The organism is Pseudogulbenkiania sp. MAI-1, from assembly GCF_000527175.1.
Classification (GTDB): Bacteria; Pseudomonadota; Gammaproteobacteria; order Burkholderiales; family Chromobacteriaceae; genus Pseudogulbenkiania.
The window spans coordinates 686,071-740,341 of the sequence record NZ_AZUR01000001.1 but is presented as its reverse complement, the minus strand read 5'-3'; the positions used below and the strand labels follow the sequence as shown (position 1 = coordinate 740,341).

General features: G+C 66.7%; 55 protein-coding genes (2 of these 55 running past the window's edge). 23 read left to right on the top strand and 32 right to left on the bottom strand.

Annotated features, from left to right (window positions below; translation table 11 throughout):
• From priB to PSEMAI1_RS0103345, 8 genes are all read right to left on the bottom strand, one after another.
• Positions 1-77, bottom strand: the 5' portion of a protein-coding gene (gene priB, locus PSEMAI1_RS0103380) for a primosomal replication protein N (protein WP_024301505.1). 223 nt of this gene lie to the left of the window's left edge; 77 of the gene's 300 nt are visible here — the first part of the coding sequence; it begins with the start codon at positions 75-77; the stop codon falls past the left edge of the window.
• Positions 78-90: 13 nt separating this feature from the next.
• A complete protein-coding gene (gene rpsF / locus PSEMAI1_RS0103375) occupies positions 91-468 on the bottom strand; it encodes a 30S ribosomal protein S6 (RefSeq protein WP_024301504.1) in 378 nt (125 codons plus the stop codon).
• 298 nt (positions 469-766) lie between these two features.
• Positions 767-976, bottom strand: coding sequence for a heavy-metal-associated domain-containing protein (locus PSEMAI1_RS0103370; protein ID WP_024301503.1), 210 nt, complete (start codon positions 974-976; stop codon positions 767-769).
• 13 nt (positions 977-989) lie between these two features.
• Positions 990-1,301 (bottom strand): hypothetical protein, encoded by a 312-nt coding sequence (locus tag PSEMAI1_RS0103365; protein ID WP_024301502.1) that lies wholly within the window; start codon positions 1,299-1,301, stop codon positions 990-992.
• Positions 1,302-1,331: 30 nt separating this feature from the next.
• Complete coding sequence (locus PSEMAI1_RS0103360) at positions 1,332-1,637, bottom strand: metal-sensitive transcriptional regulator (RefSeq protein WP_024301501.1); 306 nt, start codon at positions 1,635-1,637, stop codon at positions 1,332-1,334.
• Between the two features lie 107 nt (positions 1,638-1,744).
• Positions 1,745-3,244: a multicopper oxidase family protein gene (locus PSEMAI1_RS0103355; protein WP_024301500.1), complete on the bottom strand. Its 1,500-nt coding sequence runs from the start codon at positions 3,242-3,244 to the stop codon at positions 1,745-1,747.
• Between the two features lie 169 nt (positions 3,245-3,413).
• Positions 3,414-4,169 carry a 23S rRNA (guanosine(2251)-2'-O)-methyltransferase RlmB gene (rlmB, locus tag PSEMAI1_RS0103350; RefSeq protein WP_024301499.1) on the bottom strand — a complete coding sequence of 252 codons (756 nt, stop codon included), beginning with the start codon at positions 4,167-4,169 and terminating at the stop codon, positions 3,414-3,416.
• A gap of 53 nt (positions 4,170-4,222) precedes the next feature.
• Positions 4,223-7,480: an EAL domain-containing protein gene (locus PSEMAI1_RS0103345; RefSeq protein WP_024301498.1), complete on the bottom strand. Its 3,258-nt coding sequence runs from the start codon at positions 7,478-7,480 to the stop codon at positions 4,223-4,225.
• 133 nt (positions 7,481-7,613) lie between these two features.
• On the opposite strand from PSEMAI1_RS0103345, the gene mfd reads away from it, so the two are divergent.
• Positions 7,614-11,003: a transcription-repair coupling factor gene (mfd, locus tag PSEMAI1_RS0103340; protein ID WP_024301497.1), complete on the top strand. Its 3,390-nt coding sequence runs from the start codon at positions 7,614-7,616 to the stop codon at positions 11,001-11,003.
• A gap of 59 nt (positions 11,004-11,062) precedes the next feature.
• Here the strand turns inward: mfd and lysA are convergent, their stop codons facing one another.
• Positions 11,063-12,304 (bottom strand): diaminopimelate decarboxylase, encoded by a 1,242-nt coding sequence (gene lysA, locus PSEMAI1_RS0103335; protein ID WP_024301496.1) that lies wholly within the window; start codon positions 12,302-12,304, stop codon positions 11,063-11,065.
• 171 nt (positions 12,305-12,475) lie between these two features.
• On the opposite strand from lysA, the gene PSEMAI1_RS0103330 reads away from it, so the two are divergent.
• Positions 12,476-13,399: a LysR family transcriptional regulator gene (locus PSEMAI1_RS0103330; protein ID WP_024301495.1), complete on the top strand. Its 924-nt coding sequence runs from the start codon at positions 12,476-12,478 to the stop codon at positions 13,397-13,399.
• Positions 13,400-13,452: 53 nt separating this feature from the next.
• On the opposite strand, the gene PSEMAI1_RS0103325 is transcribed toward PSEMAI1_RS0103330, so the two are convergent.
• Together PSEMAI1_RS0103325 and PSEMAI1_RS0103320 are read right to left on the bottom strand one after the other, a co-directional pair.
• A complete protein-coding gene (locus tag PSEMAI1_RS0103325) occupies positions 13,453-14,232 on the bottom strand; it encodes a carbonic anhydrase (protein WP_024301494.1) in 780 nt (259 codons plus the stop codon).
• A gap of 62 nt (positions 14,233-14,294) precedes the next feature.
• A complete protein-coding gene (locus tag PSEMAI1_RS0103320) occupies positions 14,295-15,188 on the bottom strand; it encodes a DMT family transporter (protein WP_024301493.1) in 894 nt (297 codons plus the stop codon).
• A gap of 86 nt (positions 15,189-15,274) precedes the next feature.
• Here PSEMAI1_RS0103320 and PSEMAI1_RS21640 point away from each other — a divergent pair, with 86 nt between their 5' ends.
• Both PSEMAI1_RS21640 and PSEMAI1_RS0103315 read left to right on the top strand, forming a co-directional pair.
• Positions 15,275-15,412, top strand: coding sequence for a hypothetical protein (locus tag PSEMAI1_RS21640; protein WP_156943079.1), 138 nt, complete (start codon positions 15,275-15,277; stop codon positions 15,410-15,412).
• A 233-nt stretch (positions 15,413-15,645) separates the two neighbouring features.
• On the top strand, positions 15,646-16,575 hold the full coding sequence (locus tag PSEMAI1_RS0103315; RefSeq protein ID WP_024301492.1) for a LysR family transcriptional regulator: 930 nt from the start codon (positions 15,646-15,648) through the stop codon (positions 16,573-16,575).
• Positions 16,576-16,596: 21 nt separating this feature from the next.
• On the opposite strand, the gene PSEMAI1_RS0103310 is transcribed toward PSEMAI1_RS0103315, so the two are convergent.
• Together PSEMAI1_RS0103310 and ppsA are read right to left on the bottom strand one after the other, a co-directional pair.
• Entirely contained in the window at positions 16,597-16,806 is a 210-nt protein-coding gene (locus PSEMAI1_RS0103310) for a dodecin (RefSeq protein ID WP_024301491.1), read from the bottom strand.
• Between the two features lie 296 nt (positions 16,807-17,102).
• Positions 17,103-19,490 (bottom strand): phosphoenolpyruvate synthase, encoded by a 2,388-nt coding sequence (ppsA, locus tag PSEMAI1_RS0103305; protein ID WP_024301490.1) that lies wholly within the window; start codon positions 19,488-19,490, stop codon positions 17,103-17,105.
• A 324-nt stretch (positions 19,491-19,814) separates the two neighbouring features.
• Here ppsA and PSEMAI1_RS0103300 point away from each other — a divergent pair, with 324 nt between their 5' ends.
• The 4 genes from PSEMAI1_RS0103300 to PSEMAI1_RS0103285 all read left to right on the top strand — a co-directional run bounded on the left by PSEMAI1_RS0103300 (position 19,815) and on the right by PSEMAI1_RS0103285 (position 23,142).
• Positions 19,815-20,636: a pyruvate, water dikinase regulatory protein gene (locus tag PSEMAI1_RS0103300; protein ID WP_024301489.1), complete on the top strand. Its 822-nt coding sequence runs from the start codon at positions 19,815-19,817 to the stop codon at positions 20,634-20,636.
• A 396-nt stretch (positions 20,637-21,032) separates the two neighbouring features.
• Positions 21,033-22,055 (top strand): tryptophan--tRNA ligase, encoded by a 1,023-nt coding sequence (gene trpS, locus PSEMAI1_RS0103295; RefSeq protein WP_024301488.1) that lies wholly within the window; start codon positions 21,033-21,035, stop codon positions 22,053-22,055.
• Between the two features lie 38 nt (positions 22,056-22,093).
• The gene (locus PSEMAI1_RS0103290) at positions 22,094-22,798 is read left to right on the top strand and encodes a CTP synthase (RefSeq protein WP_024301487.1); all 705 of its coding nucleotides are present in this window, start codon (positions 22,094-22,096) and stop codon (positions 22,796-22,798) included.
• Positions 22,799-22,809: 11 nt separating this feature from the next.
• Positions 22,810-23,142 (top strand): chorismate mutase, encoded by a 333-nt coding sequence (locus PSEMAI1_RS0103285; RefSeq protein WP_024301486.1) that lies wholly within the window; start codon positions 22,810-22,812, stop codon positions 23,140-23,142.
• An 18-nt stretch (positions 23,143-23,160) separates the two neighbouring features.
• Here the strand turns inward: PSEMAI1_RS0103285 and PSEMAI1_RS0103280 are convergent, their stop codons facing one another.
• From PSEMAI1_RS0103280 to mltG, 6 genes are all read right to left on the bottom strand, one after another.
• The gene (locus PSEMAI1_RS0103280) at positions 23,161-23,937 is read right to left on the bottom strand and encodes an MBL fold metallo-hydrolase (RefSeq protein ID WP_024301485.1); all 777 of its coding nucleotides are present in this window, start codon (positions 23,935-23,937) and stop codon (positions 23,161-23,163) included.
• Positions 23,938-23,993: 56 nt separating this feature from the next.
• A complete protein-coding gene (locus PSEMAI1_RS0103275) occupies positions 23,994-24,767 on the bottom strand; it encodes a TatD family hydrolase (protein ID WP_024301484.1) in 774 nt (257 codons plus the stop codon).
• A 63-nt stretch (positions 24,768-24,830) separates the two neighbouring features.
• Entirely contained in the window at positions 24,831-25,211 is a 381-nt protein-coding gene (locus tag PSEMAI1_RS0103270; RefSeq protein ID WP_024301483.1) for a PilZ domain-containing protein, read from the bottom strand.
• A 25-nt stretch (positions 25,212-25,236) separates the two neighbouring features.
• Complete coding sequence (locus PSEMAI1_RS0103265; protein WP_024301482.1) at positions 25,237-26,244, bottom strand: DNA polymerase III subunit delta'; 1,008 nt, start codon at positions 26,242-26,244, stop codon at positions 25,237-25,239.
• Positions 26,244-26,870: a dTMP kinase gene (gene tmk / locus PSEMAI1_RS0103260; RefSeq protein WP_024301481.1), complete on the bottom strand. Its 627-nt coding sequence runs from the start codon at positions 26,868-26,870 to the stop codon at positions 26,244-26,246. The genes PSEMAI1_RS0103265 and tmk overlap by 1 nt, the downstream gene beginning before the upstream one ends.
• Complete coding sequence (gene mltG, locus PSEMAI1_RS0103255) at positions 26,870-27,865, bottom strand: endolytic transglycosylase MltG (protein ID WP_036986176.1); 996 nt, start codon at positions 27,863-27,865, stop codon at positions 26,870-26,872. Before mltG ends, tmk begins: the two co-directional genes overlap by 1 nt.
• 183 nt (positions 27,866-28,048) lie before the next feature.
• Here mltG and PSEMAI1_RS0103250 point away from each other — a divergent pair, with 183 nt between their 5' ends.
• The 3 genes from PSEMAI1_RS0103250 to PSEMAI1_RS0103240 all read left to right on the top strand — a co-directional run bounded on the left by PSEMAI1_RS0103250 (position 28,049) and on the right by PSEMAI1_RS0103240 (position 31,104).
• On the top strand, positions 28,049-28,792 hold the full coding sequence (locus PSEMAI1_RS0103250) for a 2-keto-4-pentenoate hydratase (protein WP_024301479.1): 744 nt from the start codon (positions 28,049-28,051) through the stop codon (positions 28,790-28,792).
• A 315-nt stretch (positions 28,793-29,107) separates the two neighbouring features.
• On the top strand, positions 29,108-29,809 hold the full coding sequence (locus tag PSEMAI1_RS0103245; protein WP_024301478.1) for a FadR/GntR family transcriptional regulator: 702 nt from the start codon (positions 29,108-29,110) through the stop codon (positions 29,807-29,809).
• Positions 29,806-31,104: an MFS transporter gene (locus PSEMAI1_RS0103240; RefSeq protein ID WP_024301477.1), complete on the top strand. Its 1,299-nt coding sequence runs from the start codon at positions 29,806-29,808 to the stop codon at positions 31,102-31,104. Before PSEMAI1_RS0103245 ends, PSEMAI1_RS0103240 begins: the two co-directional genes overlap by 4 nt.
• On the opposite strand, the gene PSEMAI1_RS0103235 is transcribed toward PSEMAI1_RS0103240, so the two are convergent.
• The 3 genes from PSEMAI1_RS0103235 to PSEMAI1_RS0103225 all read right to left on the bottom strand — a co-directional run bounded on the left by PSEMAI1_RS0103235 (position 31,071) and on the right by PSEMAI1_RS0103225 (position 34,861).
• Positions 31,071-31,598: a DUF2946 family protein gene (locus PSEMAI1_RS0103235; protein WP_024301476.1), complete on the bottom strand. Its 528-nt coding sequence runs from the start codon at positions 31,596-31,598 to the stop codon at positions 31,071-31,073. The genes PSEMAI1_RS0103240 and PSEMAI1_RS0103235 overlap by 34 nt on opposite strands.
• 84 nt (positions 31,599-31,682) lie before the next feature.
• Positions 31,683-34,169, bottom strand: a complete 2,487-nt coding sequence (locus PSEMAI1_RS0103230; RefSeq protein WP_024301475.1) for an ABC transporter permease — start codon at positions 34,167-34,169, stop codon at positions 31,683-31,685.
• The gene (locus tag PSEMAI1_RS0103225; protein WP_024301474.1) at positions 34,166-34,861 is read right to left on the bottom strand and encodes an ABC transporter ATP-binding protein; all 696 of its coding nucleotides are present in this window, start codon (positions 34,859-34,861) and stop codon (positions 34,166-34,168) included. Before PSEMAI1_RS0103225 ends, PSEMAI1_RS0103230 begins: the two co-directional genes overlap by 4 nt.
• On the opposite strand from PSEMAI1_RS0103225, the gene PSEMAI1_RS0103220 reads away from it, so the two are divergent.
• Complete coding sequence (locus tag PSEMAI1_RS0103220; RefSeq protein ID WP_024301473.1) at positions 34,860-35,447, top strand: arylesterase; 588 nt, start codon at positions 34,860-34,862, stop codon at positions 35,445-35,447. The two genes, PSEMAI1_RS0103225 and PSEMAI1_RS0103220, sit on opposite strands and share 2 nt — an antisense overlap.
• 75 nt (positions 35,448-35,522) lie before the next feature.
• On the opposite strand, the gene PSEMAI1_RS0103215 is transcribed toward PSEMAI1_RS0103220, so the two are convergent.
• Positions 35,523-36,140, bottom strand: a complete 618-nt coding sequence (locus tag PSEMAI1_RS0103215; RefSeq protein ID WP_024301472.1) for a peroxiredoxin — start codon at positions 36,138-36,140, stop codon at positions 35,523-35,525.
• Positions 36,141-36,254: 114 nt separating this feature from the next.
• Here PSEMAI1_RS0103215 and PSEMAI1_RS21635 point away from each other — a divergent pair, with 114 nt between their 5' ends.
• The gene (locus tag PSEMAI1_RS21635; protein ID WP_156943078.1) at positions 36,255-36,449 is read left to right on the top strand and encodes a hypothetical protein; all 195 of its coding nucleotides are present in this window, start codon (positions 36,255-36,257) and stop codon (positions 36,447-36,449) included.
• Here PSEMAI1_RS21635 and aspS read toward each other — a convergent pair.
• The 3 genes from aspS to PSEMAI1_RS0103200 form a co-directional block, all read right to left on the bottom strand.
• Entirely contained in the window at positions 36,425-38,227 is a 1,803-nt protein-coding gene (gene aspS / locus PSEMAI1_RS0103210; protein ID WP_024301471.1) for an aspartate--tRNA ligase, read from the bottom strand. The genes PSEMAI1_RS21635 and aspS overlap by 25 nt on opposite strands.
• A 112-nt stretch (positions 38,228-38,339) precedes the next feature.
• Entirely contained in the window at positions 38,340-38,963 is a 624-nt protein-coding gene (locus PSEMAI1_RS0103205; RefSeq protein WP_024301470.1) for a DUF502 domain-containing protein, read from the bottom strand.
• Positions 38,963-39,211 (bottom strand): FmdB family zinc ribbon protein, encoded by a 249-nt coding sequence (locus PSEMAI1_RS0103200; protein ID WP_024301469.1) that lies wholly within the window; start codon positions 39,209-39,211, stop codon positions 38,963-38,965. The genes PSEMAI1_RS0103205 and PSEMAI1_RS0103200 overlap by 1 nt, the downstream gene beginning before the upstream one ends.
• A gap of 245 nt (positions 39,212-39,456) precedes the next feature.
• On the opposite strand from PSEMAI1_RS0103200, the gene fabI reads away from it, so the two are divergent.
• The 3 genes from fabI to PSEMAI1_RS0103185 are packed head-to-tail and all read left to right on the top strand — an operon-like array spanning position 39,457 to position 42,333.
• Complete coding sequence (gene fabI, locus PSEMAI1_RS0103195; RefSeq protein WP_024301468.1) at positions 39,457-40,233, top strand: enoyl-ACP reductase FabI; 777 nt, start codon at positions 39,457-39,459, stop codon at positions 40,231-40,233.
• A 13-nt stretch (positions 40,234-40,246) separates the two neighbouring features.
• A complete protein-coding gene (locus PSEMAI1_RS0103190; protein ID WP_024301467.1) occupies positions 40,247-41,182 on the top strand; it encodes a phosphate acetyltransferase in 936 nt (311 codons plus the stop codon).
• The gene (locus tag PSEMAI1_RS0103185; protein WP_024301466.1) at positions 41,179-42,333 is read left to right on the top strand and encodes an acetate/propionate family kinase; all 1,155 of its coding nucleotides are present in this window, start codon (positions 41,179-41,181) and stop codon (positions 42,331-42,333) included. The genes PSEMAI1_RS0103190 and PSEMAI1_RS0103185 overlap by 4 nt, the downstream gene beginning before the upstream one ends.
• Before the next feature lie 18 nt (positions 42,334-42,351).
• Here PSEMAI1_RS0103185 and PSEMAI1_RS0103180 read toward each other — a convergent pair whose 3' ends face one another.
• Both PSEMAI1_RS0103180 and rpsT read right to left on the bottom strand, forming a co-directional pair.
• Positions 42,352-43,458, bottom strand: a complete 1,107-nt coding sequence (locus tag PSEMAI1_RS0103180; protein WP_024301465.1) for a phospholipase A — start codon at positions 43,456-43,458, stop codon at positions 42,352-42,354.
• Positions 43,459-43,573: 115 nt separating this feature from the next.
• On the bottom strand, positions 43,574-43,840 hold the full coding sequence (gene rpsT / locus PSEMAI1_RS0103175) for a 30S ribosomal protein S20 (protein WP_008953359.1): 267 nt from the start codon (positions 43,838-43,840) through the stop codon (positions 43,574-43,576).
• A gap of 127 nt (positions 43,841-43,967) precedes the next feature.
• Here rpsT and murJ point away from each other — a divergent pair, with 127 nt between their 5' ends.
• Positions 43,968-45,500 (top strand): murein biosynthesis integral membrane protein MurJ, encoded by a 1,533-nt coding sequence (gene murJ, locus PSEMAI1_RS0103170; protein ID WP_024301464.1) that lies wholly within the window; start codon positions 43,968-43,970, stop codon positions 45,498-45,500.
• Positions 45,501-45,528: 28 nt separating this feature from the next.
• On the top strand, positions 45,529-46,368 hold the full coding sequence (gene queF, locus PSEMAI1_RS0103165) for an NADPH-dependent 7-cyano-7-deazaguanine reductase QueF (RefSeq protein WP_029770471.1): 840 nt from the start codon (positions 45,529-45,531) through the stop codon (positions 46,366-46,368).
• Between the two features lie 39 nt (positions 46,369-46,407).
• Here the strand turns inward: queF and PSEMAI1_RS0103160 are convergent, their stop codons facing one another.
• Entirely contained in the window at positions 46,408-46,620 is a 213-nt protein-coding gene (locus PSEMAI1_RS0103160; RefSeq protein ID WP_024301462.1) for a hypothetical protein, read from the bottom strand.
• Positions 46,621-46,784: 164 nt separating this feature from the next.
• Here PSEMAI1_RS0103160 and hmpA point away from each other — a divergent pair, with 164 nt between their 5' ends.
• From hmpA to PSEMAI1_RS0103145, 3 genes are all read left to right on the top strand, one after another.
• Positions 46,785-48,002, top strand: a complete 1,218-nt coding sequence (gene hmpA / locus PSEMAI1_RS0103155) for an NO-inducible flavohemoprotein (protein ID WP_024301461.1) — start codon at positions 46,785-46,787, stop codon at positions 48,000-48,002.
• A gap of 57 nt (positions 48,003-48,059) precedes the next feature.
• Complete coding sequence (locus PSEMAI1_RS0103150) at positions 48,060-48,518, top strand: Rrf2 family transcriptional regulator (RefSeq protein ID WP_024301460.1); 459 nt, start codon at positions 48,060-48,062, stop codon at positions 48,516-48,518.
• A gap of 189 nt (positions 48,519-48,707) precedes the next feature.
• Positions 48,708-49,691, top strand: a complete 984-nt coding sequence (locus PSEMAI1_RS0103145) for a patatin-like phospholipase family protein (protein WP_024301459.1) — start codon at positions 48,708-48,710, stop codon at positions 49,689-49,691.
• A 48-nt stretch (positions 49,692-49,739) separates the two neighbouring features.
• Here the strand turns inward: PSEMAI1_RS0103145 and hemN are convergent, their stop codons facing one another.
• Complete coding sequence (gene hemN / locus PSEMAI1_RS0103140) at positions 49,740-51,149, bottom strand: oxygen-independent coproporphyrinogen III oxidase (protein ID WP_024301458.1); 1,410 nt, start codon at positions 51,147-51,149, stop codon at positions 49,740-49,742.
• Positions 51,150-51,281: 132 nt separating this feature from the next.
• On the opposite strand from hemN, the gene fnr reads away from it, so the two are divergent.
• Positions 51,282-52,037: a fumarate/nitrate reduction transcriptional regulator Fnr gene (gene fnr / locus PSEMAI1_RS0103135; protein WP_024301457.1), complete on the top strand. Its 756-nt coding sequence runs from the start codon at positions 51,282-51,284 to the stop codon at positions 52,035-52,037.
• A 47-nt stretch (positions 52,038-52,084) separates the two neighbouring features.
• On the opposite strand, the gene PSEMAI1_RS0103130 is transcribed toward fnr, so the two are convergent.
• On the bottom strand, positions 52,085-53,035 hold the full coding sequence (locus tag PSEMAI1_RS0103130) for a DUF1853 family protein (protein WP_024301456.1): 951 nt from the start codon (positions 53,033-53,035) through the stop codon (positions 52,085-52,087).
• A complete protein-coding gene (locus PSEMAI1_RS0103125) occupies positions 53,013-53,777 on the bottom strand; it encodes an RNA methyltransferase (RefSeq protein ID WP_024301455.1) in 765 nt (254 codons plus the stop codon). The genes PSEMAI1_RS0103130 and PSEMAI1_RS0103125 overlap by 23 nt, the downstream gene beginning before the upstream one ends.
• Before the next feature lie 140 nt (positions 53,778-53,917).
• On the opposite strand from PSEMAI1_RS0103125, the gene PSEMAI1_RS0103120 reads away from it, so the two are divergent.
• Positions 53,918-54,271, top strand: partial view of an inositol monophosphatase family protein gene (locus PSEMAI1_RS0103120; RefSeq protein ID WP_024301454.1) — the 5' portion only. It continues 435 nt past the right edge of the window; the window shows 354 of its 789 coding nt (coding positions 1-354); it begins with the start codon at positions 53,918-53,920; its stop codon lies beyond the right edge, outside the window.

Below are 54,271 nucleotides of genomic sequence, written 5' to 3'. Positions count from 1 at the left end.
ACCGGCAAGCCGGCGGGGGTGTATCTCAGCGCCTCTTCGCGTTCGACAGCGGCGGTCAGTACCAGCTGGTTCTGCAAGGCAGTGCCGCTATCAGGCAGCGACTTCAGCCTCGGCAGCCGGCTGTTGCGGTTCCAGCAGGTTCTTAGCCTTCTCGTCCTTCATCATCGGGGACGGTTCGGTCACGGCGCGGTCCAGCTTGATGGTCAGGTGGCGCAGAACGGCGTCGTTGAATTTGAAGGCGTGTTCGATCTCGGCCAGGGTCTCTGCTTGGCACTCGACGTTCATCAGAACGTAGTGAGCCTTGTGCAGCTTCTGGATCGGGTAAGCCAGTTGACGGCGACCCCAGTCTTCCAGACGATGGATCTTGCCTTCAGCGGCCAGAACCATGCCCTTGTAGCGCTCGATCATGGCCGGAACCTGTTCGCTCTGGTCCGGATGGACGATGAACACGATTTCGTAATGACGCATGTGAACTCCTTGTGGCTATAAAGCCTTTCCGTCATGCGGTAGCGAAAAGGCAAGGGTTGAGAACCGCAGAATTCTACGCACCTTTGCGCGCCACGGCAATGAAAACAGCCGCCGGACCGTTGATTCAGGTCCGGCGGCTGTGGTGTGGATACCGAAACGTCTAAACCACGGTGCCGAGCTTGTTGAAGAAATCGTTGCGAGCGCCCCAAGGCCGGATCGAGAAGCACAGCCGTACAAATGGTACGGCGAGCATCGCAGGGCCGGGATTGGGGGGCACAGCAGATTTATTCACAAGCTCTCAGCCGACCACGTCGTAACCGGCATCACTCACCGCCTCCGCCAGCATGCCGCGTGTCGGCATACCGGCGTCGCACAAAACTTCGACCTTGCCACTCGCCAGGTCGACCTCGACCTGGCGCACTCCTTCCAGGCCCCCCAGCGCGTTCTTGATACTGTTGGCGCAGCCGTTGCAGGTCATACCTTCGACATGCAGGATGATTTTTTCCATGAAGACTCCTTTCTCAGAACTTCTTGTGTCGCTCGATATCACTCACCCGCCCATTGCGGAAGGTGATGGTGGTGGTATGCGGTTCGGCGCCGTCGGCGTACCAGGTCATGCTCTTGCGGTCGCCCCAGGCGAAGCCGTGCCGCGTGCGGTAGCGCACCGTACCGCCATCGCTGACGTAGTCGGGCGGCCCGGTCAGCTCGAGTACCTCAGCCTCGCTCATGCCGGTGTCGAGCCGGATGTAGATGTTGAACGGAATCGGCGCCGCCACCGCGAAGAGCGGCCCGCAACACAGCGCGAGGCGCAACCCGCGCACCAGCTTGTCCATGTTCACCTCCCGCCGCCCAGGGCGGCAGCGTCAGCGCACCTTCTTGACCACGTCGATCAGCTCGGTCACCACGCCGGTGGCGTCGCCGGCGCGCAGCGCCTGCGCCACGCAGCCTTTCATATGGTTTTCCAGCAGTTGCAGCGACACCGCGTCCAGCGCCGATTTCACCGCGGCGATCTGGGTCAGCACGTCGACGCAGTAGCGGTCGCCGTCGATCATGCCGCTGATGCCGCGCACCTGCCCTTCGATCCGCGCCAGGCGCTTGAGCAGGGCGCTCTTGTTGGGTTGCACGACCAGCTTGTCGCTGCCCGGGGTTTCCTGGTCACAGCACTGCATGACGACTCCTCGGTATGGGGATGGCAATCCGGCATTGTGACGTATCCGGCGGCCCGCACAAAGGCCGCCCCTCTTTCAGTCTAGGCCCAGTAGAGAACGGCCGAGGCCTAGGCGCGCACCAGCAGCTGCCCCATCATGCCCTGGTCCTCATGCTCGAGGATGTGGCAGTGGAACATGCGCAGGCCCGGCAAATCCTGGCGGAAACGCAGCCGCACGCTCTCGCCCGCCGCCACGTTGACCACGTCGTGCCACGCTCGGAACGGTTCGTCGCGCCACTGGCCATCCTCGGTGCGCGCCACGACCTGGAACTGCGTGCCGTGCAGGTGGAAAGGGTGGTCCATGTGGGCGTTGCCGACGATCTCCCACTCCTCCACCTGGCCGACCTTGCCTTCGAAATCGATGCGCGCCATGTCGTAGGTCTTGCCGTTGATCAGGAACATCGCCTTCGGGTCGGCCATGTTCTCGGAGAACTCCACGCGCCGCTTCACGGCCGGTGCCGGCAAGGCGGGTACCTCGGCCAGACGGGCCGGCAGCGGCGCGCTCGCCCGGCGCCCCTGACGGGTCAGCGTCATCAGCGGCAGCACCTTGTCCTGCTCCGGGTGCATCGCCTTGCCGCGCGAATACGGCAGCGCCACCAGACCGGGCGTCTTCCCGGCGTTGAAGCGCCCGGTCACCACCAGTTCGGCGCGCTCGCCCGGTGACAGCAGCAGATACTCGATGCGACGCGGCGCGGCGATCGCTCCGCCGTCGGTGCCGACCAGGTACACCTCGTGCGCCGGCAGCGCGATCTTCAGGATGCGCGCGCTGGTGGCGTTCCAGATACGCCAACGCTGGCGTTCGCCCTCGGCCAGCGCCAGCGTCGGGCGCAGCGCGCCGTTGACCAGCACGAACTGCCCCTCGCGGCCGTCGTGACGGTCGGCCATGGAGTTGGCGGCGATACTCCCGTCGGCATCGAGCTTGAGGTCGGACAGGATCAGCAACTGCTCGGGGAGGCGAGCCAGCGGGTCGTCGCGGCGGCGCACGATGAAGGCCCCGGCCAGGCCCATGTAGGCCTGCTGCCCGGTGTAGCCGTGCGGGTGCGGGTGGTACCAGTAGGTGCCGGCCGAACCCTTGGGCAGGGTGAAGCGGTAGCGGCGTGAGGCTCCCGGCAGCACCGGATCGTGCGGGTTGCCGTCCTGCTCGGCCGGCACCGGCATGCCGTGCCAGTGGATGGTGGTGGGCTGGGCCAGGCGGTTGGTGAAGGCGATCTCCACCGTGTCACCCTCGTAGGCCTCGATCAGCGGCCCCGGCACAGAGCCGTTGTAGGCCCAGAAGGTGGTCGGCTTGCGCCCCGGCGCCAGCTTGACTTCGAGTGGCGCGGCAACCAGTTCGGCTTTGACGCTGCCGACACCGCCGCGGTTGGCCAGCCGCACCAGTTGCGGCAAGGGGCGGCCTTCCGGCAGCGTCACGGCGGCTTTGTCGCCCGCCATCGCCGCCATGTCGTGGCCGGCATGCTCGCCATGGTCCATGCCCGGCATGGCGGGCGGGGTAGCTGCCCAGGCGGAACGGGCCAACAGCGGCAGGGCGGACAGCCCCAGCGACAATTCCAGGAAACGACGGCGGTGCATACGGTTCTCCTTGACGGTTCTTTCCAATAATATACCCCCATAGGGTATTTGAAAAGAGCAGCGAACAAGGCAGAAAGTTTCCGGGCAGCGGCGCTTCGGTCAATGTTGGTCGAACGAAACACCCCCGCACAGGGCGGGGGTGTTTTGAGACTGAAAGCGGCCGGGCAACTCAGCCCTGCGCTTCACCCTTCAGCACGCGCTGGCGCCGGCTCTCGGAAAGCACCATGCCGGACGAGACCGACACGTTGAGGCTCTCGACGCTGCCGAACATCGGGATCGACACCAGCACGTCGCAGTGTTCGCGCGTCAGCCGGCGCATGCCCTCGCCTTCCGAGCCCATCACCCAGGCCAAGGGGCCGGCGGCGTCGAAGTGGTAGAGGTCGGTGTCGGCTTCCATCGTGGTGCCGGCGATCCACACCCCGGCATCCTTGAGGTCGCGCAGCGTGCGCGCCAGGTTGGTGACGGTGATGTAGGGCACCACCTCGGCGGCACCGCAGGCCACCTTGGACACGGTGGCGTTGAGGCCGGCCGAGCGGTCCTTCGGCGCGATCACGGCGTGGGCGCCCATGGCGTCGGCCACACGCAGGCAGGCGCCGAGGTTGTGCGGGTCGGTAACGCCGTCGAGGATCAGCAACAGCGGCGGCTCGGACAGGTGTTCCAGCACGTCGTCGAGGCTGACGTGGCTGCGGCTGGCGTCGATCATCGCCACCACGCCCTGATGGCGGGCGTTGCCGCTCATGCTGTCGAGGCGCGCCTTGTCGACGATGTGCAGCTTGATGTCTTCCGCGCCGGCCTTGTCCAGCACCGCCTGGGCACGGGCGTCCTGGCGGCCGCCGGCGAGCCAGATCTCGAGCAGGCTCTTGGGGTTCTGCCACAGCCGGGCGTTGACGGCGTGAAAGCCGTGGATGAGGCGCTTGTTGCTCATGTAAAGAAGCCTGGAAACGGAAATGGCGGCTATTGTACCGCCATCGCCGCGCCTCAGCTTGCCATCGTGCCGACGTGGGCTTTCGTTGGCGGGCTGTGCCGGCGCAGCCAGTCCGTCAGTTCCGCTGCCGGCAACGGCCGGCTGAACAGATAGCCCTGCAGCAACTGGCAGCCCTTGGCACAGAGGAAGGCCGCCTGCGCCTCGGTTTCCACCCCCTCGGCCACCACGCTGAACGACAGCTTGCGCGCCATCGCCAGGATCGCCTCGGCGATCGCCGCGTTGTCGCCGTCGCCCGGCAATCCCTCGGTGAAGGAGCGGTCGATCTTCAGCGTGTCGAGCGGGAAGCGCTTGAGGTAGGACAGCGAGGAGTAGCCGGTGCCGAAATCGTCGATCGACAGCCGCACCCCGAGTGCCTTCAGCTCGCCCAGCAGAGACACCGCCTCGGTGGGATTCTGCATCACCATGCTCTCGGTCATTTCCAGTTCCAGCCGCCCCGCCGCGATGTCGGCCTCGGCCAGCGCCCCGGCCACCTGCACGATCAGCCCCTGCTGCTCGAACTGACGCGCCGACAGGTTGATCGCCAGGCGCGGCACGTGCAGGCCGTGGCAGTCCCAGTCAGCCAGCTGGCGGCAGGCCTGGCGGATCACCCAGTCGCCGATAGGGCGGATCAGGCCGGTCTCCTCGGCCAGCGGGATGAAGCGCACCGGCGACACCAGGCCCAGTTCGGGATGGCGCCAGCGCAGCAGCACCTCGAGCGCCTCCAGGCGGTGCGTCGCCGCCGCCACGATGGGCTGGTAGTGCAGTTCGAACTCACCGCGCTCCAGCGCCTGACGCAGCCCGTTCTCCAGTTGCAGCCGCTCGATCGCCTGGGCGTTCATCTCGGCGGCAAAGAACTGGTAGGTGTTCTTGCCCGCCTCCTTGGCGCGGTACATCGCCACGTCGGCGTTCTTCAGCAGGGTGCGGGCGTCGCTGCCGTCATGGGGATAGACGCTGATGCCGAGGCTGCCGGTAACGATCAGCTCCTGCCCCTCCAATCGCAACGGCTGCGCCAACACCGCCAGGATGTCCTCGGCCAGGGTCGACAGCGTGGCCTGGCTGGCGAAATGACTGACCAGCAGCGTGAATTCATCGCCGCCGAGACGGGCGATCTCGCCACGACCGCCCACTACCTGTTCCAGCCGGTTGGCGGTTTCGCGCAGCAGCTCATCGCCGGTCTGGTGGCCGAACGAGTCGTTGATCAGCTTGAAGCGGTCGAGGTCGAGGAACATCACCGCCACGCTCTGACCGGAGCCCGCCAGCTGCTGGATACGGTCTTCCAGCCGCGCGATCAGCCAACTGCGGTTGGGCAGGCGCGTCAGCGGATCGTGGTTGGCGAGGAACTGCAGCCGCTCCTCGGCCTGCTTGCGCACCGTGATGTCGGCGAACACGCCGACGTAGTTGGTCACCACGCCGGCGTCGTCGCGCACCGCCGAGATCGACAACTCGGCCGGATACCACTCGTGCGAGCGGCGCCTATCCAGCATTTCGCCCTGCCAGTGGCCGTGGCGCGAGAGCCCGTCCAGCATCGCCGCGCTCCAGCTGTTGTCGTCGCGGAAGATGCGCGACACCCTGCCGATGACCTGCTCCGGCAGGTAGCCGGTGATGCGGGTGAAAGCCTGGTTCACCGCGATGATGCGGTAGTCGGCGCCAGTTATCAGGATGCCCTCGGCGGCGTTCTCGAACACCTTGCTGGCCAGCTTCTGGTTGGCATCGGCCTGCAGCCGGTCTGAAATGTCGACCACCACGCCGATGATGGCGCCGCGGCCACGATACTCGAACAGCCGGCTGTGGATTTCCACGTCGAGCGGCTGGCCGTCGTACCGCATCAGCCGCGTGGCGAAGTGCATGATGGGAATGTTCTCGCTCAGGCGGTGGTGGATCTGCTGGCGCAGCCGCTGCCGCTCCTCGCCGGCCAGCACCTTCTCGATCCTCTGCCCCAATAGCGCCTCGCAGGAGTAGCCCAGCATCTCGGCCAGCTTGTCGTTGACGTAGGCCAGCCGCTCGTCCTGCAGAATGTAGATGCCGACCAGCGATTGCTCGATCAGGGCATGGTAACGGCTCTCGGCCTCCTGCTTGGCCTGCCGCTCGCGCTTGTTCTGGGAAATGTCGGTGGCGATGCAGCCGATGCCGGCGGGCAGGCCGTTGGCGTCGAACAAGGGAAACTTGGTCACCAGGAAGTCACTCGGCAGCCCGTCGAGCGTCAGCATCTGTTCATACTGGCGCGACTCCAGCGCATTGAGCACCTGGCGGTCCTGCTCGACCACCTGCCGCGCCTCCTCCGGCGGCAGGAAATCGACGCTCCTCTTGCCGATCAGCTCGGCCGGCGTCTTGCCCAGCGCCTGCGAATAGGCGCGGTTGACCAACAGGTAACGCCCCTCCAGGTCCTTCAGCGACATCACGTTGGGGCTGTTCCGCAGCAAGGCCTCGAAGCGCGCTAGCGAGTCCTGCAGCTGACGGATCCGGTGCGCCGCCGCCTCCGACTGCGTCGCCACCAGCTGCGCCGACAGCACCAGCGCCAGGTTCAGCACGATGCCGTTGGCCGGCAGGCGAACGGGCTGGAACGACGGGCCGTCGAGAAACGTCGCCAGCACCAGGATCAGCAGCCCCAGCAGCGTCGCGCCGCCGATGCCGGCGCGGCAGGCAGCCCACAGCAAGCAGGGGTAGAGCAAGAGGTAGATCGGCACCAGGGGAAGATGGCCGACGCCAAGCACGGCCGCCCACAGCGACAGCATCAGCAGCGCGATGAGCATCAGCTCGACGTAGCGGCGCCGGCTGTCTTCTGCACCGGCGAACGCCGCCGGCACGCACAAGGTCAGCGCCAGGGCCAGTGCGCCGTATTGCAGCAGCGCCTGCGAGAGCGGCACCTCGGCCCCGGTGAGCTCCTGCAGCCCCCACAGCAGCAGGGCCGTCACGGCGGCCGGAGCCAGCAACAGCACCGCCAGCAGGCGCAGCAGCGCCGAGAGCGAATTCAGGGCAAGCCGGGAGTGGTGGATGCCGGCGAGCCGGGTAGCACCGGCCATCAGATAGAGCGACAGCGCCAGCCCGCCGGCCCAGAGCGGCCCGGCCCACTGGCTCGCCAGCGCCCAGGCCGGCAGCGGCCACAGCCAGACCAAACCGGCGGGACGGCGCACCATCCACAGCAGGAACAGGCCATGCGGGATGAAACTGGCCGGACCCGGCGGGGTTCCGGCCGTGTCCGGCCACAGGGGCAGCGAGGAAAGAAATACCAGCAGCGCCAGGCAGGAAGCCAGCCACTCCTTTCTGTTCACCATAAATCCTTTGTAGTGAGCCGCCATGCCGGCGAGCCCTTGTCATTGTTATCGTCGCGTTGGCCGCATCATGCCGCCCGGCTGCACGGGAAGGCAGGCTGGTATAATACCGCGAGTCCCCTCCTTGTGAAGTCGTATGTTGACCACTCCTCCCCCGCTACCGCCGGCCGGCCAGAAGACCCGGCTCGCCCCCCTGCCCGAAGGACTGGACGCCGCTCTGTTCGCCCAACTGGCAGGCCAGGGCCCGATCGTGCTGGTGCTGACGGCCGACGCGCAAAGCGCGCAGCGCCTCAAGGCGGAAATCCCGTTCTTCGCCCCGGACTGCCGGGTGGCGCTCTTGCCCGACTGGGAAACCCTGCCCTACGACCACTTCTCGCCGCACGCCGACCTGGTCAGCGAGCGGCTGGCCACGCTGTGGCAGATCCGCCAGCGCGAATGCGACGTGGTGATCGCGCCGGTATCGACGGCGATGACGCGGCTGGCACCGGTGGGCTACCTGCTGGGACGCACCTTCTTCCTCCAGGTCAAGACCCGGCTCGACGCCGACAAGCTGCGCGCCGACCTGGTCACCGCCGGCTACGCCCACGTCACCCAGGTGATGGCGCCGGGCGAGTTCTCGATCCGCGGCGGGCTGATCGACCTGTTCCCGATGGGCTCGGCGCTGCCCTACCGCATCGACCTGTTCGACGACGAGATCGACACGCTGCGCACCTTCGACCCGGACAGCCAGCGCACGCTGTACCCGGTGCCGGAAATCCGCCTGCTGCCGGCGCGCGAATACCCGACCGACGAGGCCGGCGTCACCGCCTTTCGCCAGCACTACCGCGAGCGCATGGAGGGGGACCCGTCCAAGAGCCGCATCTACCGCGACGTCAGCGCCGGGATGTCGCCGGCCGGCATCGAATACTTCCTGCCGCTGTTCTTCGACGCCACCTCGACGCTGTTCGACTACCTGGGCGAGGACGCACTGGTGGTGACCCACCGCGACGTGGGCGGTGCGGCCGAGACGTTCTGGCACGAGGTGCAGGAGCGCTACCAGATGGCGCGTGGCGACACCGAGCGGCCGGTGCTGGCACCCGGCGAGATCGTGCTGCGCCCGGACGAGCTGATGGCCGCGCTCAAGCCCTACCCGCGCTTCGAGTGCCCGGCCGAGCCGGCCCCGACCGGCCTGCCGCCGCTGGCGGTGGAGCGGCGGGCCGACAACCCCTTGCAGAAGCTGGCGGACTACCTCGCCAGCTACCCCGGCCGCGTGCTGCTCTCCGCCGAAAGCCTGGGGCGGCGCGAGACCATGCACCAGTTCCTGACGGAGAACGGCATCAAGCCGGTACCGGTCGACAGCTGGGCCGAGTTCGCCGGCGGCAGCATGAAGCTGGCGCTCACCGTGGCGCCGCTGTTCAGCGGCTTCGCCGTGGCCGAATCGCAGCTCGCCATCGTCACCGAGAGCGAGCTGTACCAGCACGTGGCGCGCAGCCACACGCGCCGGGCGCGCGCCCGCGCCGGCTCGGATGCCATGCTGCGCGACTTGGCCGAGGTCAAGGTGGGCGACCCGGTGGTGCACGAACAGCACGGCATCGGCCGCTACCTCGGCCTGGTGTCGATGGACCTGGGCGAAGGCGAGACCGAGCTGATGCAGCTGGAGTACGCCGACGGTGCCAAGCTCTACGTGCCGGTGGGCCAGTTGCAGCTGATCTCCCGCTACGCCGGCGGCGCCACCGAACAGCTCACCCTGCACCGCCTGGGCAGCCCGGCCTGGGACAAGGCCAAGAAGAAAGCCGCCGAAAAGGCGCGCGACACCGCCGCGGAACTCCTGAACCTGTACGCCCAGCGCGCCGCGCGCGAAGGCCACGCTTTCACGCTGTCCCACCACGACTACGATGCCTTCGCTGCCGGCTTCGGCTTCGAGGAAACACCGGACCAGGCCAGCGCCATCGAGGCGGTGATCGCCGACATGTGCTCGGGCAAGCCGATGGACCGCCTGGTGTGCGGCGACGTCGGCTTCGGCAAGACCGAAGTGGCCCTCCGGGCCGCCTTCGTCGCGGTCATGGGCGGCAAGCAGGTGGCGGTGCTGGTGCCGACCACGCTGCTGGCCGAGCAGCACTTCCAGAACTTCTCCGACCGCTTCGCCGACTGGCCGGTGAAGATCGCCGAGCTGTCGCGCTTCAGGAGCGCCAAGGAGAGCAAGGCGGCGCTGCAGGGGCTGGCCGACGGCAGCGTCGACATCGTCATCGGCACCCACAAGCTGGTGCAACCGGACATTCAGTTCAAGAACCTGGGCCTCGTCATCATCGACGAGGAACACCGCTTCGGCGTGCGCCAGAAGGAACAGCTCAAGCGCCTGCGCGCCAACGTCGACGTGCTGACGCTGACCGCGACGCCGATCCCGCGCACGCTGTCGATGGCGCTGGAGGGCCTGCGCGACTTCTCCGCCATCACCACCGCGCCCTCGCGCCGGCTGGCGGTGAAGACCTTCATCTCGCCGCTCGCCAACGGCGTGATCCGCGAGGCGGTGCTGCGCGAACTGAAGCGCGGCGGCCAGGTGTTCTTCCTGCACAACGAGGTCGACACCATCGCCAATATGCAGGAGAAGCTCACCGAGCTGCTACCCGAGGCGCGCATTGGCGTGGCGCACGGCCAGCTGCGCGAGCGCGAGCTGGAACAGGTGATGCGCGACTTCCTGCAGCAGCGCTTCAACCTGCTGTTGTGCTCGACCATCATCGAGACCGGCATCGACATCCCCAACGCCAACACCATCCTGATCAACCGCGCCGACAAGTTCGGCCTGGCCCAGCTGCACCAGCTGCGGGGCCGCGTCGGCCGCTCGCACCACCAGGCCTACGCCTACCTGCTGACGCCGGACGGCATGACCCGCGATGCTCAGAAGCGGCTGGAAGCGATCCAGATGTCCGAGGAACTGGGCGCCGGCTTCTACCTGGCGATGCACGACCTGGAAATCCGCGGTGCCGGCGAGGTGCTGGGCGAGGGCCAGTCGGGCGAGATGCAGGAAGTCGGCTTCGCGCTGTTCACCGAGATGCTCAAGCAGGCCGTGCGCGACCTGAAGAAAGGCAAGACCCCGGACCTCGACGCGCCGCTCGGCGTCACCACCGAGATCAACCTGCACAGCCCGGCACTGTTGCCCGAAGGCTACTGCCCGGACGTGCACGAGCGGCTGGTGCTGTACAAGCGGCTCGCCAGCTGCGAGACCGAGGCCGAGATCGACGCCATCCACGAGGAACTGGTCGATCGCTTCGGCCTGCCGCCGCAGACCGTCAAGACCCTGGTCGACAGCCACCGCCTGCGCCTGGCGGCACGCCGGCTCGGGGTGCAGAAGCTCGACGCCAGCGAGGCGGCGATCCAGCTCAGCTTCGTCAAGAACCCGCCGATCGACCCGATGAAGATCATTACACTGATCCAGAGCAAGAAGAATTACAAGCTCGCCGGCCAGGACAAGCTGCGCGTCGAGGTCGGCATCGACGACGTGGGCCTGCGCGTGGTGCGGGTGAAGGAGCTGCTGAAGGAGTTGCAGTAAGAAAGCGACAAAAAAGCCGTGCCCCTCTGGGAACACGGCTTTTTTTGTCGCGATATTCTTTACACCGCTTCCAGCGCCAGCAGTTCCACCATGGTCTGACGGCGGCGGATCAGGCGGGCCGCGCCGCCGTCGATCAACACCTCGGGCAGCAGCGGGCGGCTGTTGTAGTTGGACGACATCGACGCACCGTAGGCGCCGGTGTCGTGGAACAGCAGGTAGTCGCCCACCTGGCACGGCGGCAGATCGCGCGTCACCACCACACCACCCTCCTCCTGGGTGAACACGTCGCCCGATTCGCACAGCGGCCCGGCCACCACGGTCGGCACCAACGCCTCGGCCACCGGCTGCGGCCGGCCCTGCGCGATCAGCGAGATGCCGTGGTAGCTGCCGTACATCGACGGCCGCATCAGATCGTTGAAGCCCGCGTCGACCAGCACGAAGTGGCGGCTGCCCATGTCCTTGACTGCTCGCACCTCGGCCAGCAGCACGCCGGACTCGGCCACCAGGAAGCGGCCCGGCTCGATCTCGAGGCGCACCGGGTGGCCCAGCTTGGCCTCGATCTGTTTGCGCGCCGCGTCCCACAGCCCGAAGTAGTGGGCGGTGTCGATGCGCGCATCGCCCTCGCGGTACGGGATCGACAGGCCGCCGCCGGCCGAGATCGCCTCGAGATCGTGCCCCATGCCGGCCACCAGGTCGACCATGGCGCCGCACACCTGCTGCAGGTGGCCGTAGTCGACGCCGGAGCCGATGTGCATGTGCAGGCCGACCAGCTTGAGACCGTGCTCGCCGATCACCTGCAGGGCGTCCTGCAGTTGCTCGTGCCAGATGCCGTGCTTACTGTTCTCGCCGCCGGTGTTGGTCTTGTTGCTGTGGCCGTGACCGAAGCCCGGATTGATGCGCAGCCAGACGCGGTGGCCTGGCGACACTTCGCCCAGCTGGCGCAGCATGTCGATCGACCCGGCATTGACCGGAATCTGCTCATCGACCACGCGCGCCAGCGTGGCGCGGTCGAGCAGGTCGGCGGTCAGCACGATGCCGGACGGCTCCTCGCCGCGGCCCGAGAAGCCGGCGGCCAGCGCACGCTCGATCTCGCCCAGCGACACCGCGTCCACCACCACGCCCTGCTCGCGCATCAGGCGCAGGATATGGGTGTTGGAGCAGGCCTTCTGGGCGAAGCGGATCACGTCGAAGTCGCGCAGCTGGGCGATGCGCTCGCGGATCACGGCGGCGTCGTAGATCCACACCGGGGTGCCGTGTTCACGGGCAATGGCGTCGAGCAATTCGGGAGAAGGGGTCGTCATACGGCAAGGCTCCTGGGCCGCGGCCGGGGCGGCACGGTTATTCGGGGACGGCGCAGAACGCCGCAGCATCGAGAGGCATCATGCCCGAGCGCCGTCATTTCATAAAATATCGTTTTTCATGATGATCATTCATGTACGATATGGATTGACTCGTTATCCCTGCTCCATGCCATGTCCCTCAGCCTGCGCCATATCGAAATCTTCTGGGCCGTGATGACCGCCGGCAGCGTCACCGGCGCCGCCGAGCTGCTGCACACCTCGCAACCCACCGTCAGCCGCGAGCTGGCACGGCTGGAAACGCTGACCGGCCTGACGCTGTTCGACCGCGTGCGCGGCCGGCTGCAGCCCACGGCGCAGGCGCTGATGCTGTTCGAAGAGGTGCAGCGCTCCTACTTCGGCCTCGAGCGCATCCGCAGCGCCGCTGCCTCGATCCGCCAGTTCCAGCAGGGCCAGCTCTCCATCGCCTGCCTGCCGGCGTTCTCGCAATCGCTGCTGCCCGAGGTGTGCCGGCGCTTCCTGGAAGCCTATCCCGAGGTCAGCCTGAGCATCGTGCCGCAGGAATCGCCGCTGTTGGAGGAATGGCTGTCGGCGCAGCGCCACGACCTCGGGCTGACCGAGCACGGCACCGCCCCGGCTGGCACCCGCATCGCACCGCTGATGCGCGCCGACGAGGTGTGCGTGCTGCCGGACGGCCACCCCTTGCTGGACAAGGCCGCGCTGGCCCCGGCCGACCTGGCGGGACAGAACTTCATCAGCCTGTCCGCCACCGACCCCTACCGCCAGCAGCTCGACAGCCTGTTCGGCCAAGCCGGCATCGAGCGCCGGCTGGTGGTGGAAACGCACAGCGCCGCCTCGGTGTGCGCCATGGTGCGCGCCGGGCTCGGCGTGGCCGTGGTCAACCCGCTCACCGCGCTCGACTACGCCGGCCACGGCCTGCAGATGCGCCGCTTCACGGTGTCGATCCCGTTCACCGTCAGCGTGGTGCGCCCCGAGCACCGCCCCTCCTCGCTGATGGCAGAGCGTTTCGTCGACGCGCTGCAACAGCAGGCGGCCGAGCTCACCGCCCGCCTGGAGTCTGCCCTGGCACGGACATGAAAAACCCGGCCTGGGCCGGTCGGGTCATTGGAAATGATGACAAGCAGGGAGCGTTATGGCTGCGCCACGTTGTACTGGAAGAAACGGCCGCTGCTGACGATGTCGCGGATGCGCGCCGGCTCAGTCTCGCCGTTGATGTTGGTGATCACCAGCTTGCCGTAGCCCTGGCGCAGGTCGTTGCGGAAATCGTAGAACGCGCCGATCACCGCGAGCCTGCCCGACTCCACCTCGCCGGCGAACTTCAGCAGTGCGGCGTCCACCTGGTTGTTGACGTTGAGCAGCACGCCGTCGGTGACGTCGATGCCCTTGGGGATGTTGATGGTGGCGAGCTCCTTGGCGATGGCGGGCTCGATCCCGGAGTAGTCGCTGGAGGCGGCCTTCACTGCGCCGCACACGGCATGGCCGACGATCATCAAGAGCGGCGTGTGCAGATGCCGCACGCCGTACTCCACCGAGCCTTCCGCCGTGGCCAGCTGGTTGCCGATGTCGCGCACCATGAAGAGATCGTTGACGGCATCGGCGGCGAAGCCGGCGGTCTGCACCCGCGAGTCGGAGCAGGTGATTACCGTGGCGCGCGGCGCCTGCTTGTCGGCGAAGCGCTGGAAATAGCCCGGCGCGTGCGTCTTCATGTAGCGTTGGTTGGCGTTGATGATGGCATCCACCGCGCCCTTGACCTGGGCCAGCTCGGAGCCGTGCTCATGCTCGTCGGCATGGGCAGCGGGAGTGCCATGCGGAGCTTTGGCGGCATGGGTCTCGGTCGCCTGGGCCGTGCCCAGCGCAAGGGCCAGGCAGCCTGCCAGCAGGCGGGTGGTCAGCGAGAAGGGTCGGGGCATTGGGCAAACTCCTTGTTCAGCATTCTGTCATGGCGAACTGTAGCGACCCTCCTTACCTTCAATCAAGCCTGCGCGGTTTGGCCTCCTGCCTTGGCCGGCTTGTGCTGGCTGACCAGCACCCCGCCGAACACCAAGAGGCAGGCCAGCTGCTGCTGGGCGGTCAGCGTCTCCCCCAGGATCAGCCAGGCCAGCAGTACCGTGAACACCGGGATCAGGTTGACGAAGGCGCCGGCCAGCGCCACCGGGACGCGGCTGACCGCCCAGGTATAGAGGCCGTAGGCGCCAAGCGTGATGCCCGCCCCGAGGTAGAGCACCCACAGGCTCGGCCACAGCGGCAGCGTCTGCGGCAGCGTCACCCACGGAGTGAACAGCAGCGTGCCGAACCACAGCATGCCGAGCACCGTCTGCGCCGCCGTAATCACCAGCGCCGAGTAGCGTACCGACAGCTTCTTGGCGATCAGGATATAGCCGGTAGCACACACCATCGCCAGGAACTCCAGCAGGTTGCCGAGCAAGGGGTTCGGCGCTTCGGCGCTCTGTTCGCCGGTCAAGGTCAGCCAGAGCACCCCGGCGAACGACACCGCGATGCCGAGCCAGGCGGAACGGCCGAGCCTCTCCTTGAGAAACAGCAAGGCGCCGAGCGAGGTCAGCAGCGGCAGCGTGGCGGTAATCACCCCGGCCTGCGAAGCGCTGGTATAGACCAGTGCGCGCGCTTCCAGCAGGAAATACAGGCAGGGCTCGGCCAGCGCCAGCGCGGCGAGCCACTTCCAGTCGCCCTGCTGGTAGCGCCGCCGCACGCCGGGACGCAGCATCAGTGGCAACAGGCAGAGCGTGGCGATCACCATGCGGGCGAACAGCACTACGATGGGGTCGAACACCGAAAACACGTATTTCAGTGCGATGAACGAACTTGCCCACAGCAACATGGCGAGCGACAGGGCCAGGTAAGGCAGCATGACGATCCTTGCATAATGACGAAGCCGGCCCCGGCAGGGTGGCCGACTTGATTAGACAAGTGTATTGTCGCAAAGCTGGCTGGCGATTGTCGAACGTAGACGGTGGCGTACCTCCCGCCCTGGCAACGGGCGGCGACTACAGCGGCGGCAAGCGCGGCAGCCGCAAGGTGGGAGGCTCGATCGGCCGCAGCCCCACGCCCAGCCGCTCCAGTTCGGCGTGGTAATGGTCCGGCAGGGCGGGTAAGACGCGGCACCGCCGCCAGCGGAGGGAAAACACTTGCCGGAAGACGCTGGCGAGACGGAGCGCCAAGCCGGAAGCAGGCGCTAGGCAAGCCCCGGCAGCACACGCGGAGGGTTTGTGCATGATGGCCTCACTGTTCGGGAAATAGGCATGCACAAAGCATAGCTAGCGATTAAACTAGTAAAAATAGCGGCAAAAGCAACACATTGTTCTGGCATGAAAACAAATCCACACATCCCGTCCCCCGATGCCCTGCTCGCCTTCGACGCTCTGGCGCGCCTCGGCAGCTTCACCGCAGCAGCCGAAGCCATCGGCTGCGCCAAGAGCCGGATCAGTCAACTGGTGAAGGACCTGGAGCACGATCTGGGCACGGTGCTGGTGCTGCGCAACACCCGGCGCGTGGCGCTGACCGAGGCCGGCCGGCGCCTGGCCTGCCACGCCGCGCAGCTGCGCAGCATGCTCGACAAGGTGCGGCCCGACATCGAGGAGGCCCAGGGTGCCATCGGCGGCCCGCTGCGCGTGAGCTCGACCATGTCGTTCGCGCAGTACCTCCTGGCCCCGCTGCTGGGCGAGCTGGCCGAACTCCACCCCGCCCTGGAAATGGAACTGGTGGCCGAGAACCGGCTGCAGGACCCGGTGGAGGCCGGCCTCGACTTCTGCCTGCGCACACGGGCCGTGCACGACGACCGGCTGGTGGCCAAATCGATCGGCTTCGTCTGGGAGGAGCTGTACGCCGCGCCAGCCTACCTGGAGCGGGCCGGCATCCCGCAAACCCCGGAAGACCTGCTCAAGCACCAGCTGCTGCACAACAGCTACAACGAAACCGGCCTCGACTGGCGGCTGGAAAGGGACGGCCAGTTCGTTTCGCTCTCCGTCCGGCCGACGCTGCTCTGCGACCAGTACGCGGTGATCGCCAACGCCGCCTGCGCCGGCGTGGGTATCGGCCTGTTGCCGCAGTACGTGGTCAGCCCACAGCTGGCGCGCGGCGAACTCTGCCCGGTGTTGCCCGGCTGGCGCTCTTCCGGCTGGCCGGTGTTCCTGGTCTATCCCTATCGCCACCCGATGCCGAAGAAATACGAGGCCTTCCTGCAGCTGGTGGTGCCACGCCTGCGCGCCATCCTGGACGACGACGGAGCCCATTCTTAAACAGCGGCCTACCGGGCAGGTTCAATCCTCGACGCGGAAGCCCACCTTGATCGTGACCTGCCAGTGGGCGATGGCGCCGTCGACGATATGCCCGCGCGTCTCCAACACCTCGAACCAGTCGATGTGCTTCAGCGTGACGCCGGCCTTGGCGATGGCGGTGCGGATGGCATCGTCGCTGCCCTCGGTGGAGGAGCCGACCAGCTCCACCATCTTGTACACGTGCTTGCTCATGTTGTGCTCCCTGGTGATGACACGGAAAAACCCGTCAGGGCGGGTACAACTTCAGCATAGCGCGCGGCACGCCGACTGCCCGGCGAATCGCACCTCACCCCGCTATGTCTCGGCAGTAAAAAAGCCGCCCCGGTCGGGGGCGGCTTTGAAGTCATCATGATTATCGACGCTCAGCGCTTGTGAAAGAAATCGCCGCGAGCGCCCAGAGGCTGGGCCGAGAAGCACAGCCGTACAAGTGGTACGGCGAGCATCACAGGGCCGGCATCGGGGCGCGCAGCCGATTTATTCACAAGCGATTAAGCGTTCAGTTCCTTGGCCAGATAGATCCAGGTCTCGACCACGGTGTCCGGGTTCAGCGAGATGGTCTCGATGCCCTCTTCCACCAGCCACTTGGCGAAGTCCGGATGGTCGGACGGGCCCTGACCGCAGATGCCGACGTACTTGTTCAGCTTGCGGCAGGCCTGGATCGCCATGTGCAGCATCGCCTTCACGGCGTCGTTGCGCTCGTCGAAGGTGGAGGCGATCGGGCCGCCGGAGTCGCGATCCACGCCCAGGGTGAGCTGGGTCATGTCGTTGGAGCCGATGGAGAAGCCATCGAAGTGCTCGAGGAAGCGCTCGGCCAGCACCGCGTTGGTCGGCAGTTCGCACATCATGATCAGACGCAGGCCGTTATCGCCGCGCTTCAGGCCATTGGCGGCCAGGATCTCGATCACCTTCTCGGCTTCGGCGAGGGTACGCACGAACGGGATCATCACTTCCACGTTGGTGAGGCCCATCACGTCGCGCACTTTCTTGATGGCGCGGCATTCCAGCTCGAAGCAGTCGCGGAAGCTGTCGGCCACGTAGCGGGCGGCGCCGCGGAAGCCGATCATCGGGTTCTCTTCGTGCGGCTCGTACAGCTGGCCGCCGATCAGGTTGGCGTACTCGTTCGACTTGAAGTCGGACATGCGCACGATGACCTTCTTCGGGTAGAACGCGGCCGCCAGCGTGGACACGCCTTCGGCGATCTTGTCGACGTAGAAGTCGACCGGGCTGGCGTAACCGGCGATGCGGTCGGTGATGGTGGCTTTCAGGTCGGCCGGCAGGCTGTCGAATTCGAGCAGCGCTTTCGGGTGGATGCCGATCTGGCGGTTGATCACGAACTCCATGCGCGCCAGACCCACGCCTTCGTTCGGCAGCTGCGCGAAGTCGAAGGCCAGTTCCGGGTTGCCCACGTTCATCATGATCTTGACCGGAGATTCCGGCATCTTGTCCAGTTCGAGATCGATGACTTCGACTTCGAGCAGGCCGTCGTAGATGTTGCCGGTGTCGCCTTCGGCGCAGGACACGGTCACCTGCATGCCGTCACGCAGCACTTCGGTAGCATCGCCACAGCCGACCACGGCCGGGATACCCAGTTCGCGCGCGATGATCGCGGCGTGGCAGGTACGGCCGCCACGGTTGGTAACGATGGCGGCGGCACGCTTCATCACCGGTTCCCAATCCGGGTCGGTCATGTCGGTCACCAGCACGTCGCCGGCCTTGACGGCATCCATCTCGGACGCGTCCTTGATCAGGCGCACGGTGCCCTGGCCGATCTTCTGGCCGATGGCGCGGCCTTCGGCCAGTACGGTGGACTTGCTGTTCAGGCGGTAGCGGCGCAGGGTGTCCTTGCGGTCTTCCTGCGACTTCACGGTTTCCGGGCGGGCCTGCAGGATGTACAGCTTGCCGTCCAGACCGTCGCGGCCCCACTCGATGTCCATCGGGCGGCCATAATGCTTCTCGATGATCAGCGCGTACTGGGCCAGTTCTTCCACTTCGGCGTCGCTGATGGAGAACTGCTTGCGGTCGGTTTCGGCCACGTCGACGGTCTTCACCGAGCGGCCGGCTTGCGAAGCATCGGTGAACTCCATCTTGATCAGCTTGGAGCCCAGGGTCTTGCGCAGGATGGCCGGACGGCCAGCCTTCAGCGTCGGCTTGTGGACGTAGAATTCGTCCGGGTTCACGGCGCCTTGCACCACGGTCTCGCCGAGGCCGTAGGAAGCGGTGATGAACACCACGTCTTCGAAGCCCGATTCGGTGTCGATGGTGAACATCACGCCGGCGGCGCCGGAGTCGGAACGCACCATGCGCTGCACGCCGGCCGACAGAGCCACTACGTCATGGGCGAAGCCCTTGTGCACGCGGTAGGAGATGGCGCGGTCGTTGTACAGGGAAGCGAAGACGTGCTTCATGGCTTCCTTGACGTTGTCCAGGCCACGGATGTTCAGGAAGGTTTCCTGCTGACCGGCGAACGAGGCGTCCGGCAGGTCTTCCGCGGTGGCGGAGGAGCGCACGGCGACGGAGATGTCGGCGCCGCCGGAGTCGGCCACCATCTTGTCCCAGGCTTCCTTGATGTCGGCATCAAGCTTGGCAGGGAACGGGGTATCGATGATCCACTGGCGGATTTCCTTGCCGACGCGGGCCAGTTCGGTCACGTCGTCGACGTCCAGCTTGGCCAGCGCGGCGCTGATGCGCTCGGCCAGGCCGTTGTGCTGCAGGAAATCACGATAGGCATCCGCCGTCGTGGCGAAACCACCGGGTACACGGACACCCGAGTTGGCCAGCTGACTGATCATTTCGCCCAGGGAGGCGTTCTTGCCACCTACCTGTTCAACGTCGGTCATGCGCAGCTTCTCGAACCAGATGACGTAGTTCTCTGCCATCACTTCACTTCCTGTATTGGATTGGAGACGATAGAAAGCCGCATTCTAGCCGATTAACGTCCCGCTTGCGTAGCGTCTTTTGCGACGCACAAGGTGAGGATTTGCCCTTAATCAAGGACTTCCATCCAGCTGTTCTGGCATCATCGCACCCTCCCGGCGGGAAAAAGCCTTTTGTCATGTAGTGTTAACACTACCTTGAAGCCAAATAGGGCGGGGCGATAGCCGCCCTCTCGCCGTGCGGCGCAGCAAGAACGCTGACGGCGCGGGCGGGAGAGGTATAATCGGCGGCAGACTCTCCGCCATTTCTCCTCGACAGGTGCATTCATGCCACACCTCCGCTCCGCCATTTTCGTTTCCGACCGCACCGGCATCACCGCCGAGGCCCTCGGCAACACCTTGCTGACGCAGTTTGACACCATCGAATTCAAGCGCGAAACCATTCCCTTCGTCGACACAGTGGAGAAGGCGCGCGAGGTGGCCGAGATGATCCGCCAGCGCACTATCGAGGATCATCAGAAGCCGGTGGTGTTCACCAGCATCGTCAACGCCGAGGTGCGCCAGGCGCTGCGCGTCGACCACGCGCTGGTGATCGACTTCTTCGAGGCCTTCATCGGCGAGCTGGAGGCCGAACTGCACCAGAAAGCCACCTTATCGGTGGGCAAGGCGCACGGCATGATGGACGAGGAGCAGTACGATCACCGCATCGAGGCGGTGAACTATTCGCTCAACCACGACGACGGGGTCAAGCTGAAGGACCTGCACGAGGCCGACGTGGTGCTGGTCGGCGTATCGCGCTCGGGCAAGACCCCGACCTGCCTGTACCTGGCGCTGCAGTACGGCATCAAGGCCGCCAATTACCCGCTGACGCCGGAAGACCTGGGCAGCCCGACGCTGCCGAAGATGCTGCTGCCGTTCCGCCAGAAGATCTTCGGGCTGACCATCGACCCGGCACGGTTGCATCACATCCGCTCCGAACGTCGCCCCGATTCCAAGTACGCCAGCATGGAGAACTGCCGCTCCGAGGTGAACGAGGCCGAATCGATGTTCCGCCAGCACGCCATTCCGTTCATTAGCACCACGCACAAGTCGATCGAGGAGATCGCCTCGACCATCATGCACAAGGCCAACCTGACGCGGAAGTTCTAGAGCCTATCCATATAGGCGGCTGCGCCTTCGCATCTCGAATGCCGGCGGGACTGCGTGCGACTCTTCAATTAAGAGTCGCTCAGCGATGCGGAATCCTCATGTACTTCGTGTACATTCCGGTTCCTGCACTCCGGCAGCATTCAACCTGCTTTGACTCGCTCGCCTACTGAAAAGGCCCTTAACACAGCCGACTTGACTCCGACGTCGAGTACATGGTCTGATGAAAAGCATGAATACCTCGTTCGCATCCGCTTTCGCGTTTGGTTGGTGGCGCCTGTCCTAGGCGGCACCGCGGTTGCGTATACCCGAAAACCCCGGAGCTGCCAGCAGGCGCTCCGGGGTTTCGTTTTCCCCCTTCCTTGCTGGCAGTCTCCCGGAACCCTAGTGGAGATCAGCATGAACCTCGACACCGTCGGCTCCGACGACATCATCCTCACCGGCGACCGCACCACCGGCCCCCTGCACCTGGGCCACTACGTCGGCTCGCTGCGTAACCGCGTATTGCTGCAGGATCGCTGCACCCAGTTCCTGCTGCTGGCCGACGCCCAGGCGCTGACCGACAACATGGGCAACTACCTCAAGGTGCGCGACAACGTGCTGCAGGTGGCGCTCGACTACCTGGCGGTCGGCATCGACCCGCAGAAGAGCACGATCTTCATCCAGACCCTGGTGCCGGAGCTGTCGGAACTGGCGTCCTACTACCTCAACCTGGTGACGGTATCGCGGCTGGAGCGCAACCCGACCATCAAGGACGAGATCAAGCAGCGTGGCTTCGAGCGCGACATCCCGGCCGGCTTCCTGACCTACCCGGCGGCGCAGGCGGCCGACATCACCGCCTTCAAGGCCACCGTGGTGCCGGTGGGCGCCGACCAGGTGCCGATGATCGAGCAGACCAACGAGATAGTGCGCCGCTTCAACGCCAGCGTCGGCCGGGACGTGCTGATCGAGACGCGCGCGGTGGTACCGGAGCACGGCGCGCGGCTGCCGGGCATCGACGGCAAGGCGAAGATGTCGAAGTCGCTCGGCAACGCGCTGGCCCTGTCAGCGAGCCCGGACGAGATCCGCCAGGCGGTGAAGATGATGTACACCGACCCCAATCACCTGCGCGTGGAGGACCCGGGCCAAGTCAAGGGCAACGTGGTGTTCAGCTACCTCGACGCCTTCGACGACGACACCGCGGCCGTGGCCGAACTAAAAGCGCACTACCGCCGCGGCGGGCTCGGCGACTCGGTGCTCAAGGCACGACTGGAAGACAAGCTGCAGGCACTGCTGGAGCCGATCCGCCAACGCCGCGAGGAGTACGCCCGCGATCCGGCGGCGGTGCTGGCGATGCTGAAGGAAGGCACCGCCAAAGCGCGCCAGGTGGCCGCCGTGACGCTTTCCGAGGTCAAGGTGGCGATGGGGTTGAATTACTACTGATTCCACCGCGACCCGATCATCAATAAGAAGGAGAAACCATGATCCGCATCGCTCTGGTCGGCGATTTCGACGCCACCGTCCCGGCCCATCAGGCCATTCCGCCGGCCCTGCAACTGGCCGCACAAGCACTGGGCACGGAGGTCGAGGCGAGGTGGCTGGGCACGGACGGCATTCATGGGCCGGACGACTTGCACGGCTTCGACGGCATCTGGTGCGTGCCCGCCAGCCCCTACCGCAGCATGGACGGAGCGTTGCTGGCCATCCGCCACGCGCGGGAAAACAGCGTGCCCTTCCTCGGCACCTGCGGCGGATTCCAGCACGCGGTGATCGAGTACGCGCGCCATGTGCTGGGCTGGCACGACGCCGAACACGCCGAGACGGCGCCGGGGGCCGAGCGCGCAGTGATTGCGCCGCTCGCCTGCGCGCTGGTGGAAACGCAAGCCGAGGTGCGCTTCGTGCCCGGTACGCGCCTGGCTTCGGCTTATGACACACCCTCCCCCATCGAAGGCTACCGCTGCCGCTTCGGCCTGAACCCGCGCTTTGCCGAGGAGCTGACGCGCGGCCCGCTGCATGTGGCCGCGCGCGATGACGACGGCGAGGTGCGGGCGGTGGAACTGGACGGACATCCGTTCTTCGTCGCCACGCTGTTCCAGCCGGAGCGCGCCGCGCTGCAAGGTCGCTGCCCGCCCCTGGCCAAGGCGTTCGTACAGGCCGTGTCAAGAAAACAGTCGGATAAGCAATAAGGGGACGAACGATGGACTTCATCTACCAATGCCAGAATCTGGACGAGGTGCGCGAGCAGATCGACCACATCGACCAGGCGCTGGTCGCGCTGATCGCCGAGCGCGGCCTGTACGTGGAGCAGGCCGCCGCTTTCAAGCACAGCGCGGCCGAGGTCGAGGGCGGCAAGCGCGTCGACCAGGTGATACGCCGCGTGACGCGGCTGGCGGGCGAGCTCGGTGCCGACCCGGAGCTCACGGCGGCGGTGTACCGCACCATGATCGGACACTTCGTCGCGAGCGAGATGAATGTGTACCAGGCGCGGCAGGCGCCCCACAGCGAACACTTCGGCCAGCCTCAGGGTTGACCGAAGCGTTTTCAGGGGTCAGCGCAGCGGGACGCTAACGCGCAGGCCGTCGTAGCCCACTTCCACCCCCGGCGGGCACTCCGCCGACAGCGCGTGGTACTCCAGCCCGTGCGTCATGTGGATGAGGATGGTGCAGCGGGCGCCGATGCACTCGGCCCAGCGCAGCGAGTCGGCCACGCACAGGTGCGAGGGGTAAGGTTCGCGCCGCAGGCAGTCGAGGAACAGTACCTCGAGGCCGTGGAGCCTCTCCAGGCTGTGCTCGGGGATGTCCGACAGGTCGGTGAGCCAGGCCACGTCGCCGACACGCCAGCCCAGGCAGGGCCAGTTGCCGTGCATCAGCGGGATCGGCGTCACCGTCACCCCGCCGAAGTCGAACGGCCCGCCCACTTCCTCGGTCAGCAGCACCGGCTTGTCCCAGGCCTTGGACGGGGCATGCAGCGCATAGTCGAAGCGGGCACGGATGTTGGACAGCGTGAAGCTGTTGCCGAACAGCGTGATCGCGCCCTTCTTGACGTAGCAGAAGGCGCGCAGGTCGTCGATGCCGTTGAGGTGGTCGGCGTGCGGATGGGTGTAGAGCACCGCGTCGACCTGGGTGATGCCCTCGCGCAGCGCCTGATGGCGCAGGTCCGGGCCGGTGTCGATCAGGAAGGCGGCGTCGCCCGCGCGCAGGTAGGCGCTGGCGCGGCTGCGCCGGTTCCTCGGGTCCGGCGAGGTGCAGGTGGGGCAATCACAGCCGATGGCCGGGGTCCCGGAGCTGGAACCGCAGCCGAGGACGGTCAGTTCTACACTCGACACGACTACTCGCTTTCACGTCATCAAAGGTTGGCCAAGGGTGAGCGGGCGCCACCCGCTCACGGCCGCGGAATCTTGGCGAACAGGCGGAAGAAGTTGTCGGTGGTGGCCTCGGCCACCGCCTCGAAGCTCAACCCGCGCAGTTCGGCGATATGTTCTGCGACATGCTTCACGTACGCCGGTTCATTGGTCTTGCCGCGGAACGGCACCGGCGCCAGATACGGCGAATCGGTCTCCACCAGCAGCCGGTCGAGCGGCACCTTCTGCGCCACCTCCTTCACCTGCAGCGCGTTCTTGAAGGTGACGATGCCGGACAGCGAGATGTAGAAGCCCAGATCGAGCGCCTGCTGCGCCACTTCCCAGCTCTCGGTGAAGCAGTGCATCACCCCGCCCGCCTCGCCGGCATTTTCCTCGCGCATCAGGCGCACGGTGTCGGCGGCCGACTCGCGGGTGTGGATCACCAGCGGCAGGCCCACGCGGCGCGCGGCGCGGATGTGGGTGCGGAAGCGCTCGTGCTGCCAGGTAAGATCGCCCTGGCACCAGTGGTAGTCGAGCCCGGTCTCGCCGATGCCGACCACCTTGGGATGGGCGGCGTGGGCGACCAGTTCGTCCTCGCTGTACTCCACGGCGTCGGGATCGTCCGGGTGGACGCCGACGGTGGCGTACAGGTTGTCGTGCGCCTCAGCCAGCGCCAGCACCTCGGGATACTTGGGACGGCTGACGCCGATCACCAGGGCATGGCTGACGCCGTTCTGGCGCATGTTAGCCAACACCTCGGGCAGGCGCGCGGCGAGGTCGGGAAAATTGATGTGACAGTGCGAATCGACAAGCATGGATGCATCCTGCGCGCCCGCCGGGCGGGCGCTGACTATTCTCTCGGCGGCGGAACGCGCCGCTTACATGGTATGGGTGGGACGGGTGGAATTGAGCACGCCGCCCAGCAAGGCCTCGATCTTGCTGCGCGCCTGACGCCCCTCGTCGCTGCCGGCGAACTCGACGCCGACGCCCTGGGCCAGGCTGTTGTTGGCGCCGGCCGGCGTGATCCACACCACCTTGCCTTGCACTGCCACCTTCTGCGGGTCATCCATCAGCGTCAACAGCAGGAACACCTCCTCACCCAGCGCCAGCGTCTTGCTGGTGGGGATGAAGATGCCACCGTTGCGCAGGAAGGGCATGTAGGCGGCATAGAGCGCGCCGCGCTCCTTGATGTGCAGCGACATGACGCCGGGGCGGTTGCCGTCCGGGCGGGTGACGACGTTGTCTTTGTCCAGTTCCATGCGCCGGGCTTCCCTTACGGTGGTTTCAGCGTGCGGCCGGGCGGGCCGCGAATACGTTCAGATAGTCCATCAACAGTGCCTCGAGCTGCAGGCGTACGTTCAGCGTGTGCTGGCCGTACGGTGCCAGCCGCGTCAGGCTCTGGTAGCAGCCCATCAGCAGGCCGAGATCGGCGCGCTCGGCCAAGGCCTGCAGCGCGGCCTGATGATCCGGATAATAGCGGAGCTGCCCGGCCAGCCTCAAACCGGCGAGATCGTGCAACCATTTCTGCAGCCAGTCGAGCGGCAGGGCCAGCGGCAGCTTCTGGCGGTCGATCTGTTCGGCGAGCGCGATGGCGTCGGCCAGCGTCGGCCGCGCCAGGCCGTCGAGAAACTGCCGGCGCAGCTTGGCCAGCGCCTCGTCGTGCTCGAACAGCGGCGTGCCGCCATGGTGCGCCAGCTCGCTGCGGGCGTTCTCCACGCCGGCCGATTCCAGCCAGGCCAGCGCCTCGGCCTCGCTCGGCGCGGTCAGCGGAAACGCGCGGCAGCGGCTCTTGATGGTCGGCAGCAGCCGCTGCGGCGCATGCGCCACCAAGAGGAACAGCACGTCGGCCGGCGGCTCTTCGAGGATTTTCAACAGCGCATTAGCCGCCGCCGGATTGAGCGCCTCAGCCGGCTCGACCAGCACGATGCGCCGTCCGGCACGGTGTGCGGTAAGGTGGGCGAAGTCAATCACCTCGCGCACCGCCTCGATCTTGATCACCGGCAGCTTGCGCGTGGGCTTGCTGCCTTCCTTGGCCTCCTCCTCCTCCTCGCCTTGCGGCGTCAGCCGGCGGAAGTCCGGATGGCTGGCGTTGGCGAACCAGCGGCAGGCCTCGCACTGGCCGCAGGCCCCATGGTCGGGGCGCGGCGCCTCGCACAACAGCGAGGCCGCCAGGTGCTCGGCGAAGGCCAGCTTGCCGATGCCGGCGGGACCGGTGAACAGCCAGGCGTTGGGCAGGCGCTCGCGTTCGCGGTTGAGGCGCTGCCAGTCGGCGGCTTGCCAGGGGTAGAGCATCAGCGCGGCTCCCGCACGGCGTCGAGACGGCGCTGCACCTCGGCGCGCACCAGCTCGGGTGCACGGTTGCTGTCGATCACCGCGATGCGAGGGTTGGCCGCCGCGCGTTCGAGATAGGCCGCACGTACGCGGGCGTGGAAATCGGCTGCTTCCTGCTCGAAACGGTCGAGCACACGTTCGCCGCCGGCCATGCGCTGGGCGGCGACTTCGAGCGGCACGTCGAACAACAGCGTCAGGTCCGGCTGCAGCCCCTGCTGCACCCAGTTTTCCAGTGCCTCGATGCGTTCGAACGGCAGGCCGCGCCCGCCACCCTGGTAGGCGAAGGTGGCGTCGGTGAAGCGGTCGGATACCACCCAGCGGCCAGCGGCCAGCGCCGGCTCGATCACGCGCGCGATGTGCTCCTGGCGCGCGGCGAACATCAGCAGCGTTTCGGTTTCCAGCGTCACCTCGGTGTCGATCGCCAGCAACAGCTCGCGCAGCTTCTCGCCCAGCACCGTGCCGCCGGGCTCGCGGGTGAACACCGCGTCGATATGATGTTCGGCCAACCAGTCGCGCACCGCGGCGAGCTGGGTGCTCTTGCCGGCCCCGTCCACGCCTTCCAGCGTGATGAATGTTCCGCGCCGCATCAAGAGCCTTTCTTCAGGATGAATTCGCGGACGGCGCTGTTGTGCTCGTCCAGCGTTTCGGAAAAATGGGTAGACCCGTCACCGCGCGCGACGAAATACAGCGCCCGCGTGTCCGCCGGATGCGCCGCGGCGTCGAGCGCGGCGCGCCCCGGCAGCGCGATCGGCGTCGGCGTCAGACCCGAGCGGGTATAGGTGTTGTACGGGGTGTCGCGGCGCAGCCCGGCCTTGCCGATGTTGCCCTGGTAGCTGGCACCCATGCCGTAGATCACCGCCGGGTCGGTCTGCAGCCGCATGCCGATCTTCAGACGGTTGACGAACACCGCCGCCACCTGCGTCCGGTCGGCCTCGTGCGCGGTCTCCTTCTCGATCAGGCTGGCCATGATCAGCAGCTCGTAGGGCGAGGCGTAGGGCAGGTCCGCGCGGCGGCCGAGCCAGATGCTTTCCAGCTGCTGCTGCATGGTGCGGTAGGCGCGGCGGAAGACCTCGAGATCGCTCGAGCCCGGCACGTAGAAATAGGTGCTGGGGAAGAACAGCCCTTCCGGGTGGGTTTCGCTGGCGCCGATTTCGCGCAGGATCTGCTCGTCGCTCCAGCCGGCGGTGACATGCTGCAGGTCGGGTTCTTTATTCAAGGCCTGGCGGAACTGGCGGAAGGTCCAGCCCTCGATCGCCGTCACGCTGGCCTGGTCCGGGTTGCCTTGGGCGAAACGGCGCAACACCTCCCACATCGCCACCGGACGGGAGAATTCGTACAGGCCGGCCTTGACCTTGCGGTCGGTACCGCTGATGCGCGCCAGCGCCACCATCACCCAGCGGCTGCGGATCACGCCGTCCTGGTCCAGCGCGCGCGCCACCTGGCCCAGGGTGCGGTTGGCGCCGACAGCGATACTGTAGGGCGCCTTGGGCAGCGGCACCGGGACCGCCACCACCCATGCGAGCCACAGCGCGAACAGCGCCGCCAGGCAGGCGGTGAGGCGGAAGAAATGCTTGTGCATCATGTTCTGATCAAGTTGGACCGACTGGCCGGAAGCGAATCCGGCGGGTTTGGCAAAGTATCGATCATACCATGCCGCCTCATCCACACGTTCCGCCGCGAACCCGGATGTGACCGCCCGCGCGACGGCAAGTTCGGCACCGGCCCTCGTGCCCGCCGGCCCCCAACCCGCGCTATCATGTCGGACATGGATACCAACGACTTCACCTCTCCTCTCCTCCAGGCCTACCGCCAGCGCCAGCCCGTGGCGGTCGGCGCCGATGCCGGCCCCTCCAGCCGCGAGCAAGCCTACGCCGTACAGCAAGCGATCTGGCGGGAGCAGGTCGGCAGCGCCCGGCCGACGGCCTGGAAGGTCGGAGCCCCGAGGCGTGACGCCGAGCCCACCGCCGCACCGATTTTCCCGCAGCGTATCGCCGCCTCGCCGGCCAGCCTGCCCGCGGCGTCGTTCATCGGCCTGGGCATCGAGGCCGAGATCGCCGTGCGCTTCGGACACGATCTTCCCGCCCGCCCCGAGCGCTACACGCGCGAGGAAATCCTCGATGCGATCGGCAGCGTACACGTCGCCATCGAGCTGATCGACAGCCGGCTCGCCACGCCGCAGGCCGCCGGCCCGCTGTGGTGCCTGGCCGACAACCTGGTCAATGGCGGCCTGATCGTCGGCGATGCCATCCCGCACTGGCGCGAACTCGATTTTTCAGCCCTGGCCGTGCGCGCCTCCGCCGACGGCAAGACGCTGGCGGAAACGCTGGGCCGCCCACCGCTCGACGACCTGTTCTTCTGCCTGCCATGGTGGATCGAACACGTCGGCGGCACGCAGGCCGGCGACCTCGTCGCCACCGGCGCCTGGAACGGCATGCACCCGGTCGGCCTGCCGGCTGCAGTGCGCGTCGAGTTCGTCGGCGTGGGCAGCGCCGAGGCGCGGGTGGGCTGAGCGCGATTGCCATCGCCGCGAGCCTGCACCGCTTGTCTCACCCGGACGCGCACAGCGCAAACGCCAAGCCCCCTCGCGGGGCAAAACACCGCTCAAGACAACCCGCCGCGAGCCCGTGAGTCCAGTCGATGGCGGCGGCTCACGCGCACCGGCACGACAATGCAGTAATCCTCCTTCATTTTTCAGTGTAGAGGCTTAGCCCTCTTCCTACCGACTTCCATTACCTCGCTGCCGATGCGCAGCCCAGGCTTGATGTCGGCGGGCTTGGCCGCCTAAAATCATCGGATGATTGGATGAATATCGGAGGCACTGGCCATGAAAGCCGCAGCACAGGGCAAACGTTCGCTGGTCGACATCGCCGTCGACGCCATCAGTGCAGCCTTGCAACAGCACCGCTGGGCGCTCGGCACGCGCATCCCCACCGAACCGGAGCTGGCCGAAGAACTGAGCATGAGCCGCAACACCGTGCGCGAGGCGGTGCGGGTGCTGGCCTTTGCCGGCCTGCTGGAAGTGCGCCAGGGCGACGGCACCTATGTCAGGGCGCTGTCGAGTCCGGCCGAGACGTGGCGCTCGATCGGCAGCGCCTCGCTGCTGGAACACCTGGAAGTGCGCGCCCTGCTCGAAGAGGCCTGCGCGCGCCATGCGGCGCGCCGCTGCGACCCGCAGGCGATCGCCGCGATGCGGACGGCGCTGATCGCCCGCACCGACCTCGACGACGAGCGGCGGCTGGACGAATTCATCGAGCACGACCTGACCTTCCACATGGCGGTGGCCGAAGGCAGCGGCAACCGGGCACTGTGCGAGCTGTACCGTTATTTTTCGCAAGCGGTGCGGCTCAATCTGCGCGCCGCCCTGCTCGACCGCTCGCTGCCGGAGCCCGACCAGCCCAGCCACCGCGCCATCGTCGACGCCATCGAAGCCGGGGACGAGGCCGCCGCCGGACGGGCCGCCGCCGTCGTTACCGAGCCGGTGATGCAGGCGTTGCGCCAACGCCTGAACCTGGAGGAGCGGCCATGAGCCTGCCAGATCACACCCCGGGCGAAGACCTGCTGATCGACGCCGACACCGGCGAGGACGATCTGCCCCCCGCCGCACCGGCACGCCCTTGGCAGTTGCTGCTGGGGCTGATCCTGATCGCACTGAACCTGCGTCCGGCGCTGTCCAGCCTGGCCCCGGTGCTGCCGCAGCTCAGGCAGACGACGGGCCTCGGCGGCCTCGCCACCAGCCTGCTGACCACACTGCCGGTGCTGTGCATGGGGCTGGCCGCGCCGCTGGCGCCGCTACTGGCACGGTGCTTCGGCAGCGAACGGGTGATCGGCGGCATGCTGTGGCTGCTGGGCGGCGGCATCGTGCTGCGCAGCCAGCTCGGAGAGATCGGACTGTTTGCCGGCACCTTGCTGGCCGGCGTCGGCATCGGCGTGGCCGGTGTGCTGCTGCCCGGCATCGTCAAGCGCGACTTTCCCGACAAGGCCAGCCAGTTGACCGGCGTCTACACCATGGCGCTGTGCCTCGGCGCGGCGCTGGCGGCCGGACTGACCGTGCCGCTGAGCCATGCCTTCGGCGACGACTGGCGCTGGGGACTGGGACTGTGGTCGCTGCCGGTGCTCGGCGCCCTGCTCGCCTGGCGGCCACAGATGCGCCTGCGCCACGCCGCCACGACGGCGCACTGGCAGGTGCGCGGACTGTGGCGCGACCGGCTCGCCTGGCAGGTGACGGCCTACATGGGGTTGCAGTCGTCGCTGGCCTACATCGTGTTCGGCTGGCTGCCGTCGATCCTGGTCGAACGGGGTTTGAGCGCGACCGCCGCCGGCTGGCTGATGTCGCTGTCGGTGCTGGTACAGCTGGCTTCGGCCCTGCTGGCGCCGGTGCTGGCGATGCGCGGCCGCGATCAGCGCGCCATGGTGTTGTGGGTGATGGTGCTGGCGATGGTGGGCTTCGCCGGCATGGTGTTCGCCCCGCCGGCCAGCCTGCCGCTGTGGGCCGTGATCCAGGGGCTGGGCCAGGGCGGCGCCTTCAGCATGGGCTTGTCGCTGATCGTGCTGCGCTCGGGCGACGCCCACGTCGCCTCACACCTGTCGGGCATGGCGCAGGGGGTGGGCTACACGCTGGCCTCGCTGGGCCCGCTGGCGGCGGGCTTGCTGCACCATCTCAGCGGGAGCTGGCGATCCTCGCCCGGTCTGTTCATCGCCATGGGCACGCTCGCCCTGCTGGCGGGGCTGCCCGCCGCACGGCAGGGCGTGGTCGGCGTCCGCGCCAAGCCACTCATGCCGGAAGAGCGCTACCGCGCAGAGGGGCAGCAGTCGACGCCGTAACGGGCCAGCAACGCAGCCGGCTCGATGACGATCAGCGGCAGTTGCTGCCCCGCCAGTACCACCGTGGCGGGCAGCTTGGCCGGCGAGCCGTCCCAGTCCGCCGGAAAGGCGCGGCTGATGGCGGGCAGGTCGCGGTCGTCCACCAGCGCCAGTTCGCCGCCGATTTCCAGGTACAGTTCACCGGCCGGGGTCAGGTAGACGGTGCGCGAACGGTCGTCCTCGGTATAGGGCACGGTGCGCCAGCCGCTCTCCTCCAGGCGCGCCACGAACGGCGCCTTGTCGAGCGCCACGTAGACTTTCTGCGGGCCGTTCTGCACGTAATAGCGCCCGTGGGCGTCGCGGCTGTAATTGCGGTTGAAGAACTCGACCATGACGGCATGCTCGAGCCGCTCCTCGCGCAGCCACCACTGCCCGCGCGCATCGAGCCTGAGCCAGCCGAACACGGCCGGGACGTTGGGCCATTTGGCCATACCCGCCAGTACCGCAGCATCCATTCTTGTCTCCCCTCGCCCTGCCGTCCCTTCAGGGACGGCGAGCGTATTCTGGTTCGTCTCCTGCCCTGGCCGCCAAACACTGACTCACAATGCCCGCAGCACCGCTGCCGGCGCACTCCGCGTCACGCGCCGCACCAGCGGCCAGCCGGCCAGGCCGACCACCAGCATGCCGCTGATCACGCCGAGCGGCAACAGCCACGGGTTGATCACCAGCGGCAGGTTGAAAAGCTTGACCGCGGCGATGGCGCCAATCGCCGTCGCCCCCAGCGCCGCCATCAGGCCGGTCAGCGCGCCCAGCCACATCAATTCGGCCAGCACCACGCTGCGCACCTGCAAGCGCGAGGCACCCAACGCCCGCATCAGGCCGACGTCGAACAGCCGCTCGTCGCGCGTCGAGGCCAGCGCCGCCCACAACACCAGCACACCGGCCACCAGCGCCAGCACGAACAGGGCCTCGACGGCGCGCGACAGCTGATCGACCATGCTGCGCACCTCGGCGAGGATGGCGCTGACGTCGATCACGGTGATATTGGGGAATTGCGCCACCAGCTGGTTGACGAAGTCCTCGTCGGCCTCCGCCAGGCGGAAGCTGGTGATGTAGCTCGCCGGCTGATCAGCAAACCAGTTCGGTGGCGCCACCACGAAGAAATTGACGCGGAAGCTGTCCCACGACACCTTGCGCAGGCTGGTGGCCTGGGCCTCGTACGGCGTGCCGCCGATGTTGAAGGTCAGGTGGTCGCCGAGGCGGATGCCCAGCGTCTCGGCCAGCCCCTGCTCGACCGAGAACTGGGGCCGCGCCCGCTCACCCCACCACTGTCCGGCGCTGACGCGATTGCCGGATGGCAGAGTGTCTCGCCAGGACAGGTTGAACTCGCGCTCGGCCAGGCGCTGCGCCTGCTCCGAGGCATAGGACGACGGCTGCACCGGCTGGCCGTTGATGGCGGTAAGGCGCGCCCGCACCATCGGCGACAGTTCCGGCGCCGGCAAGGCGTGACCGACGAAGGTCCCCTTGAACGGTTCGAGCTGGGCCGGCTGAATATTGATGACGAACTTGTTGGGTGCATCGGCCGGTACGCTCTGCTGCCAGGCGGCGATCAGGTCGCTACGCACCACGGTCAGCGTCAACAGCGCCATCAGCCCCACCGACAAGGCCACGATCTGGATCACCGCCAGCCAGGGCCGGCGCGCCATGTTGGCGATACCGAAGCGCCAGCCGACGCGAGCGCCGGTTGGCAGACGGCGCATCAGCCACACCGCACCGAACGCCACCAGCCCCACCGAGGCGAGAAAACCGGCCATGCTGCCAAGCAGCCAGCCGGCCAGAGTCAGATCGCCCACCTGCCAGGCCGTGAGCGCCAACAGCGCGGCCACCGCCGCCAGCGGCGCCAGACGGCTGGGCGGCGACGGGCGCAGCTCGTCGCGCAGCACCGCCAACGGCGGCACCTGGCGCAGGGTCAGCAAGGGTGGCAAGGCGAGCCCCAGCAGCAACACCAGCGCCGACAGCGGCCCGGTCAGCCACGGCAGCAGGCCGGGCGCGGGCAGCAAGCCGCCGACCCACTGGCGGGCCAGCTGCATCAGCGCGCTTTGCAAGGCGTAGCCGGCCACCGTGCCGAGCCCGCCGGCCAGCAGCGCGAGCAGCAGGAACAAGCCGGAGAACAGCCCCCACACCTCGTTGGCGCTAAGCCCCAGGCAACGCAGCACCGCCACCGGCTGCCAGTGCCGCGCCAGGTAGCGGCGCACCGCCATGCCCACGGCGGCGGCGGCCAGCGCCACCGTCAGCATGGCGGACAGGCCGAGGAAACGGCGCGCGCGCTCGAGCGCAGTGCGGATTTCGGGACGCGCCTCCTCGATACTCTCCAGCCGCATGCCGCTCTTCAACTGCGGCTGCAGCCAAGCGCGGAACTGGGCGACGGCCTTGCCGTCACCGGCCAACATCAGCCGCCAGCGCAGCCGGCTTCCCTGCTGCACCAGGCCGGTGGCGGCGAGGTCGGCATGGTTGAACATCAGGCGCGGGACGAAGTTGTAGATATCGAGCGTGCCGTCCGGCTCACGCAGAATTTCACCCGCCAGCGTCAGCCGCGCGTTGCCCACCTCGAGCGTGTCACCGAGCTTGAGCTTGAGCCGGCTGATCAGCCGGGCGTCGGCCCAGGCGGTGCCCGGCGCCGGACGCAGCGCGCCCTGCTTCTGGCCGCCTTTGGCCAGCCTGACGCTGACCTCGCCGCGCAGCGGGTAGTTGTCGGTGACCGCCTTGAAGGTGGCCAGCACCGCCTGCTCGTTGGCGAACACCATGGACGGGAAGCTGACGTTCTCGGCCTGTACCAGTCCACGCTTGCGCGCCTCAGCACGGATCGCCGGCGCTGCCGGCTCGTTGCCGTTGAGCACCAGGTCGGCGGCCAGCAGCTGGTTGGCGTGCTCGGTCAGAGCGCGGTCGACACGGTCGGAGAAGAAGGCCACGCTGCTCATCGCCGCTACCGCCACCAGCAGCGCCAGGCCGAGGATGGTCAGCTCGCCCGCCACCAGTTCGCGGCGGGTGAAGCGCCAGGCCAGTCGCCAGCGTCGCCAAATCGTCATCGCCCGACTCCGTTCAGCTTGCCGTCCACCAGCCGGTAGATCGCGTCGCAGCGCCCTGCCAGCTCGCTGTCGTGCGTCACCAGCACCAGGGCGGTGCCCTGCTCGGCGTTGAGCTGGAACAGCAGGTCGATGATCTGGCGGCCGGTGGCCGGGTCGAGGTTACCGGTCGGCTCGTCGGCGAACAGCAGCAGAGGTTCGATGACGAAGGCGCGCGCCAGCGCCACGCGCTGCTGCTCGCCGCCGGACAGGTGGCGCGGATAATGCTGCAGCCGTTGTCCCAGCCCGACCCGCTCCAGCATGGCGCGGGCGGCCTCGCGCGCGTCGCGCCGGCCGGCTAGCTCGAGCGGCAGCATGACGTTTTCCAGCGCCGTCAGTTGTGGCATAAGCTGAAAGTTCTGGAACACGAAGCCGACCTTGTCGCGGCGCAGGCGGGCGCGGTCGTCCTCGGACAGCCGCGTCAGCGATTGCCCGAACAGCGCCACGTCGCCGGCCGAGGGGTGGTCGAGCCCGGCCAGCAGCGACAGCAGCGTCGACTTGCCGGAACCGGATGCCCCGACGATGGCGACACTTTCGCCCTCGTACAAGGTCAGACTGGCAGAGCGCAGGATGGAGAGCGATTCGCCGTGAAACTCCACCTGCTTGGCGATCTCCACGGCGGACAATACCGCCTTGTCATCGATGGAAGTGAGCATGATTCGTTATCTGCGTCTGATCGCATTGTTGTTGATGGCCCTGCCGCTGCAGGCCGCCACGGTACTGGTATTCGGCGATAGCCTCTCGGCCGGCTACGGACTGGCACCGGGCCAGGGCTGGGTCGCGCTGCTGGAACACAGTCTGGCACCGCGCCACCGGGTGATCAATGCCAGTGTGTCGGGCGAAACCACCGCCGGCGGACTGTCCCGCCTGCCCGCCGCGCTCAAGCGCCATCGCCCCGACGTGGTGGTGCTGGAACTGGGCGCCAACGACGGCCTGAGGGGGCTGCCGCTCACCGAGATGAGGAACAACCTGGAGCAGATGATCCGGCTGGCCAGGCAGAACAAGGCGCAAGTACTGCTGGTCGGCCTGATCCTGCCCCCCAACTATGGCCCGAAATACCGCAACGAGTTCCGCGCGGTCTACGAGACGCTGGCCCAGCAGTACACGCTCAGCTACGTGCCGCGCCTGATGGCCGACTTCGAGGCCGACGCCAGCAAGTTCCAGCCCGACGGCATCCACCCGGGCGCCGAGGTGCAGCCGCGCATGATGGAGACGGTGCGCGCCAAGCTGCCGCTGTCCTGAAACGGAAGCGGCTGGCACAAAAAAACCCCGCAGCACGCTGCGGGGTTTTTTTGTGGGCGTCTTCCGCAGGGCGGATTACAGCTCCTTGGCGTTCTCCGCCAGATAAGCGGCCACGCCTTCCGGGCTGGCCTGCATGCCCTTCTTGCCCTTGCTCCAGCCGGCCGGGCACACTTCGCCGTTTTCTTCGAAGAACTGCAGGGCGTCGACCATGCGCAGGGCTTCGTCGATGTTGCGGCCCAGCGGCAGGTTGTTCACCACCTGGTGCTGCACCACGCCGCTCTTGTCGATCAGGAAGGTGCCACGGAAGGCCACGCCGCCCTCGGCTTCCACGTCATAGGCCTTGCACAGTTCGTGCTGCAGGTCGGCCACCAGGGTATAGCCGACCTGGCCGATGCCGCCCTTGTCCACCGGCGTGTTGCGCCAGGCGTTGTGGGTGAAGTGGCTGTCGATCGACACGCCGATCACTTCCACGTTGCGCTTCTTGAACTCTTCCAGGCGATGATCGAAGGCGATCAGCTCGGACGGGCAGACGAAGGTGAAGTCCAGCGGGTAGAAGAACACCACGGCGTATTTGCCGGCGGTAGCGTTCTTGAAGTTGAAGTTTTCAACGATCTGGCCATCGCCCTGCACAGCGGCGAAGGTCTTCTCGGCGGAATCAAAGAACGGGGCTTGTTTGCCTACCAGTACAGCCATGGAATGCTCCTTTCAGGTCATCACAGTATGGACCGTCCGCCAGGAGCGGGCGGCCATCGTCAACGCGTGGCTTTATAAATCAGGGGACGCGGCGACCGCCAATTGGAATTCCATATGGGAGCGATTGAGTTTTTCAATCAGCAGAACAAAACCTGCGCCCGCCCTGCAAAAGCGTATTTTTTGTTTCTGGTGGCAGGCGAGGTATTTTTCAAGCCAGGTCCGCGTGCCAAGCGCATAAAAGAAAAACGGGAGCCTGGGCTCCCGTTGTTGCCTCACCCGACCGCTCAGGCCTTGGCGTCGGTCTTCTGACGCAGGCGCAGGTTGAGCTCGCGCAGCTGCTTCTCGTCCACCGCGCCCGGCGCGTTGGTCAACAGACACTGTGCACGTTGGGTCTTCGGGAAGGCGATCACGTCGCGGATCGACTCGGCGCCGGCCATCAGGGTCACCAGACGGTCGAGGCCGAAGGCCAGGCCGCCGTGCGGCGGCGCGCCGAACTTGAGGTTGTCGAGCAGGAAGCCGAACTTGTTCTGCTGTTCTTCCGGGGTGATCTTCAGCGCACCGAATACCTTCTCCTGCACCTCGGCACGGTGGATACGCACCGAGCCGCCACCGATTTCCCAGCCGTTGAGCACCATGTCGTAGGCGCGCGCCAGGCAGGCGCCCGGGTTGCTGTCCATCAGGTCCTCGTGGCCCGGTTTCGGGCTGGTGAACGGATGGTGGCAGGCGGTCCAGCGGTCGTCGTCCTCGTCGTACTCGAACATCGGGAAGTCGACCACCCACAGCGGGCGCCATTCCTTGACGAAGTAGCCGCCGGCCAGGCCGCGCTCGTGGCCGATCTTGATGCGCAGCGCGCCGATCGCCTCGTTCACCACCTTGGCCTTGTCGGCGCCGAAGAAGATGATGTCGCCATTGTCGGCGCCGGTGCGCGCCATGATTTCATTGAGAGCGTTCACCGACAGGAACTTGACGATCGGCGACTGCAGGCCGCTGTTCTCGTCGTTGGTGATCTTGCTCTTGTCGTTGACCTTGATGTAGGCCAGGCCCTTGGCGCCGTAGATGCCGACGAACTGGGTGTAGTCGTCGATCTCCTTGCGGGAGAGCGACGCGCCGCCCGGCACGCGCAGCGCCACGACACGGCCGTTCGGCAGGTCGGCGGCACCGCGGAACACCTTGAACTCCTCGGTCTTCATCAGATCGGTCAGTTCGGTGAACTGTAGGCTGACGCGCATGTCCGGCTTGTCGGAGCCGTAGTAGTGCATGGCGTCGGCGTAGCTCATGCGCGGGAAGTCGCCCAGTTCCACGCCCATCACGTCGCGGAAGATCTGGCGCGTCATGCCCTCGGTGATGTCCATGATCTGGTCCTCGTTCAGGAACGAGGTTTCCAGGTCGATCTGGGTGAATTCCGGCTGGCGGTCGGCACGCAGGTCTTCGTCGCGGAAGCACTTGGTGATCTGGTAGTAGCGGTCGAAGCCGGCCACCATCAGGAGCTGCTTGAAGAGCTGCGGCGACTGCGGCAGCGCGAAGAACTCGCCCGGATGCACGCGGGACGGCACCAGGTAGTCGCGGGCGCCTTCCGGGGTGGAGCGGGTCAGCATCGGGGTCTCGATGTCGATGAAGCCCTGCTGGTCGAGGTACTGGCGCACGCCCATCGCCACCTTGTAGCGCAGGCGCAGGTTCTTCTGCATTTGCGGGCGGCGCAGATCGATCACGCGGTGGGTCAGACGCACGTTTTCCGACAGGTTCTCGTCGTCGATCTGGAACGGCGGGGTGGCGGCCGTGTTCAGGATCTCGATGTCCTTGGCCAGGATTTCGATCTCACCGGAAATCAGGTGGGGGTTGGCGGTGCCGGCCGGGCGCTCGCGCACCAGGCCGGTGATGGCCAGCACGTATTCGTGGCGGCTGCTGTCGGCCAGCTTGAACGCCTCCGGGGTGTCCGGATCGATCACCACCTGCACCAGGCCTTCGCGGTCGCGCAGGTCGATGAAAATCACGCCGCCGTGGTCGCGACGGCGATGCACCCAGCCCTTCACCGTGACGGTCTGGCCGAGATAGGCCTTGTCAATCAGCCCGCAATAGTTGGTTCGCATAATATCCTGAATTCAATCGTAAAATTTCGGTAAAGCTTCGAGGCCTGCTTCCACGGCCCGCCCAGCTGCCCGACCAGGGGCGTGAAGGCGCAGCCGCCGTGGAGCGAGGCCCTTATTCGTCCTTGCCCGGGGGGGCCACCACCCCCATGGAAATCACGTACTTCAGCGCGGCATCCACGCTCATGTTGAGCTCGCGCGTGTCCTTCTTGGGCACCATGATGAAGTAGCCCGAAGTCGGGTTGGGCGTGGTCGGCACGTACACGCTGACGTATTCCTCGCCGTCCAGGTGGGCCGTCACGTCGGCCGCCGGCGTACCGGTCTGGAACGCCACGGTCCAGGCGCCCTGATGCGGAAACTGCACCAGCAGGGCCTGGCGGAAAGCCTGGCCGGAGTCGGACAGCAGCGTGTCGCTGACCTGCTTGACGCTGCTGTAGATCGACTTGACCACCGGGGTGCGCGAGATCAGCGCATCCCAGAAGCTGAACAGGCGCTGCCCCAGCACGTTGGCGGCGAGGATGCCGGTGCCGAGCAGGATCAGCACCGACAGCACCACGCCCAAGCCGGGGATGTGGAAGCCGATCAGCGCCTCGGGACGCCAGTTTTCCGGCAGCAGGGTGAGAGTCTGATCCAGCGTGCTGATGATCAGGTTCAGCACCCACAGCGTCACCGCCACCGGCAGCCAGATCAACAGGCCGGTGACGAGATGGCCCTTGAAATTGAGATGCAGACGCGCCATCAATTACAGCTACCGCAACCGCCGGTACCGCAGCTGTGGCCGCCGCCGGACGGCGCCGGGGAGCTGCTGTTCTTGAAGTCGGTGGCGTACCAGCCCGAGCCCTTGAGCTGGAATCCCGCCGCCGTCAATTGCTTGCGGTAGTCGGCGCTGCCGCACTCGGGACAGGCCGCAATCGGCGCATCGCTCATCTTCTGCAGGTGTTCCTTGGCGACCCCGCAGGCATCGCAACGGTATGCGTAAATCGGCATGTTTCTCTCCTCGCCCGCCATTGACAATGGCATAGACGGCATGTTTCTTGCTACAGTTGAAGCTTACCAAGCCTGGCTTCGGGTCAGGTGGGGACATTCCCGCCACAACGCAAGCAGCTGTTCACAAACGGGTGATTATATCCGACTGCCAGTGCAACACAAAAATACTGTTTCGTCACACCACCGCAATCCCACACGGCGAAGCTGTCCTCTGAACCCATTCTGCATACAGGGAGCAAAAACCCATGCAAAGCATTCAGTCACCGCTCGCCGGCAAGAAGGGCCTGATCATCGGCATCGCCAACGAGCATAGTATCGCCTACGGCTGCGCCCGCGTGTTGAAGGCGCTGGGAGCGGAGTGTGCCGTCACCTATCTCAACGAGAAGGCCGAGAAATACGTGCGGCCGCTGGCGGAAACGTTGCAGTCGCCGCTGATCCTGCCGCTCGACGTGGAGCAGCCGGGCCAGCTCGACGCGGTGTTCGACGCCATCGATGAGGAGTGGGGCGGGCTCGACTTCGTCATCCACTCGATCGCCTTCTGCCCGATGGAGGACCTGCACGGCCGCGTCACCGACGTGTCGCTGGAAGGTTTCCAGCAGGCGATGCGGGTGTCGTGCTATTCCTTCATCGAGACCGCACGGCTGGCCGAGCCGCGCATGAAGCACGGCGGCACGCTGATCACGATGAGCTATTACGGCGCCGACAAGGTGGTGGAGAACTACAATATCATGGGACCGGTGAAGGCCGCGCTGGAGAGCGCCACGCGCTACCTGGCGCACGAGCTGGGCAACAAGGGCATCCGCGTGCACGCGGTGTCGCCGGGGCCGCTGAAGACCCGCGCCGCCTCCGGCATCGCCCACTTCGACCAGCTGATCGACGACGCCATCGAGCGTGCGCCGCAGAACCGGCTGGTGGACATCGAGGACGTCGGCCAGACCTGCGCCTTCCTGATCTCGGACGCGGCCCGCGCGCTGACCGGCGACACCTTCTACGTCGACGGCGGCTTCCACATCATGGCCTGAGGGGACACCAAGCATGACACATGACGATCAAGCCTTCGCCGACATCCTGCAACAGGCCGAACTACTCGGGCCGCTGCCGATGGCGGTGGCCCACCCCTGCAGCCGCGAGGCACTGCTGGGCGCGGTGGAAAGCGCCGAGCACGGCATCGCCCGGCCCATCCTGGTCGCTCCGCAGGCCAAGCTGAAGAAGCTGGCCGAGGAGCTGGCCATCGACCTCAGCCGCTTCGAGACCATCGACGTGCCGCACAGCCACGCCGCCGCCGAGCAGGCGGTGGCACTGGTGCGCGACGGCTACGCCGACATCCTGATGAAGGGCAGCCTGCACACCGACGAGTTCATGAGCGAGGTCACCGCGCGCAGCGGCGGCATCCGTACCGAGCGCCGCATCAGCCACGTGTTCATCATGAAGGTGGAGAGCTACCCGCGCTACCTGTTCATCACCGACGCGGCGATCAACATCGAACCGGACCTCACCGCCAAGCGCGACATCTGCCAGAACGCCATCGACCTGTGCCACGCGCTGGGCATCGCCCGGCCCAAGGTGGCGATCCTGTCGGCGGTGGAGACCATCAACCCCGAGCTACGCTCCACCATCGACGCCGCGGCGCTGTGCAAGATGGCTGACCGCGGCCAGATCACCGGCGCCATCCTGGACGGCCCACTGGCCTTCGACAACGCCATCTCGAGCGAGGCGGCCAAGACCAAGGGCATCGTCTCGCCGGTGGCCGGCGACCCGGACATCCTGCTGGTGCCCGACCTGGAGTCCGGCAACATGCTGGCCAAGCAGCTGTCCTACCTCGCCGCCGCCGCCTCGGCCGGCATCGTGATGGGGGCGCGCGTGCCCATCGTGCTCACCAGCCGCGCCGACGATTCCGACGGCAGGCTGGCCTCGACCGCGGTGGCGAGCCTGCTGGCGCACGGCAAGCCGCGGCGGGAGCCGCTGACATGAAAAAGGTGATTCTCGCCATCAACGCCGGCTCGGCCACGCTGAAGTTCCGCGCCTACGCGGCGGAGAGCCATGCCCTGCAGGTCAAGGGGCTGGTCGACGGCTTCGGCCAGGCCGGCAGCCGGCTCTCGCTCGCCGACGGCAAAGGGGCGCCGCTCCTGGAGCAGGAGCTGAGCGACAGCCGCCGCGACATGGCGGTGGCGGCGGTGATCAACGCGCTGGCCGACCGCCAGTTGGCGGTCTCGGCGGTGCTGCACCGCGTGGTGCACGGCGGCCGCCGCTTCAGCGAGCCGGTACGGCTGACGCCGCCGGTACGCGCCGAGCTGGACGAATTCATCCCGCTGGCCCCGCTGCACCAGCCGGTGAGCCTGGCGGTGATCGACGCCTTCACCGCGCTGGACGAGCGGCTGACACAGATCGCCTGCTTCGACACCGCCTTCCACGTGAGCCAGCCGGAGGTGGCCACCCGCTTCGGCATCGCCCGCCACTGGCACGAGGAAGGGGTGCGGCGTTACGGCTTTCACGGCCTGTCCTACGCCGCCATCGCGCGCCGCCTGCCGGAGCTCGGCCTCGCCGAGGGCAAGGTGGTGGTGTGCCACCTGGGCAGCGGCGCCAGCGCCTGCGCCATGGTGCAGGGGCGCAGCGTCGCCAGCAGCATGGGGTTTTCCGCCGTGGACGGGCTGATGATGGGCACCCGCCCCGGCGCGCTCGACCCGGAGGTGCTGCTGTACTGGATGGAGCACGAGGGCATGGGCGTGGCCGAGGTGCGGCGCGAGCTGTACAAGAACTCGGGCCTGCTGGGGGTGTCGGGGCTGTCGGCCGATATGCGTGAGTTGCTCGCCAGCCATGAGCCGGCGGCGCGCGAGGCGGTCGAGCTGTTCTGCTACCGGGTGGTGAGGGAGATCGGCGCGCTGGCAGCGTCGATGAAGGGGCTGGACGCGGTGATCTTCACCGCCGGCATCGGCGAGCGCTCGCCGGAGATCCGAGGCCGCGTGCTCAAGCAGTTGTCCTGGCTCGGTTTCGAGCTGGACCTGCCGGCCAACCTGGCGCACGCCCGCCGCCTGACCACGCTGGCGAGCCCGCGCAGCGCCTGGATGATTCCCACCGACGAGGAAGGCGAGATGCTGAAAAGCGCGGCCGCCCTCCTCGGCTGAGCCCCCGCCGCTTCGTCCTCAGTTCTGCGTCCAGTCGTTGAGCAGCAGGCCGAAACCGATGCCCTGGTTGCGGTGGTTGTAGTCGATCAGGCTTTCGCCGTAGCCGTCGAAGTACTGCAGGTAACCACGCAGCCGGCCCGAGAGCGGGAAGGTCCAGCCCAGCTGCAGCGCCCCCTTGCCGGTCGAGGGGTTGTAGCGCACCAGCGTGCCCAGGGTGTGGTTGTTCCAACGGTACAGCGCCTGCAGGTCGCCGTGGCCGTAGTAGTCGGTGATGTCCGGGTTGTCGTCGCTTCCTTCCGTCTCCGGCAGGCGCTGCCACAATCGGGCCGTCAACGTCAGCGGACCGCGCTCCACGCCGACCATGCCGTACACCCGGTTCCAGCTACGCGACAGCGGGTCGCTCTGGCCGTTGGACTGGTGCACGAAGCCGGTGCCCAGCAAGCGCACCCGCCAGCCCAGCCACGACCAGTCGACCGGCACGCTGGCCATGATCTCGGGTTCGTAGTCGGTTTCGCGGAACGGCGAGGACTGGTGCTTGTTGTAGAGCTGCCAGTGCGATTGCTGGGTGTAGCCGAACCACAGGTCGGCCGGTGTGCCCAGCATGTTCTGCCAGATCTTGCTCTTGAACGAGAGCTGGAACTTGGCTTCGGTATGCCGCAGGTCCTGGGTGGCGGCGCCCTGGGTCGGCGAAGACGGGGCATAGTTGGGATGGGCCTGGTGCCAGCCGGGCAGGAAGTACGACGGACGGTGGCCGCGCAGCATGAAGACACCGCGCGGGCTGTCGTCGTCGAGGTCCCACAACTGGGCCAGCGAGGTATGCGTGGGCAGCGCCTCGGCGGCCGTTTCCTGCGGCGCCGGGCCTGCAACCGGCTCTGCTGCAGCCGCCGCCGGGGTTTCGGCGGCCGCCTCGGCCGGTGCGGGGACGGCAGCCTCGCTGGCGCTTGTCACAGGCACGGCGGGATGCAGGGCTGCCGCCGCCGCATCGAAGCAGGCCAGCCGCGCCTGGGCTTGTGCCAGCTTGGCGCAACGGCCGAGCGCGGCGTCGGCGGTCTCGGCGGCGGTCTCGGCCGAGCACAACAGCGGCAGCATCAGCGGCAGGCCCAGCAGACAGCGCGAAAAAAGCATGGGCGTCATCGGCAAAAAAAGAGGATATGACCCGCAGCTGGCGCCGACGGTTCCGGAAAAGCAAAAGGCCCCGCTGCTGCGGGGCCTTTGCATATTCGCGGTCCTGTCGGACGGATCAGGCAGCCATGGCCTTGATCTGGGCGGACAGACGGCTCTTGTGACGAGCAGCCTTGTTCTTGTGGAACACGCCCTTGTCGGCAATGCGGTCGATCACTTTAACGGAAGCCTGGAACACGTCTTTGGCGGCAGCCTTGTCACCGGCTTCAACAGCCTTGATCACTTTCTTCACTGCGGTACGGAACGCAGTACGCAGGCTGGCGTTATGCGCGCGCTGCTTGAGAGCCTGGCGTGCACGCTTGCGAGCTTGTGCGCTATTAGCCATGAAACTTTCTCCTGATGAGCGGAATCTGAAACCCGCGATTCTAAGCCCTATACTCCGGTTTTGCAACAGCAATGCGTACCGCGTAAACTAGCCGGCTTGCCAATCCCCAGACCGGTTTTTCCGCCCAATGAACCTGCTCAAGGCTCTTGCCACCGTCAGCAGCATGACCATGGTGTCGCGCGTGCTGGGTTTCGTCCGCGACGCCATCATCGCCCGCGTGTTCGGTGCCGGGCTCGCCACCGATGCCTTCTTCGTGGCCTTCAAGCTGCCCAACCTGCTGCGCCGGGTGTTCGCCGAGGGGGCGTTCTCGCAGGCTTTCGTGCCGGTGCTGGCGGAGTACAAGCAGCAGCGCGGGGACGAGGAAACGCGCCAGTTTCTCGCCGCCGTCTCCGGCATGCTGACGCTCGCCCTGCTCGTGGTGACGGCGCTGGGCATGCTGGCCGCGCCGTGGATCATCTGGATTTCCGCCCCCGGTTTCGCCGACGACGCCGGCAAGTTCGAGCTGACCGTCGATCTGCTGCGCATCACCTTCCCTTATATTCTGTTCATCTCGCTGTCGTCGCTGGCGGGCAGCGTGCTCAACACCTGGAACCGCTTCTCGGTGCCGGCGTTCACGCCGACCTTCCTCAACATTTCGTTCATCCTGTGCTCGCTGCTGCTAGCACCCTACTTCCACCCGCCGGTGCTGGTGCTGGCATGGGCGGTGTTCATCGGCGGCATCCTGCAGCTCGTCTACCAGCTGCCCTACCTGAAGCAGGTGGGCATGCTGCCGTGGCCGCGCCTGGCGTTCAGGGACGCGGCGGTGTGGCGCATCATCCGCCAGATGGGTCCGGCGATCTTCGGCGTGTCGATCGCGCAGATCTCGCTGGTGATCAACACCATTTTCGCCTCGTTCCTGACCTCGGGCAGCGTGTCGTGGATGTACTACGCCGACCGCCTGATGGAATTCCCCACCGGGGTGCTGGGGGTGGCGCTCGGCACCATCCTGCTGCCGTCGTTGTCGAAACACGCTGCCAACAACTCGTCCGAGGATTTTTCCAAATTGCTGGACTGGGGCATCCGCCTGTCGCTGTTGTTGGCGGTGCCGGCCACGGTGGGTCTGGCGGTGCTGTCGCAGCCCCTGATCGCCACCTTGTTCATGTACGGCAAATTCTCTGCGCTCGACGCGCTGATGACGCAGCGCGCGCTGATCGCCTACGCCGTCGGCCTGCTGGGGCTGATCCTGGTGAAGGTGCTGGCGCCGGGTTTCTACGCCCGGCAGAACATCAAGACGCCGGTGAAGATCGCCATCGTCACCTTGCTCATGACGCAGTTGATGAACCTGGCCTTCGTCTTCCCGCTCAAACACGCGGGGCTCGCGCTGTCGATCGGGCTGGGCGCCTGCCTCAACGCCGGGCTGTTGCTCTACCTGCTGCTGAAACACGGCATCTACCAGCCACAGCCGGGCTGGCGCTCCTTTCTGTTGCGGCTTGCCGTGGCGGTAGGGGGCATGGCGGCGCTGCTAATGGCGGCGCTGTGGCTGCCGATCGACTGGCATGGCCACGCCTGGCAGCGCGCCGCCTGGCTGTCGGCCATCATCGCAGCGGGAGCGGCGGCATATTTCGTCCTACTCTTCCTGCAGGGCTTCCGTCCGCGGGACTTCATGCGGCGCGAGCATTGAACGGGCCGACCGAGGAAAGATCGACATCATGACGAACAACACGATGACGCCGGAACAGTCGCCACTCGGCAAGGCGGTGCAGTATCAGGACCACTACGCGCCGGAGCTCTTGTTCCCTATCCCGCGCCAGCAGAAGCGCGACGAGATCGGCGTGGACGGTTCGGCACTGCCGTTTGCCGGCGTCGACCTGTGGACCGGCTACGAGCTGTCGTGGCTCAACGCCCGCGGCAAGCCGCAGGTGGCCATCGCCACTTTCCGCATTCCGGCCGACACGCCGAACCTGATCGAGTCCAAATCGTTCAAGCTGTATCTGAACAGCTACAACCAGACCCGGCTCGACAGCCCCGAGCAGTTGCAGGCGCAGCTCGCGCTCGACCTGTCGCGCGCCGCCGGCGGTGCGGTGACCGTCTCCCTGCTGAGCCCGCAGGATTTCGCCCGCGAGCAGGTGCGCGAACTCGCCGGCGAGTACATCGACGATCTCGACATCGAGGTCAGCGACTACCATCCCGACCCGGCTCGCCTCACGGCCGATCCGGCAGAGGTCGTCAGCGAGACGCTGTGCTCCAACCTACTGAAGTCGAACTGCCTGGTCACCGGCCAGCCCGACTGGGGCAGCGTGCAGATCCGCTATACCGGGCCGAAGATCGAGCGTGAGAGCCTGCTGCGCTACCTGATCGGCTTCCGCCAGCACAACGAGTTCCACGAGCAGTGCGTGGAGCGCATCTTCGTCGACGTGCTGCGTGCCTGCAAACCGACGGCACTGACGGTGTACGCGCGCTACACCCGGCGCGGCGGGCTCGACATCAACCCCTTCCGCAGCAACAGCGGCGAGCCGGCGCCGGAGAACGTGCGCACCGCGCGCCAGTAATACCTCCACAGGCGGACCGACGCCACGTCGGCCGCCCTCTCACAGCGCCAGCCGCGCCTTGCGGCAGGCCATCAGCACCACCGCCCCCACCTTAAACAAGCCGGCCGCGATCGTCAGCGACAGGTGCGCCGCGATCAGGAGCGGCATGGCGACGTCCTGTTCGCGGAAGTACGCGGCATAAACCCCCAGCCCGAACACCAGCAGGGACACCAGCATGACGAGGACGGCGGCACGTTCGATTCTCTGTCGCATGATTCACACCTTTCCGACACGGTGCGGCACGCGGCAGGTGACAGCACCGGATTTAAACATGTACTATTGATACATCTTTAAACGCAACACGTCCAGCATCAGCAAGCGCTGATATACCAGCGATCAATAAGATGTATTTTTTAAACAACTTCAAAGGACCACACATGCTCAGCAGCCAGCATCGCGAACTCGTCAAAGCCACCGTCCCGGTTCTGCGCGAACACGGCGTCGCCCTCACCAGCCATTTCTACCGCCGCATGTTCAGCCACAACCCCGAGCTGAAGCACATCTTCAACCAGGCCAAGCAGGACGCCGGCCAACAGCAGCAGGCACTGGCGCTCGCGGTGCTGGGCTACGCCGAGCACATCGACGATCCTTCGGTGCTGGCCCCGGTGCTGGCGCGCATCGCCCACAAGCACGTCAGCGTGGGCATCCGCGCCGAGCACTACCCCATCGTCGGCCATCACCTGCTGTCGTCGATCCGCGAGGTGCTGGGCGAGGCCGCGAGCGACGAGCTGATCGAGGCGTGGAAGCTGGCCTATGGCCAACTGGCCGACCTGCTCATCGACGCCGAGCAGCAGATCTACACCGACACCACGCTGAGCCGTGGCGGCTGGTCGGGCCAGCGCAGCTTCACGGTCGGACGCAAGGTCAAGGAAAGCGACGAGATCACCTCGTTCTATCTTTATCCCTCCGACAAGGGCGCGGTGCCCGGCTTCCGCCCCGGCCAGTACATCACCGTCAAGCGCTTCGTGGAGGAATGGGGCGTGCAACAGCCGCGCCAGTACAGCCTGTCGGATGCGCCGGGCCGCGACTACCTGCGCATTTCGGTCAAGCGCGAAGCCGGCAACGGAACCACCCCGGCCGGCCGCGTTTCCAACCTGCTGCACGACACCGTGCACGAGGGCGACCAGCTGGAACTGGCCCCGCCGTGTGGCGACTTCTTCCTGCACGAGGAGCGCGACACCCCGGTGGTGCTGGTCAGCGGCGGCGTCGGCCTGACGCCGATGATTTCCATGCTCAACCACCTGGTGCTGAGCGGCAGCCCGCGCCGCATCGCCTTCGTCCATGGCTGCCGCAACGGCGCGGTACACGCCATGAAGCGCCACGTCCGCCAGATCGCCGCCGAATGCGACAACGTCAGCAAGGTGGTGTTCTATGAGGAAGTGAAGGCCGGCGACAAGCAGGGCGAGGACTACGACCTGCAGGGCCGCGTCGATCTGTCCGCCGTCCGCGACCAGGTACTGCTGCCGGAGGCCGACTACTACCTGTGCGGTCCGCTGCCCTTCATGCTGGCGCAGCGCGACTGGCTGCTGGGCGAGGGGGTCGAGGCCGGACGCATCCATTACGAAGTGTTCGGCTCGCACACCGTGGCCGGCTGATTGTGAAGCGCGGGCGGGAGGGGTATCCTGCCCGCATCACGCCAGACAGAACCGATCATGCAGTTGACCCGCTTTACCGACCTCGGCCTCCGGGTATTGATGTACCTGACCCACCGCGAGCGCGGCACCCCGGTGACCATACCGGAAATCGCCGAGCGTTTCGCCGTGTCGCGCCACCACCTGGTCAAGGTGGTGCACTTCATGGCGCAGCAGGGCTGGCTGGTCACCACCCGCGGCAAGGGCGGCGGGCTGGCCTTGGCGCGCCCGGCCGATCACTACCGGCTGGGCGACGTCATCCGCACGCTGGAGGGCATGAGCGATCTGATCGACTGCGCCGAACCGCCCTGTGCGCTGCGCAGCGGCTGCCAGCTCAAGTCCGCACTCGACGTCGGGCTCACCGCCTTCTTCGAGGCGCTCAACCAGTTCACGCTGGCCTCCGCCGTGGCCGAACCGACCGGCGAGGCCATCATCCGACTGCACCGCCGGCCGCGCCCGCTGGCATCGGACGCCCCCTGACCGCCCCAGCGTCTGCCGGCCGCTGGCCGGAAGTTTGCTTGTCCTGAAAAGCATCTGCGGTGCGCGATATCGCCACACCGCCCACCGGGCCGCACGGCCCTCCTCCTGCCGCAGCGTCGCGGCAACACATCCCCGCAACAGAGCCGACCTAGGCTGTATCGGTCGGCCTCTTCGAGAAAGGGAGCACAGATGAAAACCACTGACATCGCATTGGCCCTGCAAGGCGGCGGCGCGCACGGCGCCTTCACCTGGGGCGTGCTGGACCGGCTGCTGGAAACGCGGCGCTTCCGTCCCACGGCGCTGAGCGGCGCCAGCGCCGGTGCCCTGAACGCGGCGCTCTTGACGCACGGCTTCATGCAAGACGGCTACGACGGCGCGCGCGAGGCGCTGAGCCGGTTCTGGCACCAGCTCTCGGCGCTCTATCCCTGGCCGGCGGCCCACACCCCACCCGCCGCGCTGCATGGCTTGCTGTTCCTGTCGCGCGTCCTCACCTCGGACCAGCTCAACCCGTTCGACTACAACCCGCTGCGCGAGCTGATCGACGCCAGCATCGATTTCACCCGGCTGCGCAGCAGCCGTATCCAGCTGTTCATCGCCGCGACCCACGTCAACAGCGGCCGCCTCAAGCTGTTCCACACCCATGAGCTGAGCACCGAGCATCTGCTCGCTTCCGCCTGCCTGCCGCAACTGCACCACACTGTCCATATCGACGGCGAGGCCTACTGGGACGGCGGGCTGACCGCCAATCCGCCGCTGTTCCCGCTCGCCTACCAGGGCCAAGCCAGCGACATCGTGCTGGTGACGCTGGTGCCGCAGCGCTGGGAGGAGACGCCCGACAGCGCGGGCCACGTCGACCGCCGCCTCAACGACATCAGCTTCGGCTCGTCGCTGCACACCGAGCTGCAGGGGCTGGCCATCGCCAAGCGCGAGGCCGACAAGAGCCTGCTGAGCCTGGGCCGGCTGGAGCGGCACCTGCGCCGGCTGCGCCTGCACCATATCGATGCGGACGCCACCACCGGCCAGCTCGACAGCCTGAGCAAGCTCACGCCGCATCACGGTCTGGTGCAGGAGCTGTTCGCCGCCGGACGCGAGCGTGCCCAGGCCTGGCTGGAGGACCATGGGGAGGCGGTGGGACAGAAAAGCACGATGCGGCTGTTGCGGCGCATCCACTGAGGCACGGCACAGGGGCGGCAAGAGCCCGCCCCCGGAGTCGCGCCCCGCTCAGATGGTGCGCGAGTAGCGCGCCTTCGTCTGGCGCTCGCGCAGGTGGCGGTCGAAGGCCATGGCGATGTTGCGGATCAGGAAGCGTCCCTTGGGCTCAACCATCAGGAAGTCGCCGTCGAAGGTCAGCAGGCCCTGCTGCTGGAACTCGCGGATGGCCGGCATCTCGGCGGCGAAATAGTCGGCGAAGACGATGCCGTGCACCTGCTCGATGGCCTCCACCGACAGCGCGAAGCGGCACATCAGCGCCTGGATGATGGAGCGGCGCAGGATGTCGTCGCCGTCCAGCACCATGCCGCGCAGCACCGGCAGGCGGTTCTCGTCGAGCGCGGCGTAGTAGCCTTCGAGATCCTTCTCGTTCTGGCTGTAACAGGGGCCGACCTTGCCGATCGACGACACGCCGAAGCCGATCATGTCGCAGTCGGCGTGCGTCGAGTAGCCCTGGAAGTTGCGCTGCAGGCGGCCCTGGCGCAAGGCCACGGTAAGGTCGTCCTCGGGCTTGGCGAAGTGGTCCATGCCGATGAACACGTAGCCGGCGGCGGACAGTTGCTCCACCGAGTGCTGCAGGATGTCGAGCTTGACCGGCGGCAGCGGCAGATCGGCCTCGTTGATGCGCCGCTGCGGCATGAACACGGTCGGCAGGTGGGCGTAGTTGTAGAGCGCGATGCGGTCCGGCCCCATGGCGATGACCTTGTCGACCGTTTCGGCCACCGAGGCCTGCGTCTGCAGCGGCAGGCCGTAGATCAGGTCGACGCTGACCGAGCGGAAGCCGGCCTCGCGCGCGGCGTCGATCACCACCCGCGTCTCTTCCTCGCTCTGGATGCGGTTGACCGCCTGCTGCACGCGCGGCTCGAAATCCTGCACCCCGACGCTCATGCGGTTGAAGCCGAGGCGGGCGAGATGCAGCACGGTTTCGCGCGTGACCTTGCGCGGATCTATCTCTATGGAATATTCTCCCTCCGCCAAGAATTCGAAGCGGGTTCGGAGTATTCCCATCAGCCGCTCCAGCTGTTCGTCCGACAGGAAGGTCGGGGTGCCGCCGCCGAAGTGCAGCTGGATGACTTTCTCGCGCTGGCCCAGCACGTCGGCCACCAGGTTGACCTCCTTCTCGAGGTAATCGAGGTAGCGGTCGGCGCGGCTCTTGTCCTTGGTGATGATCTTGTTGCAGCCGCAGTAGTAGCAGACGGTGTTGCAGAACGGCAGGTGCACGTACAGCGACACCGGCCCGCTGTTGGCGCCGATGCGGCGCTGCTGCAGCCAGTGACGGTAGTCCTTGGCGGTGAAGTCGTCGGTGAAGCGGTCGGCGGTCGGGTACGAGGTGTAGCGCGGGCCGGCGCCGTCCAGACGGGCGATCAGGGCGCGGTCGAATTCGCAGCGCGTCGGTGAAAACGGGTGGTGGGTGGCGTTCATGATGTCTCGCGATGGAAAAACCAGTGGTGGGCTGGTAAATTTGCGACAAACCACCCGCAAACGCTTTGACCGATATCAAGGCCCAACGCTTTGATCAACATCAAGGCTTACTTAACACAAGCAGAATCCCGCATGACTGACTCGACTGTTGTTCCCCTGCAAGCGCTCAAGGTCTCCTGCTCCAACTGCACGCTGCGCGAACTGTGCCTGCCCTTGGGACTGAACCGCGAGGAAATGACGCGACTGGATGCGGTGATCCGTCAGAGCCGGCGCCTGAAGCGCGGCGAGGCGCTGTTCCGCAACGGCGAAGGCTTCAAGTCGCTGTACGCGGTGCGCACCGGCTTCTTCAAGACCTGCATCTCCAGCCAGGACGGACGCGAACAGGTCACCGGCTTTCACATGTCGGGCGAACTGATGGGCCTGGACGGCATTTCGGCCAACGTGCACGGCTGCAACGCCATCGCGCTGGAGGACAGCGAGGTGTGCGAACTGCCGTTCAACCGCATGCAGAACCTGGCGCTGGAGATTCCCTCGCTGCAGCACCATTTCTACCGGCTGATGAGCCGCGAGATCGTGCGTGACCACAACGTGATGATGCTGCTGGGCAATATGAAGGCCGAGGAGCGGCTCGCCGCCTTCCTGCTCAACCTGTCGCAGCGTCTGACGGTGCGCGGCTTCGCGGCCAACGATTTCATCCTGCGCATGAGCCGCGAGGAGATCGGCAGCTTCCTCGGGCTCAAGCTGGAGACGGTCAGCCGCACGCTGTCCAAGTTCCAGCAGCAGGGCTGGCTCTCGGTGGACCACAAGCACATCCAGCTGCTGCAGCCCGAGCAGCTCAAGCAGCTGGTCGCCGGCTGCGCCAACGCCCATCCCACTCCGGGCCACTGAGCCCTCCCTGAATCGCCGATTTCGGCGGCGTCAGGCCGCCGGGGCGGTCAGAGCGCGCCGTTCACCGGCTTGCCGAGGGCGAGTTCGTGCACCGCGTCGAGCAGTTCGGCCAGCCGCGCCGGCGGCGGCCAGGAGGGTGGGCAGACGAAGCCGCGCGCCACCTCTTCCCAGCCGCCGTTCGCCAGCGGCAGCACCTCGGCCACCAGTTGCGGCGCTTCCGCCGCCGCCAGATGGCGGCGCAGCGTGTCTTCCTCCAGCGTTTCCGCCTCCTCCACCCGCGCCGGTGCCAGCCAGCGCAGCCGCGGCAGCCACACCCAGCGCGACTCCAGCGAGCGCCGCGGCCACGGCGCCAGCAGCGGCCGCGCCCAGCCGGTCAGCGGGTCCGGCGCCAGCGGCGGCTCCAGCAAGACCGCATGCGGGTAGAACAGCCAGCCCGCCAGGCGCGCACCGGCACGGCAGCCGGCGAAACCGTCCGGCAGCAGCGGCTGTGCCGCTTCGTGGCGCGACAGGGCGAGCTGGTCCTGCAGCTTGGCGGCCTTCAGCGCCCAGGCGTCGCGCAGGCTGGGGCCGACCAGGGTATGGCGCCCCTCGCCCAGCATCAGGTAGAACTTGCTGGCGGTTTCGAGGTGCCACGGTTCGCCGTCGATGCGCAGCAGGAAGTCGAATTCGCCGATGGTGCGCAGTTGGCCGTTCTGCACCTGCAGGTTGGCCGCCACGCACTCGATGTGCGGCACGTGCTGGAACCAGAACGCCAGCAGGTTTTCGGCATAGCGGCCGAGACGGGTGGTCGGACGGGCGGAAAGCCAGTCCACCAGGGAACGGGGATCGTGATCGAGTTCGGCCAACAGCGCCGGGCCGGCATCGCCCAGCAGGCGCTCGGGCAGGATGTCGGCACCGGTGAGCCAGGGCGCCGGCGCCGTCAATAGAAAAGCCAGATCGCGCACCGCCGGGTGCGCGTAGGGCAGGTAGAAGGTGCTACTGCTCGCGCCGGCCGTCATCGCGATGGGCCACGCGCTGCACCTGCTTGAGGAAGCCGCGCAGGATGTCGACTTCTTCGCGCAGCAGGTTGGCGCGGTTGAACAGCGTGCGCAGGCGGCGCATCAGGCGCTCGCCGTTGCGCCGCTCGTAGTAGCCGATGTCGGCCAGGGTCTGGTCGAGGTGGCCGCAGAAGCCTTCCACCTCGTCGCGCGTGGCGCTCTCAGCGTCAGCGCGCAGGTAGTCGACGCCGACGCCGGTGTGGCTGAACAGTTCGTAGGTCATCACCTGTACCGCCATCGCCAGGTTGAGCGAGAAGTACTCGGGGTTGCCGGGGATAGTCACCAGCCGGTTGCACAGCTCGACTTCGTCGATCGACAGGCCGAAGGTCTCGTTGCCGAACACCAGCGCCACCTGCTCGCCGTCGCGTGCGCGCGCCACCAGCTCGGGCGTGGTCTCGCGCGGCGTCGACAGCGGCGTGGTCAGCTCACGCCGGCGGCTGGTCAGCGCGCAGGCCACGGTGACGTCGGACAGGGCTTCGGCCAGGGTGCCGACCACCACGGCGTGCTCGAGCAGGTCGACCGCGCCGGAGGCCAGGGTCTCGGCCTCGGGGCTGGGGAAGGTCTTGGGCTCGACGAGGTAGAGCCGCGACAAGCCCATGGTCTTCATCGCCCGCGCCGCCGAGCCGATGTTGCCCGGATGGCTCGGACGCGCCAGCACGACACGAATGTTCTTCAAAAAATCAGGGACTTCGGGTTTCTTCATTGGCAATTTCGCATTAAAATGGACGGCTTATCAAAAGCCCGCCCACGAGCCGGGTTTTTTCGTTCCTTAACCCAGATTGTTTCCAGCGACGATTTTCCCCACCGGGAAAGCCGGAGCTGTGTCTTTACTAGAGGCCGTCAATGCATCCCATGCTCAACGTCGCGGTGAAAGCCGCCCGTCGCGCTGCTGGCATCATCCAGCGCGCGTCGCACAACGTCGACACCATCCGCGTCGAGAAGAAGCAGAACAACGATTTCGTTTCCGAAGTCGACCACGCCGCCGAAGAGGCGATCATCTCGACCATTCTCGACGCCTACCCCAAGCATGGGATTCTAGCAGAAGAGTCCGGCGCCAAAGGCCTGGGCAACGCCGAGTTCGAATGGATCATCGACCCGCTCGACGGCACCACCAACTTCCTGCACGGCCACCCGCAGTACTCGGTCTCGATCGCCTTGATGCACAAGGGCCAGATCCAGCAGGCCGTGGTGTACGAC

Coding starts and splice junctions, on each gene's coding strand:
- PSEMAI1_RS0103215 (WP_024301472.1), bottom strand. CDS start 36,140: ATGGCTGTACTGGTAGGCAAACAAGCCCCGTTCTTTGATTCCGCCGAG.
- PSEMAI1_RS0103345 (WP_024301498.1), bottom strand. CDS start 7,480: ATGGTGAACAGAAAGGAGTGGCTGGCTTCCTGCCTGGCGCTGCTGGTA.
- PSEMAI1_RS0103365 (WP_024301502.1), bottom strand. CDS start 1,301: ATGGACAAGCTGGTGCGCGGGTTGCGCCTCGCGCTGTGTTGCGGGCCG.
- PSEMAI1_RS0103310 (WP_024301491.1), bottom strand. CDS start 16,806: ATGAGCAAGCACGTGTACAAGATGGTGGAGCTGGTCGGCTCCTCCACC.
- PSEMAI1_RS0103285 (WP_024301486.1), top strand. CDS start 22,810: ATGGACTTCATCTACCAATGCCAGAATCTGGACGAGGTGCGCGAGCAG.
- PSEMAI1_RS0103300 (WP_024301489.1), top strand. CDS start 19,815: ATGCCACACCTCCGCTCCGCCATTTTCGTTTCCGACCGCACCGGCATC.
- PSEMAI1_RS0103355 (WP_024301500.1), bottom strand. CDS start 3,244: ATGCACCGCCGTCGTTTCCTGGAATTGTCGCTGGGGCTGTCCGCCCTG.
- queF (WP_029770471.1), top strand. CDS start 45,529: ATGACGAACAACACGATGACGCCGGAACAGTCGCCACTCGGCAAGGCG.
- rlmB (WP_024301499.1), bottom strand. CDS start 4,169: ATGAGCAACAAGCGCCTCATCCACGGCTTTCACGCCGTCAACGCCCGG.
- PSEMAI1_RS0103125 (WP_024301455.1), bottom strand. CDS start 53,777: ATGAAGAAACCCGAAGTCCCTGATTTTTTGAAGAACATTCGTGTCGTG.
- PSEMAI1_RS0103240 (WP_024301477.1), top strand. CDS start 29,806: ATGAGCCTGCCAGATCACACCCCGGGCGAAGACCTGCTGATCGACGCC.
- PSEMAI1_RS0103270 (WP_024301483.1), bottom strand. CDS start 25,211: ATGGAACTGGACAAAGACAACGTCGTCACCCGCCCGGACGGCAACCGC.
- PSEMAI1_RS0103205 (WP_024301470.1), bottom strand. CDS start 38,963: ATGGCGCGTCTGCATCTCAATTTCAAGGGCCATCTCGTCACCGGCCTG.
- PSEMAI1_RS0103230 (WP_024301475.1), bottom strand. CDS start 34,169: ATGACGATTTGGCGACGCTGGCGACTGGCCTGGCGCTTCACCCGCCGC.
- hemN (WP_024301458.1), bottom strand. CDS start 51,149: ATGAACGCCACCCACCACCCGTTTTCACCGACGCGCTGCGAATTCGAC.
- PSEMAI1_RS0103180 (WP_024301465.1), bottom strand. CDS start 43,458: ATGCTTTTTTCGCGCTGTCTGCTGGGCCTGCCGCTGATGCTGCCGCTG.
- PSEMAI1_RS0103160 (WP_024301462.1), bottom strand. CDS start 46,620: ATGCGACAGAGAATCGAACGTGCCGCCGTCCTCGTCATGCTGGTGTCC.
- PSEMAI1_RS0103245 (WP_024301478.1), top strand. CDS start 29,108: ATGAAAGCCGCAGCACAGGGCAAACGTTCGCTGGTCGACATCGCCGTC.
- murJ (WP_024301464.1), top strand. CDS start 43,968: ATGAACCTGCTCAAGGCTCTTGCCACCGTCAGCAGCATGACCATGGTG.
- PSEMAI1_RS0103360 (WP_024301501.1), bottom strand. CDS start 1,637: ATGCAGTGCTGTGACCAGGAAACCCCGGGCAGCGACAAGCTGGTCGTG.
- trpS (WP_024301488.1), top strand. CDS start 21,033: ATGAACCTCGACACCGTCGGCTCCGACGACATCATCCTCACCGGCGAC.
- mfd (WP_024301497.1), top strand. CDS start 7,614: ATGTTGACCACTCCTCCCCCGCTACCGCCGGCCGGCCAGAAGACCCGG.
- PSEMAI1_RS0103220 (WP_024301473.1), top strand. CDS start 34,860: ATGATTCGTTATCTGCGTCTGATCGCATTGTTGTTGATGGCCCTGCCG.
- rpsF (WP_024301504.1), bottom strand. CDS start 468: ATGCGTCATTACGAAATCGTGTTCATCGTCCATCCGGACCAGAGCGAA.
- PSEMAI1_RS0103185 (WP_024301466.1), top strand. CDS start 41,179: ATGAAAAAGGTGATTCTCGCCATCAACGCCGGCTCGGCCACGCTGAAG.
- PSEMAI1_RS0103235 (WP_024301476.1), bottom strand. CDS start 31,598: ATGGATGCTGCGGTACTGGCGGGTATGGCCAAATGGCCCAACGTCCCG.
- PSEMAI1_RS21635 (WP_156943078.1), top strand. CDS start 36,255: ATGGGAGCGATTGAGTTTTTCAATCAGCAGAACAAAACCTGCGCCCGC.
- PSEMAI1_RS0103150 (WP_024301460.1), top strand. CDS start 48,060: ATGCAGTTGACCCGCTTTACCGACCTCGGCCTCCGGGTATTGATGTAC.
- PSEMAI1_RS0103200 (WP_024301469.1), bottom strand. CDS start 39,211: ATGCCGATTTACGCATACCGTTGCGATGCCTGCGGGGTCGCCAAGGAA.
- fnr (WP_024301457.1), top strand. CDS start 51,282: ATGACTGACTCGACTGTTGTTCCCCTGCAAGCGCTCAAGGTCTCCTGC.
- PSEMAI1_RS0103315 (WP_024301492.1), top strand. CDS start 15,646: ATGAAAACAAATCCACACATCCCGTCCCCCGATGCCCTGCTCGCCTTC.
- PSEMAI1_RS0103275 (WP_024301484.1), bottom strand. CDS start 24,767: ATGCTTGTCGATTCGCACTGTCACATCAATTTTCCCGACCTCGCCGCG.
- PSEMAI1_RS0103370 (WP_024301503.1), bottom strand. CDS start 976: ATGGAAAAAATCATCCTGCATGTCGAAGGTATGACCTGCAACGGCTGC.
- PSEMAI1_RS0103320 (WP_024301493.1), bottom strand. CDS start 15,188: ATGCTGCCTTACCTGGCCCTGTCGCTCGCCATGTTGCTGTGGGCAAGT.
- PSEMAI1_RS0103145 (WP_024301459.1), top strand. CDS start 48,708: ATGAAAACCACTGACATCGCATTGGCCCTGCAAGGCGGCGGCGCGCAC.
- PSEMAI1_RS0103225 (WP_024301474.1), bottom strand. CDS start 34,861: ATGCTCACTTCCATCGATGACAAGGCGGTATTGTCCGCCGTGGAGATC.
- PSEMAI1_RS0103250 (WP_024301479.1), top strand. CDS start 28,049: ATGGATACCAACGACTTCACCTCTCCTCTCCTCCAGGCCTACCGCCAG.
- fabI (WP_024301468.1), top strand. CDS start 39,457: ATGCAAAGCATTCAGTCACCGCTCGCCGGCAAGAAGGGCCTGATCATC.
- PSEMAI1_RS0103290 (WP_024301487.1), top strand. CDS start 22,094: ATGATCCGCATCGCTCTGGTCGGCGATTTCGACGCCACCGTCCCGGCC.
- PSEMAI1_RS0103325 (WP_024301494.1), bottom strand. CDS start 14,232: ATGCCCCGACCCTTCTCGCTGACCACCCGCCTGCTGGCAGGCTGCCTG.
- mltG (WP_036986176.1), bottom strand. CDS start 27,865: ATGATGCACAAGCATTTCTTCCGCCTCACCGCCTGCCTGGCGGCGCTG.
- ppsA (WP_024301490.1), bottom strand. CDS start 19,490: ATGGCAGAGAACTACGTCATCTGGTTCGAGAAGCTGCGCATGACCGAC.
- tmk (WP_024301481.1), bottom strand. CDS start 26,870: ATGCGGCGCGGAACATTCATCACGCTGGAAGGCGTGGACGGGGCCGGC.
- PSEMAI1_RS0103265 (WP_024301482.1), bottom strand. CDS start 26,244: ATGCTCTACCCCTGGCAAGCCGCCGACTGGCAGCGCCTCAACCGCGAA.
- PSEMAI1_RS0103130 (WP_024301456.1), bottom strand. CDS start 53,035: ATGACGGCCGGCGCGAGCAGTAGCACCTTCTACCTGCCCTACGCGCAC.
- rpsT (WP_008953359.1), bottom strand. CDS start 43,840: ATGGCTAATAGCGCACAAGCTCGCAAGCGTGCACGCCAGGCTCTCAAG.
- hmpA (WP_024301461.1), top strand. CDS start 46,785: ATGCTCAGCAGCCAGCATCGCGAACTCGTCAAAGCCACCGTCCCGGTT.
- PSEMAI1_RS0103330 (WP_024301495.1), top strand. CDS start 12,476: ATGTCCCTCAGCCTGCGCCATATCGAAATCTTCTGGGCCGTGATGACC.
- aspS (WP_024301471.1), bottom strand. CDS start 38,227: ATGCGAACCAACTATTGCGGGCTGATTGACAAGGCCTATCTCGGCCAG.
- PSEMAI1_RS0103190 (WP_024301467.1), top strand. CDS start 40,247: ATGACACATGACGATCAAGCCTTCGCCGACATCCTGCAACAGGCCGAA.
- lysA (WP_024301496.1), bottom strand. CDS start 12,304: ATGACGACCCCTTCTCCCGAATTGCTCGACGCCATTGCCCGTGAACAC.